Below are 40,623 nucleotides of genomic sequence, written 5' to 3'. Positions count from 1 at the left end.
GTCTACACTCGCACCGCGACCGAAGTGAACGTCAAGTTCACCATCAAGGTCGTGCTGGTCAAGGTGACCTACTATCTGATGCACACGGTCAATCGCGACGCCGGCTATATCACCTGGACCCTCGACAAATCCAAGAAAAACGAGATCGCCGCCACCGACGGCGTCTGGGTGTTCAAACCCTATAAAAACGGCACGATCGTTTATTATTCCCTGTCGGTGGATACGGGACTGGCGGTGCCCAAGTCGATCGAGGATTACCTGACGAAGAAGGACCTGCCCAATATCGTGTCGAAGATCCGGGAGCGCGTCACCGGCGCGAAATAACCGGCTACAGATTGCTTTTGCGAACGAACTCTTCGCGGGCGCCGGCTCCGGCGCCCTTTTCTTTGGCGATGAGCTGGCGCATCTTTTCGGGACCGACGAGGTGTTCGACGGAAACCTCGAGGGTGCGCAGTTGGTCGTAGTAGTGATGCGACCAGGCCATCTCGTCGGCCAGGTCTTCCAAACGCGTGCTGAGTTCCGACAACGATTCGGCCGATGCGCCGCCGCCGCCGGCGGCGTGCGCCAGCGCCCCGAGTTCCTGCGCCAGACCCTGGATTTGCTCGCGGATGCCGGTGCCGGTTTGATCCAGGGTGTTGGAAACGCCGCGGACTTCGGTCAGCACGCGGTTCTGCTCGCCCTGCATTTCCTTGAGCAGCTTGGCCAGGTTGGCGGTCGATTCGAGCGCCAGTCGCTTGTTTTGCGTCGTCACGTCGTCGAGCTTGGCGCGCAGGTTCTCGAAGTTGGCGGTGACCAGCTTGGTCAGCTTCTTGACCTTGCGCTGGCGCCAGATCGTCCAGCAAAACAGCAGGGTCAGCAGGGCCAGCCAGCCCCAGAGGACGTACAGGTTGTAGACCACGGCCTTGGCGAGCGCGACAGTCAGCAATTCTTTCATCGTTCCGGTCCGCTTTTCGTTGGCGTTACTTGCGTTTGAAGAACGTATTGAGTTTATCCATCAGGGTTTTCTTCTGCGTCAGTTTCTGCTCTTGAAGCTTGATCAGCCGCAATTCGCGCAGCGCTTCGATGCAGTTCGGGTTGCAGATCAGCGCTTTTTCGTATTGCTTCTCGGCGAATTCCTTGAGGCCTTCCTGCTTGTAAATCGCGCCGAGGAACAGATAGGCCCGTTCGGACCGCGGATTGAGGGTGATGGCGCGGTTCAGCGATTCGCGGCCGTTGAACTGCAGATCGCCTTCCGACTGGTCGGCGAACAGCTTCTTGTCCTCGTCGGTGATGTCCTTTTCCCGCGGGATGTTGTAGAGCGACCAGCCGTAATAGGCGACGTACTCGGCCTCGTTGGTGCTGATTTCCATCGCCTTTTTGAATTCGGCCGCCGCGCGGGCGAAGCGCTTTTCGCGCAGATACTGCTTGCCGTTCTGGAAATATTGCTCGGCCATGATGATGCGCTTGACGCCCTCGATACGCGCGTCGGTCTTGGGCGCTTCGTCCTGGCTTTCGATTTTTTTAATGTATTCGCCGATTTTTTCCTGCGTGTTGACGTTTTCGTAGGATTCGGTGGCGCGACGGAAGATCTCCTCGACCTGCGATCGCACTTCCTCGCTGGCGCGGCCGAAAAAGCGGTCGGGGTGAAATTCCTTGGCCATTTTGTGGTAAGCGACGCGAATCTCGTGCTCGGTCGGATTCGGGCCGACGCCCAACACCTGAAAATCGTTGCCCTGCGAGACGCGGTTGAAAACACGCAACACGCGGGTGCGCATCTCGGCTTCCTCGGCGTCCGCCTCGTTCGCTTCGGCTTTCGCGGGCTGCGGTTCGGCTTTTTCCTTTTCCACGCGCGGCGCCGGCTTTTCCGGCGCGGCCGGCGCGGCCGGCGCAACCGGAGCCGCCGAGATGGGAGCGGCCGCCGGCTTTTCCGGCGCGGCGCTCAGCGCTTCTTCCACCGCCTTCATTTCCTCGGTGGCTTCGAATTCGGCGTCGATGTCGCTTTGTTGGGGGACGATCGATTCGGGTTCCGCGAGCGGTTCGTCGTTCAGCTCGACCATTTCGCAGATGATCAGGGTATAAAGGATTTGATAGCCGCGTTCGGTGTCCAGATCGAGGCCGGCCAGCACTTCCGCGACGCTTTGGGTGCCGTCGATCTGCTCGTAGACGGCTTGTTCGCGGGAGGTCAGTTCGATGTCCTGGAACCGATAGTGCTGGTTCGATCCCGGGCGGATGTATTTCGGCCGCCACTGGTCGATGATCGGCAGCAGGCGATCCAGGTCGTAGTGCAGCCGGACGCCCTCGTTGATGACGTTGGCGGTGCTCATGTCGAGCGTGGTGATGTCGCCCTGCACCGTGGCGTCCTCGGTGAACTTGTAGATGCCGTCGCGCCAGCCGAAAATTTCGAACAGCTTTTCGCGCATCTGCAATTTCAGGTATTTGACCACCTCGTGCGGCGTCAGCACGCCCATCTCGATGAGAATCGTCCCCTGCAGGCGCTTGGTTTCCGTCATGCGCGCGACGGATTGATCGCGCTGTTCCGCGGTGATCTTGCGTTTGCGCACCAGGAAGTTGCCGAAGTACTCTTCCTCCAGCGTGGTCCGCACGCTGACCGGGTAGCCGTCCTTGATCGCCACTTCCTTTTCGACGTCGCCGTGCCGCACGAGCAGGTAGCCGCTTTTGCCCATGACGTAGACGTCGTGCAGCAGTTCGGCGAAGCCGATCGTGTCCAGCGCACCCTCGAGGCTGATCACGGTGTCGGGCGAAACGCTCGGGGCGGGTGCGGCGGCCGGGAGGCCGGCGTCCTCGCCGTCGTCGGTTTTCACGGTGGTCGCGGCCGGCGTGAGGGGAACGCCCGGGCCGTCCGGCGCGCCGATCATTTCCTCGATTTTGTCGAGCAGTTTCGAAAGCTGGAACGGTTTTTCGACGAAGTCGTCGGCGCCGTACTTATTGATGGCGTCCTGCTGCATTTTGTAGTTTTTATAGACCGCGCTCATCAGGATGACGGGGATTTTCGCGCCGTGATCGGTCGACTTGAGCTTGCGGCAGACTTCCCAGCCGTTCATTTTCGGCAGCAGGACGTCGAGCAACACGAGATCCGGGGGAGTTTCGCCGAATTTGGCGATGGCATCCTCGCCGTTTCGGGAAACGATGGTTTCATAACCCTTCGAGGTGAATGAGGCGTGTAAAATCTGCCCGATGTTGCGGTCATCGTCGACAACCAGGATCCGCTTCGCCATGCCAATGCCCCCGTTTACTTCTCTCTGCCTGCATGATGCAATTCAGCAGGCTATTCTATATCAGACACCGCAAAAAGATAAATGCCGTTTTTCGTTTTTTCAAAAGGATACAAAGTGAGATAATCGCCAGTGGAAACCGACGGTTAAACCGCTCGGCGAGTTCCGGGCAAGTGAAAAAATCCGCGAAAAACCGGGGATCGAAAACGGCCAAGGGATTGTTCCGACGGCAATTTTCGCCGGCGGGCGCTTTTTGCTGAAGTCGGGCCGGGACTCTGCTAAAATTCCCTAATCGATTTTCATTACCGTTCGTGTCGGGAGGTGGACTTTGGTTAATGCCGAGGGTCGAGCCGTCGCTTTCGCAATTTTCCGCCGGCTGGTGGGCGGCACCCTGCTGCTTCTGCTTTGTCTGGCGCTGCCATTGCCGGCCGCCGCGCAGAATTACCAGTACTACCCGATCGGCGAGCGCGCGGCGGGCCTGGGCGGCGCGTTCGTGGCGATCGCCGACGACGCCTCCGGCGCCTATTACAACCCGGCGGGCCTGGCCGAGGCCGCGGCCGACAGCTTCAGCCTGAGCGCCACGGTTTACGGTTACACCAAGGTCGCCATGGACAACGCGCTCGGTTTCGGCGAATCCGTCGGCGACATGAACATCACCACCTTCTACGCCATTCCCTCGTTGTTCGGCACCGTCTACCATTTCGGCGCCGGCGACGCCAATACCGTCGCATTCTCGATCGTCTCGCCCGACGTGTTTTCCTATCGCAACCAGACCAAGACCGGCGAGGACCGGCTGTTGTTCTCCTCGCGGTCCTCGCAACAGACCTACTGGTTTGGGCCGTCCTATGCCCGCCGGATCAACCGGCACCTCAGCGCCGGGGCGACGCTTTACGGGTTGTTCGGGCAATCCGCCTTCGAGGCGCAACTTTCCGGACGCTTGAATGACGAGGATTTCGAATCCTTGCGGGACGATTTGCGGCTGAGTGAAAATTTCTCGGATGACCGCAAGACCTTCGGCGTCCTGGCTCAGGCCGGCGTGCGGCTCTCGTGGAACGAGTGGCACCTCGGCCTCGTGGCGCGTTCGCCGTCCCTGCAAGCCTGGGGTTCCGGAAGTCACGCCACCTCCTACCTGGTGACTTACCAGAACGAGGTCGATCAGGATACGAAGCAGATCGATTTTCAGCCGCGGCGAGTCGATCCGTTCATGGTCGGCCTCGGCGTCGCCTACGTATCGCCGCTTTCCTGGGCCGCGTCCGCCGACGTGAAGTATCACGGCGCGGCGAAATTCCGCGATGCCGATAAGGACGAGGTGGCCGAGGACGTCGAACTGCGGCAGGTCGTCAACGGCAACATCGGCCTCGAATACGTGGCGGCGAAGCGCTTTCCCCTGCGCGCCGGGTTCTACACCAATTTTTCGCCCTACCGCGACGAGGGCATCGACACCTACGGCCTGACCCTGACCGGCGGTTACGAGGAAAAACAGACGAGCTTCAGCCTCGGGTTGAATTACGCCTGGGGCCGGGGCGACACCTCGATCGCCCGGATCATCGAGAAAAACGGCGCCATCGCGACGGAAGGCGCGACCGTCGATCTGGACGTGCAGACGATCAACGTGATCCTGGCGACCTCGTACCGGTTCGGCGGCGAGAGCCGGGATAAGGGTAAAAATAAATAAAAAGCCGATTGCCGAACCGAAGCGGCGACGACGATCGATCCGACAGCCCGAGAACGCCGAATGAGGAGGGGAGACTCATGCAGCGGCTGGTTTGGTTGGCGCTTTGCCTGACGCTGGCGGTTCCGGCGGCGGCCTGGCCGCAGGCGACCGGTTTGGCGCGGATGACGGATTTGTGGAACCTGCCGGTGACGGCGCCGGGCACGCAGGTCTTCGGCGAATCCAGCCACGATCGCACCGGCCTGAACGAGGACGGTTTCGCCGGCCTTTTCTCGCGGCTCTATTACGAGGACGGCAAGCACGTGCTGTACGACGCCGAGGGGCCGGGCTGCGTGTACCGGATGTGGTTCACGCTGCTGAACCCCGCCGCGCGGCTGCAGATTTTCGTGGACGAGGCGGCGATGCCGGCCGTCGACGCCGATCTGGATGATTTTTTCGCCGGGACGGCCGCGCCGTTCACCCCGCCGCTGGTCTGGGATGACGTGGCGTCCAGCGGCGGCTTCGTTTCGTACGTACCGATTTGCTACCGGAAACGGTTGGTGATCGCCACGACCGGCTATCCGTTTTTCTACAACTTTACCGCGCACTCCTACCGCGCCGACGTCGCGGTGGCCGCGTTCACCGGGTCGGAGGACGACGCCGCGGCCCGCTCGATTTACGATCCCGCCAATGCCGGCCGCGATCCCAAGGACACCGACGGCGTGTCGTACGACACCGCCGATCTCGAGATACAACCCGGCGATGAAAACGAAATCTTTGTCGATGCCGGGTCCGGCCAGGTGGCCAGCCTCGAATTGACCCCGGCGGCGCTGACCGCGGACGCGCTGGCCGACGTGCGCCTGGTGATCCGTTTCGACGCCGCCGCCGCGCCCGCCGTCGACCTGCCGCTGGGGCGGTTCTTCGGCACGGCCGTCGACGCGCCGAGCGGTTCCCTGCTCATCGGCCGGCTGGACGACACGCTGTATTGCTTCTTTCCCATGCCGTATTTTTCCGCCGCGTCGATCCGTCTGGCCAACGACGGCGCGATCGCTTATGCGTTTCACTCGGTGGTCGGCCATACCGCAACGCCGCCCGACGACCACGCCGGCCGCTTCGCCGCCGTCGCTTCCGATTCGGTACCGACGGTTTACGGCCGCGATCACGTGTTCGTCGAAACGAGCGGGCAGGGGCGGATCGTCGGGGTGTTGCAAGTCTCGGCCGGACTGAGCGGCCTGGGATTTCTGGAAGGCGACGAGCGCTTCTACCCGGACGGCTTGCGCACGCCGACGATCCAGGGAACCGGCACCGAGGATTACTACAACGGCGGCTGGTATTTCAATCAAGGCACGTTTTTGCTGCCGACGCATGGCCACCCGCTGCTGCGCAACGACGGGGTCTGGACCACGGCGGCCATGTACCGCCTGCACCTCGGCGACAGCCTGGATTTTTACGACGGCGTCCGCTTCTCTATCGAGCACGACGCGCTCGATACCGCCACCGACGAGGAATACCGCACCGTGGCGTTCGTGTACCGCGACGACGAACCGGCGTTGGTGCCGATCGACGAATTCGATGTCGGCGACGCCGGCGACGAAGCGCGCTTCCAATATTCCGGTGTCGGCGACGAGGCGGTCGGCCCGGATTTTTATTTTTACGAGGGCGACTCCGATTTGGTGGGGATTTTCGACGGCGGCTACCGCACCGCGGGCGAAGCGAGCCTTTCGTTCGCGGTCAATCCGTTCAATGACGGCGTGCGCCTGGTGCGCCGTCTCGATCAAAGCCGGGGCCGCGAAGTGGTGCGCGTCTGGGTGAACGGCCGGGACGCCGGCCTCTGGCGCACCAGCGAACGCAACACCTTCAAGCGGTGGCGCGACGCGGTGTTCGACCTGCCGCCCGCGCTGACCCACGGCGAGCGCCGGCTGGAGATCGTTTTGGAAAACGCCGCGCCGGACCGCCCGTTCACCCAATATCGCTATTGGTTCCAGGCCTGGAAAAATCCCCTGCTCGGCCGCCTCGCCGAGTTGGAGCTGACGTCCCCGGCGGCGGTGCTGGCCGTGGGCGATACCCTGCAATTGACCACGGACGGAATTTATCCCAGCGGGAACGCCGAGGAAGTCACCGGCTGGGTGGAGTACGAGTTGAGCGATCCGGCGCTGGCCGCAATCGACTACGGCGAATTGCGCGCGCTGGCCCCCGGCGAACTGTGCGTGACCGCCAAGACCGGCGCCCTCGCCAGCAACGAGATCTGTGTGCTCATCGAGGAAACCGCCGATGACGACAACGATGACAACGATGACAATGACGATAACGACGATAACGATGACAACGACGACGACAACGACGACGATGCGGGCGGCGGACCGAGCGACGACGGCGACAACGACGACGCCGGCGGCTGCGGTTGCTGATTTTTTAAAGAATAAATCCTTTACAGGCCTTTCAAACTTTGTTATTCTGAAAATCAGTGGAGAGGCGCGCATCGCGCGGCGAGTGTAAAAGGTTCCTCCTTCCAACTAAAGCCATTCAGCATTCCAGCGAACTTCGGAAGCAAGCGGTACGTCCAGGCCGAACCAATGGGAGTAGCGGCACATGGATGAACGGGCTCGTTGGGAAAAACGGATCGCGCTTTTGGTGTTGCTGGCGGCGGAAATCGCCATTTGCGCCGGCCTGACCAGCCATGAAATCTACGGCATGGAAGCGCAGGATCTGGGTCTTGCCCGCAATTTGTATACGAACGGCAAGTTCAACCTGCCGGCCGACCAATCGCCGCTCGGCTACATCCTGCTCAATGCCGCCCATCGCCTGGATGAAACCTCGGTGTTCGTCTGGCGGCTGCCCGCGGCGACGTTCGTCGCCCTGGCGGCGCTGCTGCTTTATCTGATGGTGCGGCGCGAAGCCGGCCGGACCGCGGGATTGCTGGCGGCGTTGTTTCTGACGATCAATCCCCTGACGCTCGAGCTGGCCCGCCAGGCGCGGATGTACGGCCTGGTGATTGGTTTGGCGGCCTGGTGCCTGTACCAAGCCCAGCTTTACCTGACGGTGACTCCGCGGCGGCGCTACCTGGCCGGTATCGTCCTGGGCGCGGTGGCCGGCGTTTACACGCACCTGTTTTTTCTGTTGTTCGCCGGCGCCCTGGCCGGGTTGCTGGTCGTCGTGCAAGCGCGGCAGTGGCGCGATTGGCGGGGCTGGGCGCGGCTGGCGGTGGCGGGCGCGGCGGGTCTGGTCGCCATTCTGCCGCAGCTTTGGCGGCTGAGCCGGGTGCTGGGTTTCACCGCGAATCGTCATCAGGCGTTTCCCGGCCTGTCGCCGCGGCCCGACCTGTTTTTCAGAAGCCTGTCGCGGGAATTGTTTTTCGCCAACGAGATGAGTTCGCCGTGGCTGTTCGGGCTTTTCGGGGCGCTGGTGCTGGCGGGGCTGATCGTCTGGAAAAAACGCGGCTTGCTGGTCGGCGGCTGCCTGATTCTCCCGGTCATCGGGGGTTTGTGGGGGCTCAGTTTCTCCCATCCGGTCGATACGCGATACGTCTGCTTTTTGTTGCCGATCATCGCCGCCTGCCTCGCCATGCCGGCCGCGCGGCTGCGGGCGATTTGGGGCTGGGCGCCGCTCGCGTTGCTGGTCGCGCTGCCGACCCTGGCGGCGGCGGAGCGGCACTTCACGCCGTCCACCGATTGGCGCGCGGCCGGCGAGTACATCCGCGATCGCCGTGCGCCCGGCGAGCCGACGGCGGTTTTTCCCGATTTTTTCAAATGGACCTTCGCCGGATACGGCGGCGACCCGGACGCGGTGGATATTTCGTCGCCGGACGAACTGGATCGGGTTCTGGCGCGCGGCCAACGGACCTTCCTGGTAGCCGGGCCGGGTCGCTATTTCGGCGCGATCAACGCCCACCTGAAAAGCCACGTCCACCCACAGGAATTTTTCACGACCAAGGTGCGGGAAAAGGTCGAAGTCCGGGTCCTGCAAAGCGACTTGCCGCGTTCATTCGACTTGCCGCCGACGGACGATCCCTCGCTGTTGCTGACCGGGGTGATCGGTTCGGGCGGTTATCCGTGGCAGGACGATCGCACCTGGCAGGATCCGTTCGCGCGCCTCCAGGGATTGCTGCGGCAGGCCGACCTGACCCTGGCGCTTTACGAAAGCCTCGCTCCGGGGCGCGACAACTGGGTGCGGCGGTTGTTCGGACATCCCGCTCTCCCGGCGCGGGAAACGAACGTCGCGGTGCTCGGGCGACTCAAACAAGCGGGGATCGACGCGGTGGCGTTGTTGCCGATCCGCAATCCCGAAGGCGATCCGCGGGTGCCGTTCGACGCCGCCGGTTTGCAGGCGTTTCCGGCCGCCGCCGAACTGGCCAAGGCCAAGCCGGGTATTTTGCCGCTACGCGATCGCCGGCTGGTGGTGCTCAACCTCGGGCAGGCCGTTTCGCTGGAGAAGCCGCACCATCGCCGCAAAAAAGAAGCGGGGCTCGCCGACCTGGAACAAGCGGTGCGCGAGGCCCGGCAACAGGCCGGCGACGGCGACCGTTTGCTGGTTTTGCTGCCGCAGAAAATCAATCACGACCGGTGTGTCGGGCGCGAGGATCAGATGCTGGCCCGGCGGGCGATCGACCTGGGGGCGGATGTCGTCGTCGGCGCGGGCGGCCGCGTGGCGCGGGAGATCGAAACCTACCGAAACGGCCTGATTCTTCATTCGCCGGGCGTTTTTCTGACGCCGCCGGTCGGCAACGGTTGGGCGAGCAGCCGCGGATTCGTCGTGCGGCTGCGTTTTCCCGCCGGCGAGCCGCCGCGCTGCGACGTGGTTCCGGTGACGTTCGACGACCTGGGACGGCCGGCCTTCGCGCGGCCGGCGGAAGGCGAAGGTCTGAACTTTCAACCGTCGCAACCCGCCGAGGAAAATCTCGTCGATCGCCTGATCGAGGCCCGGGTCTCCTCGAGCAAGTCCGATTCCAAACCGGTCAATGCCACCAATTGGATCGGCGTGCTTCAGGCCAGCACCTCGATCCATGAAGGATACCGTTCGTCGCAGGGCGCTTCGGTCGGCGCCGGCAACGTTCGTAGCCTGGGCGAATATCGCCGGGCGCTGGTTTTCGAACCAGGCCGGGCCGGCGGCGTCGCGGCGACTTTCGACGATCTCTTGCTCGGCGAGAGCGTCCGGTTGGCTTTCGGCATCGTCGATTCGGCCTTCCAGGCGCTTTTTCAGCCGCATGACATCCCGCAAGTGGAATTTCTCGTCGGGGATGAGGTTTTGTTTGCCGCGCCGCTCAAATACGCCCCCGGTTGGCGTCGGACCGAGGTGGACACGAGCGCCTTCGCGGGCGAGCGGCGTCCGGTGACGATTCGGGTCGGTCCGTTCGGCAAGGCGAAATTCCCGGTGGCGGTAGCGGCGGTGATCGCGCGGAGTCCGCAAACGCTGAAGGTTCGGGAGGCGGAACCGTACGCTTTTCGCGAACGATTCGACGAGGCGCGCGTTTTCGTCGAGACGCCGGATGGCAACCGCGCCGCGTGCGCCGGACCGGACGAGTCGTTTCGCTGGCTGCGCAACGAGGAAAAGGGCTTTTTCGCCGAGGGGGTGCTGTACCGCCGCCTTTATTGCAGTGCCGACCTGTGGGACGCGGCGGCATTGACCCGGCAAAAGAGCGGCCGGGATTTGCGTCCGGCGATCTGGCTGCACCCGCTGACCGGCGCAAAACGCCACCTGGTGTACGGCCCGTTGCCGGTGCGCGCGCGGCTGCGCGGCTACTTCGGCTTCACCGACCTGGCCGTGAAGATGAAAAAGGGTTCGGTCGATTTCTCGATCCGCGTCGGCGGCGAGGAGATTTACCGCGTCACGGCCGCCAATCGGGGCGGATGGCGTGATTTCGAGGTATCGATTCCGCCGCGGTGGCGGGGAAAGGAGGCGGAAATTTCGTTTCTGGCCGAGGCGCCGGATCAAAGTTGGCGCCATTTTTGTTTCAACGCCTGGATGGAATGAAATGATTGGAGTGAAATCATGCAACTGATTGCCAAACCATTGAAGTCTTGTTTGTCCGTGGTGATTCCCTTTTACAACGAGGAGGACAACATCGACGCCTCCCTCAACGCCGCGCTGGCATACCTGCGGGCGCGGTTTGCCGATTTTGAAATTATCGCGGTGGACGACGCCAGCACCGACCAGACGCCCGTCAAGGCGCGTTCCTGGCAAGCGTACGACCGGCGGGTGAAGATCGTGACGATGCCGCGCAACACGCGCTACGCCGGCGCGCTCAAGGCCGGGCTCGCGGCGGCGACGAAGGAATATGTTTTTTATACCGACGGCGATTGCCCGATCGATTACGAGGACATCGATCGCGCGTTGGCGCTGACCGATCGCTGCGACGTGGTCATCGGCTACCGCCTGAACCGCGATCGGGAAGCGTTGCGGCGCAAACTTTTTACCTGGGGATACCGCTTGATCTTGCGGCTGCTGTTGAAGATGAAGTTTCGCGATGTCAATTTCAGCTTCAAACTGTTTCGCCGGCGGGACTTGCGGAAACTCGAACTGCAATCGACCGGATCGTTCATCGACGCGGAGATTCTCTACCGCTTGCAGCGGATGGGTTGTCGCATCCGCGAGATTCCGGTCCAATATCACTCGCGGCGCGGCGGCCGTTCCACGCTGGCCTCGCTGGCGATCATCCGGCGCGTTTTGCGCGAAATGGCGGTTTTCTGGCGGCAAAATCGGCCGCGTCGAACTAGTCCGCTGACCGAAGGGAGGGCCGCGCTTGGCTGAACAGCCGTTGTTGATCGTCAACGCCGACGATTTCGGCCTGGCCGCCGGGACGAACCGGGGCGTGACGCAGGCCTTCGATCGCGGCATTGTGCGCTCGGCCTCGCTGCTCGCCGGCGGCGCGGTGTTCGCGGAGGCGGTGGCGATCGCGAAATCCCGCGCGGCGCTGGGCGTCGGCGTGCACCTGGCGTTGACGCAGGTCCGGCCCGTCCTGCCGCCGGAACGTTTGCCGGGGCTTTGCGCCGGCGGCGATTCCTTCGCAGACGGGCCGGGAAAACTGATCGCCCGGCTGGCCGCCGGGCGGATTCCGCGGGCGGAGATCGTCGCGGAATGGAGCGCGCAGATCGAGCGAGCGCTGGCCGCCGGGTTGACCGTCACGCACCTCGACGGCCACCAGCATTTGCACGTTCTGCCGGCGCTGCGCGGTATTCTCGCCGAGTTGGCCCGGCGGTACGGCATCGGCAAGGTTCGCCTGCCCGGCCTGGGCGGTCCGAGCCGCTCGCCGGGCGAATGGCTCAAGGCGGCGGGCATCGCGGCGATGGCGCGGCTGGCGCGTCCGGCGTTCGCCGGTTTATCGCGGCCGGATCGGTTCTGGGGCCTGGCCTGCTCGGGCGATTTGCACCGCGAAAACCTGCTGGCTATTCTGAGGAACATCACCGCCGGTTCCCATGAGTTGATGACGCATCCGGCGGATTTCGATCCGGCGATGCGCCAAAACCTCGTTTGGAATTATCATTGGGAGACGGAGCTGGCGGCATTGTGCGACCCGGCGGTAGTGGAGTTGGTCTGGGCCTCCGGGTTGCGATTGGGCAATTATCGCGATCTGGCGTGAGCAAGGCGGAAATCGATGCGACAGGCAATTCTCTTCATTCTGGCGCTGCTGATGGTTTCGGCGATCGCCTGCCAGGGCGACGATGACTCCGAATCGAGTCCGGGGCAGGCTCAAGACGACGACGACAACAACGACAACAACGACAACGACGACGATGCCTCGCCGCGTTCCTTTTACCTGACGGCGATGGGATATCAATACAAATTCTCGCCGTATTCCATCGAGGACGACCTGGATTTCTCGGGCCTCGAGGGCAAGCTCGACCTCGCTTCGCTGCAAATGGAATTCTTCGGCATCCCCTGGACGGAATTCGCCGCCGGCGAGGAGCCGCCGCCGCTGTGGGTCGAGAAAATGGCCGGTTATCGCCAACAGGCCGACGATTTGGGCGTGGGGATCTTTTTAAGCGTCACGCCGCTGTCGGGAATGCGCGACGGATTGAGCAAGATCGCCTACGAGCAGGACGGCGAATTGATGATCGAGGATTATCCGACGCCCGGCTGCTACGATTTCGCCGCCGGCCCGAACGCGGCGACGATCCGCCAGGCCTACCTGGCTTACGTGCGCTGGATGGCCGATTTTTTCCTGCCCGATTACCTGGCGATCGCCATCGAACTGAACATGTACGACTGGAACTGCCCGGACCAGTACGCGGCGACGCTGGCGCTGCTCAATGACGTGTACGACCAGGAAAAAGCCGCCGCGCCGGACCGGCCCGTCTTTCAAACCTACGTGATGGAACTGATGTGGGGCTACGAGGAAGGCGGCTCGTGCGCGCTGGGCGACGCCTCCTGCCTGCACGAGAACCTGGACAAGATCGCCGATCTGCGGCGCGACCGCTTCGGCGTCAGCATCTATCCGTTCATCATGCAGTACGCCCTCGACGAATTGCCGGACGATATTTTCAGCGCCGTCACGGCCGCCACCGGCGACCGGATCGTTTTCGGCGAAACGGGTTATCCGAACAAGCTGATCACTTTTCCGTACCCCGATTACGACAGCGAATGCCTGACCCTGTTCGACTACGGCGACGCGGATCAGATTCACTACCTCGAGTATCTGTTCGACCAGGCGCAGCAACTCGATTCGGACCTCGTTTGCTGGTGGTCGCTGCGCGATTTTCTGCCGTCGGCCGTGCAAGGGCATTGTCCCTGCGACGCCGACGGCCTCTGGTGCATTCTTTACGAAGCGGTCTGGGAAACGGATCTGTTGCCGGCCTGGCTGGGTTGGGGCGCGATGGGCATGCTGGATTTCGCCTGGCAGCCGAAGTCGGCGCTCGCCACCTGGAACGCCTGGCTGGCGCGGCCCGTGGCGCCGGCCTCCGGCGACTAGACCCCGGCAAAATTTCCTCGCCATTCCATTTTTCTCTGAACAAAAGCCGGATCCGCGGGATCAAATGTTCCATGTCCGCGTGCGTTCTATTGCGCCGGAACGGACGATGACGTATAGAGAAATCAGAAAGTTTAGACTTTCCGAAGGAGGGGTTTCTGCAAAATTCCTGGCGCGACCAGATGCGGGAGTACAAGGACCGCTGGATCATCGGCGTCAGCGTCGGTCTGTCGATCCTCGTCCACCTGATCATCATCGCGGTTTTCTTCTCGGGAATCGTGGACTTATCGCCCCGCGGCAAGGGAGACGAGACGATCGATTTCGACCTGTCCCAGGCCGACGCGAAGGCGCTCGAGGAACTGGCGCGGCAGGAACAGAAGCCCGACCGGATGTTGTTTCAAAAAGAACAGCCGAGCGAAAAAGCCCCGACCAAGGCCGATGCCTACGGGTTCCAGAACCACGAGGCCGAGCGGCCGACGCACCTGGCCGACAAACCGATCAACGAAATCGAACGCGACGTCGGGCCGCGCGGTCCCGGTCAGGGAGCGGGTCGGCCCAGTCAGAGCGGCGGCCGCATGCCGCCGATGCCCAAAGTCGGCGAAGGAGTCGGCGAAAAACCCGATAACAAAGCCTTCGATCCCTCGGGCGAACGGATCGAAAAAGGCAAGCCGCCGACCAACCTCGATCAGATGCTCGCCAAGACGGGAATGCAGGCGCCGCGGGGCGGCGGCGGCGGCGAGGACGGCATCAATCCGTACAATCCCAACGTCGGCGATCCCGGCAAGGTGCTGTCGATTTCGACGAAAGAGCTGAAGTACATGGGGTACTTCAGCCACATGCGCGAGAAAATCTACCTGGCCTGGGTTTATCCCCAGGATTCGCAGCGGCGGGGCGAACAGGGTTCGTGCCTGCTGAAATTCACCGTGCAACGGAGCGGCGAGGTGTCCGAAGCCCGGATTCTGGAGACGAGCGGCTACCGATTGCTGGATCAATACGCGGTGAAGGCGGTTCGGGAGGCGCATTTCAACCCGATTCCGGCCAACTGGCCCGAGAAGGAATTGACGGTCGCGGCGCGGTTCAACTACATGCTGGTCGGCTCCGGCTATATCCAGTGAAGCTTGACAAAGGCGGCGCGGTCGGTATGTTTTGTAGGTTCTAAATTCGTTTCAAAACAGGGGGTCCTAACGTGGCTAAGAAAATCCTGGTGGTATTGTTCGTGTTCAGCGTGCTCTTTCTCGGGTTCTCGCTGGGCCGGTTCACCAACCTGATTCCGACGAGCAAGATGAGCATGGCGGCGAAGGAAAACGCCGAATTCAAACAATTGGACGAGACGCAACAGGCGATCGCCCTGGCCGGCGCGGCTTCAAGCCCCGAAATCGCCAAGGAAATCATTAAGAACCTGGAAAAGAAGGGCGATCTGCCCAAGGAATCGTTCCAGAAGATCATGGCGCTGGCCCGCGGCGTCTCGAGCGGCAACATGCAGGCCGCCCAGAAACCGCAGCAGCCGACCCTGGAAGACATCATGAAGGACGTGAAGAACGTCGAATTCACGCCCAACGCCTTCACCAAGGGCAAGAAAGACGCGCCCGTCACGCTGGTGATGTTCACCGAGTTGATGTGCCCCTTCTGCGGCCGCCTGGACCCCGTGATCGAAGACCTGATGAAAGAATACGGCGACAAAATCCGCGTCGTGTTCCAGACCCGCCTGATCCACGGCGAACGCGCCGCCTGGTATCACCGCGCCGCCTGGGCCGCCGGCCAGCAGGGCAAATTCTGGGAATTCGCCGAGGAACTGTTCAAAACCCAGTCCGAATGGACCAAGATTCCCCAGGAAGAAGCGTTTGAAAAGGTCATTACGCCCAAAGCCAAGGCGTTGGGATTGAACCTCGGCAAGCTGAAGAAAGACATGGAAAGCGACGCGGCCAAAAAAGCAATCGAAGCCGAAAACGCGATGGGCGACAAGATGGAAGTCCGCGGCACCCCGACGGTGTTCATCAACGGCCGGATGGTGCGCGGCGCCCGCGACAAGGATACCTTCAAGCAGATCATCGACCAGTTGCTGCAAGGAAAAAGCTGATCGCTCCCGATCAGCCGACCGACAGCAAAGTTGAAAAAGGCCGTTTCGGCCTTTTTCAACTTTCTGCCCGGGAAAGGAGCCGACGATGCCGCTGATGGTTTACAACACCCTCAGTCGGGCGAAGGAAGAGTTCGTGCCGCTCACGCCCGGCAAGGTGGGCATGTACGTGTGCGGGGTGACCGTCTACGACCACTGCCACATCGGCCACGCGCGCAGCCAGGTGGTGTTCGACGTCGTCTTTCGCTACCTACGTTTCAAAGGCCTGGACGTGACCTACGTCCGCAACTTCACCGACGTGGACGACAAGATCATCAACCGGGCCAACGAGCGCGGCGTCGGCACGAAGGAACTGGCGCAGCGGTACATCGACGAATTTTACGTCGACATGGACTCCTTGAACATCCAGCGGCCGACCGTCGAGCCGCGGGCCACCGAGCACATCGCCCAGATCGTGGCGCTGGTCGACAAGCTGGTGAAAAACGGCCTGGCCTACGAGAAAAAGGGCAACGTCTATTTCGCCGTCCGCAAGTTTAAAAACTACGGCAGACTGTCGCGCCGCGACATCGACGAGATGCAGTCCGGCGCGCGTGTCGAGGTCGACGAGTCGAAAAAGGACCCCCTGGATTTCGCCCTTTGGAAGGCCTCGAAACCGGGCGAACCCGCCTGGCCCAGCCCGTGGGGCGAAGGCCGGCCCGGCTGGCACATCGAATGCTCGGCGATGAGCGGCCATCACCTCGGCGACACCTTCGACATTCACGGCGGCGGCCAGGATCTGGTGTTTCCGCACCACGAAAACGAGATCGCCCAGTCGGAGGGGGCCACCGGCAAGCCGTTCGTCAAATACTGGATCCACAACGGTTTCGTGCAGGTGAATCACGAGAAGATGTCCAAGAGCCTGGGCAACTTCTTCACCATCCGCGACGTGTTGCAGGCGGTGCCGCCGGAGATTTTGCGCTTCCTGCTGCTGACCGTGCACTACCGCAATCCGCTCGACTACTACGACGGCGCCTTGCAGGAAGCGCGCGAGGCGGTCGACCGCGTGTACACCGCGTGGGAAGCGCTGGAAAGCAACCTGGCCGCGCCGGTCGAGCCGGCGGCGGACCAAATGACTCCCCTGCAGGCCGAGCAATTGCCGGTGCTGGCGAAGATTCGCGAATCGTTCGAGCAGGCGATGGACGACGACTTCAATACGCCGCGCGCCCTGGGCAGCCTGTTCGAGCTGGTGACGCTGATCAACACCATCGCCGTGAAGGGCAAGCTGAAGGCCGCGCCGGGCGGCGCCATGCTGCTGACCGTGGCGAAAAAGCTGTTTGACGACCTCAAGCAGGTGCTGGGCTTCCCGATCGCGCCGCCGGTCGAATACCGCAAGCGGTGCGCCGAGCAGGCGCTGGCGCGCCATCACCTGACCCTGGCCGACGTCGACGCGAAGCTGGCCGACCGCAACGCGGCCCGCGCCGCCAAGGACTACGCCAAGGCCGACGAAATCCGCCAGGAGCTCGAAGCGCTGGGTATCTTCCTGAAAGACACCCCGGCCGTGACCACCTGGTACGCGAAGTAATTTAGAATTGCCCCGATGAAAAAGGGCGGCCGCCGGGCCGCCCTTTTGACTATGCGTTAAACGATTAACCCGCCGGCAAATCGAAACCATTCACCGGAAGATCATTTTGAAAATATTCTTGACAATAATGAATTGGGAATTCTAGAATATTTTCATCTGTTCTTTATCTTAGAGAAAGGAGATATTTAGGATGAATATCAATAAGATGGTTGATTGTCTTGGCATTTCACACCTCCTTTATCGATCGTATCATCCCGCAGAGATGATTTCGTCAATGTGTCGAACGTTGTTTCGGATATCGGCTGGAGTTCTTTTCTGTTTGTTGCTTTCCGTCATTGGCTGTGCCGGTGGCGACGATGATGACAACGATGCCGTCAATGACGATGACGATGACGACGACAACGACAATGATGACGACGATAATAATGATGATAACGACAATGACGATGATGACGACGACAGTTCGGCCGGGCACTGGCCGGACCACGTGAAACCGATCGTCGGTTGGTTCGCGGTCAGCACCAACATGTACGAGGAGTGGATCGATTTCTATCGCGTTGAAAATGAAACCGCCATCAAGCAGATAATCCCCGACACACAGATTTTCGCTTCCGGCTCTCTCGGTTCGGCGCAAATCGGCTGGGCGGCCGGTGAGACCACGCTGTATCATCTCGACAACGGTTCGTGGGGCGAATTTGAACCACAGCCGCCGGTGGCGGCGGGCGCGGAGCCTGCCTTGTCCATCGCGCCCCAACGCTTTGCCGACGGCACGGGCTATGCGCTCTCCGGCCGGCCGCCCTCCTTGTATTTTTTCGACGGCGAATCCTGGGGGGCTCCCTTGGCTTCTTTTGATATCGGCACGATGTTGCAATGCCGCGCCAAGAACAGTTGTCTGCTTTTTAATGACAATAGCGACACGATGACGTTTTTCGATGGATCAACGGCAACGGTAGTGAACGATTTCCCTCCCGGGGAGGACGAATTGATCAGCGCGATTTTGTCCGGACCGGAAACGGCCTATGCCGTCTGGGGCACTTGGGAAGGCGACGATATGAATTTGACGCTCTACCGCTACGAAAACGCCACTTGGATTCGGGACGAGCGGTTTGAGCAATACGCGTTCCGGTCGGCCGTGTTGGACCGGATCAATGATGACTTCGTCACATTAAACTGTGATGCTTGGAGCGACGATCCAAAAACCTTGGTGCTTGGGAAAGATGGAGAAATAATTGATCCCGATTGGCCTCGACTGTTTAGTATCGCCTTTGCCCCTGGCGGCGGGGGCATCGCGAAAGAAACTACCGAGGATGTTGTCTATCTAATCAAAGGAACCGAACTAATTCCTCTTTACTCCTTTGCTACGATTACCGGCGCATGGCCAACTAATTTTCTCGTCGCGGCCGACGCGGAGTAAAGCGCATCGCTCATGGACTATCGACGGTTGAATCATGCAAAAAGGACGGCCGTCGGGCCGCCCTTTTGATTTGGTCCTAGCCCTTTACTCCACCGTTAGCGTTCCGCCGAGCCAGTGCGCCACCTCGACGACCTCGAGATCCGGATTCATCACCCGCGATTTGTTTTCGGTGAAGGCGATGTCCGTTTTCCCGGCCTTGAGCGCGTTGAATTCGAGCGTGCCGATGACGACCGGTTCGGCGAAGGCGACGCCCGCGACCAGGCCCTGGCGGCTGAAGCCGAAGACGCCGCCGGCGTCGTTGGCGGCCGCCTCGGTGGCGACGGTCGCGCCGCCGGAGCCCAAGGCATCCTTGGGCGCGGCGGAGTTGAGCGCGCCGATCGCGCGATCGAAGGTCAGCCGGCCGGCGACGCCGTAAACGTCGGTCAGGCCGTTGCCCATCAGTCGCAGGGTGAAGGCGTTTTGGGCCGGATCGGCGTTTTCCATTTCCAGCCAGATGTCGCCCGCCTGGGCGGAACCGGCCGGGGTGAAGGTGATCTGCTTGGCCTGGAACGGGGTGTTGTCGTCGTCGTTGTTCTGATTGTCGTCGTCATCGCCGCTTTTCTGGCAGCCGGCGGACGCCGCCGCCAGCAGCAACAACGCGATAGCGAGCAGTCGAAACAGCTTATTCATCGATCGTTCCCCTCTTGCCGAAGTTGGCGTGCAGCGCGTCCAGGTCGGTTTGGTCGACCGTGAAATCGCGGTCGAAATCCGCCTCGGGCAGGTAATTGTAATGGTCGTAATCGTTGAACAGGCCGCCCTGCGACCAGGCGACGTAAATCAAATCGAGCCCGTCGACCTCGTTGCTGGCGTCCACGTCGCCGGTCAGCGCGGCGATCTTGTCGCCCCAGATGCGCGCCTCGCCGTCGACGCGCGCGCCGCGCGGCTCGGCGTCGAAGGTGAAGGTCTGGTCGGCGACGCCGGCGGTGAATTCCAGCGAGACGGTGCGCGGCTCGTCTTCCTCGCCGATCCAGAGCGACGCCTGGACGGGCAGATCGAAAAAGGCGCCGGATTCCTGAATCTGCTCGACGCGGAGGCGGGCGGTATATTGCGCGCCGTCCTGGCCGAACTCGGCGGCCCAGCGGTAGACGGGGTAACCCTTGCCGTAGACCCACTGGTCGAAGAAGCCCTGCAGATCCAGGCCGCTGGTGGCTTCGAGCTTGGCGCGGTACTTATCTACGGTCGTCAGTTCCGCGTTGTTTTCCCAGGTGTACGTTTGCGCATAGTCGGCCATGCCGGCGAGGAAGTCCTCGTCGCCGAGCCAGGATTCGAGCATCCGCAGCACGTGGGCGCCTTTCCAGTAGGTCAGCGCCTGGTAGATCATCGAATCGACCGCGAAGATGGCATCGCTGCTCATCGGCACTTCCTGCGACGGGTCGACCGCATAGCGGAAGTAATTGAAGTAGAACTCGTAGAGGTAATCCTGGTAGTAGGACGGCCAGACCTGGTAGCCGTAGCGGCGCGAGGAATATTCGGCGATGCCCTCGTTGAGCCAGGGCGAATCCTCGTCGCCGTAGCGGATCATGTTGCCCCACCAGGAGTGGGCGATTTCGTGCGAGAAGATGCTCTCGGAAAACATATAAGCCGGGTCGGTGATCAGCGCGTCGGCGTAATAAAAACTCAGCGATTGGGGCCCGACGCCGCCGCCCAGTTCGTTGATCGTCTGCACCAGATCGTGCTTGTTGTAAACGTAGGGGGAAAAGATGCCGGCGAAATAATCGATGATCGCCGCGCCGGTATCCGCCCAGGGCTGCCCGAACGAGGTCGTGCCGGTGTGCAGATAGGTCGTGACCGGTTGCCCGGCGGCAGTCGCGTGGGTGAAGGTTTCATACTTGGCGTAGGCGAAGCCGGCGTAGGATTCGTCGAAGTGGCCGACGAAATGCTGCACCAGGTGATCGCCCTCGTCGTCCACCCCGGCCGGATCGGAAGTGGACACCGCGAGGTAGTCCGGCGGCGTGGTGATGTCCAGATCGGTCGTCTGGTGGCCGTAGTAATCCTCGAGGGTGTAAGCGGCCTTCGACGGCACCCAATCCAGGCCGGCGAAAAAGACGATGTCGTCGGAAACCCGGCAGAAGACCATGCCGAAGAAGTCGTCCGGCTCGCAGTCGGGCGTTCCCGCGTTGTGAAACACGAGCACCAGTTCATCGCCCTCGTCGAGCGTTTCGGGGAAGGTGACGACGACGGTGCCGTAGTAGGGGTTCGCCTCGACGGTCAGCGGAATGCCTCCGTTGTCGGTGACCGAAAAATCTTCGAGCGCCGTGACGACGAACTCGCCGGTGGTCACGCCGTCCTCGGTCGCCGCCAGGGTCACCGTGGTTTGCGTGTCGATGGTGCCGGGGCCTTCTTCGGCGTCGAAGGCGATCAGGCTGTGCTTGATCTCGATCGGGTTGGGCGCCTTGCGTTCCATCCGGTGGCGGAAGGCCGCCTGGCGCAACGGCGAAAACGCCGTTTCCGCCTGCTGGTAAGCCGTCAATTCATGAGCCCCGCGCTGGATGCGGATTTTCGCGGCCGGATCGTACAGCGGCGTGCCGGCTCCCGCCGCGCCGAGCGCCGCGAGTAAAAACGCGAGGGCCAACAGTGATATTAACCAGTGTCGAAAAGACATCAGGGTACCTCCGAGTAACGGTTTGTATCATCTTACTTCGGTGTGGTCCGGCAGTCTATTCCGGCCGAAACAATTCCGGCCGAAAAGGTCATTGGTTGGGCGGGGAGCTGCGCCGCGCCGGCCGTCGTTTCAGTTAACAGCCGCAGCCGCCTTCGTCGTCATCGCCGTCGTCACTCGGCCCGCCGGCGGGGGAATCGTCGTCGCCGGGAGCCGGGGCCGAGTCGTCGTCGGTTTCCGGCGCGGTATCGTCATCGATCGGGGCGGTGTCATTGTCGTTGTCATTGTTGTCGTTATCGTCGTTGTCGTTATCGTTGTCGTCGTCATCGTCGTCATCGTCATCGTCATCGTCATCGTCGTCGGGAATGACGTCGTTCAAGTGATCGGGATAGACGGCCACGACGCCGCCCAGGTCGTCGCCGGTCAGCGATCCCGAGGCGCCCAGCACGAGGTCGGGGATGCCGTTGCCGGTCAGATCGGCGGGCGTGATGGAGTTGCCCAGGTAAAAGTAAGCGCGGGCGCCGCAATAAATCGCGTTGGGTTCGACGTCCGCCAGCAACACGTCCGGTCCCAAATCGGCTACCCGGTCGCGGTCGACGCGCAACACCACTCCGGTGTAACGCATTTCGTCCCAGGTCGCCTTGGTCGCGCCGACGAGCAGGGTCGGCCCGGCGGCCGCTCCCACGGTATGGGTGACCGCAAAGCGGTCGAAGACGTACCACCAATCGCCGACGCCGGTCAGCGTCCAGTCGGCGGCGCCTTGCGGCAGCGCGAAGGAAGCGCCCGGCTCCAGGCGGGTGCCGTCGAGCAGAAACAGGCGGCCGGTGTGTTTTTCTTCATGGACGAAAAAGGGATCGGCGACGAGCAAATCCGGCAGACCGTCGCCGGTGTAATCGCCGAGCGCCAGCGACGCGCCGAGGCGAACGAAACGGTCGGCATCGCCGGAAAGAATCGAGACATCGGGGCTCAGGTTGCCGGCCGTCGCCGCCAAGGCGCGGCCGAAATAAACGTACGTCGCGCCTTGCAAGTCGTCATTGGTTTGATCGGGGGCGCCGGCCGCCAGATCGTCCCGGCCGTCGCCGTCCAGATCGGCCAGGGCGAATGTCGTGCCGAAGCCGTCCATCGCGCCGCCCGGCGTGGGCAGCAGCCACTCGGCGGGTTCGGTCGCCAGGTCGCGCACGGCCGGCGAAGCCGGGGCGGGGAAGGGGCCGCGCAGCAGATAAATGGCGCCGGGATCCAGGTACGAATCGGTGCCGATCGCCAGGTCGGGATGGCCGTCGCCGTCGAAATCGCCGACGCCGAGCGCGGCGCCCAGTTGCAGATAATAAACGTCTTCGTAAATGCGCAACGGCGGCGATTCGACCCGCCAATCCACCACCCAATTCGCCGGGGGATCGGTGCGGCCGTACAGGACGCCGACTTCCCCGGCCCAGATTTGCGTGGCCGGTTGCGAAAGAAAATCGCCGACGATCAGGTCGTCGCAGCCGTCCTCGTTCAAATCGGCTAGGGCCAGCGAACCGCCGAACCCGCCGCAGTAAGGCGGGCCGATCACTTGCACGTCGGTCGGGGTGACCGACAGATCGACGATTCCCAGGGAATTGGGAAGCGGGCCGAGGACTCCGTAAACGCGCTGGACGTCCGCCCGGGACGCCGGATTCTTGTATCAGTCGCCGGGAGCGCTGAAAAACAAATCGGTGTGGCCGTCGCCGTTGAAATCGCCGGTGACGACCACGAAACCGATGTTGTCGTAACGCGCTCCCAGGTAGATGGTCGGCGCTTTGTCGGTCGGATATTCATTGCCGGCGGCGGCCCAGCCGGCCGGCAGCAGGCAAGCGATCCATACCGCGACGGCCCAGACGGCCGCGTGGCGGCGGTGCTTCATTTTTTTCATTCGTTCCGCTCGTCCATGGGCCCGCCGGCCGTTAACGCAGATTCTGCCGCAACAGCCATTGCGCCTGCGCATCCACCACCAGGTCGCCGAAAACCCCGAGATAATCGTCGGCGTTACCCATCACGCCGATGTCGTTGATGCTGATGGAATATCCCTCGAAGGAGGGGATGGCGAAGTCTTCCAGGAACCGGCCGGCCAGCGGAAGCAACATTTGGACCAGCGCCGGCATGAAGGTTTCGAGGAAGGCCTCGGGAAGCACGAACATCGAATCGGTCACGTCCAGGAGGATATCCGGATTGCCGAAAGTGAAATGCAACGAATCGCCGTCTTCGCTCGGGCCGACCGTGACCGGCGCCTTGACGGCCAGAATCATCGACAGCGCCGTGGTCGGGTCGTCGTCCGGATCCACGACCAGGTTCACGAAGAATTCGCCCATTTGCAGTTCAACCGCGGCGTCTTTCGCGGGCGAGAGCGAGAGGATCGGCGGCAGTTTCGGCCGCAACTGGATGCCGATCGGCGCGTCCGGACCGGCGATGTCGCTGAGTCCGGGGAAGAACAATTCCAGATCGCCGGCCGTCAGGTCGAACTCGAAGCCGTATTGCGGGGCCGTCGCCTGGGTGAGGTCGAAGGTCAGCAAGCCGGCGCGGTACACGGTGTAGAGAGCCTGGTTGAGGATGTCGTCGGCGAAGGCGCTGCCCAATTCGTAGCCGAAGCCGTTGGGCGAGGTGCCGGTAAAGGTCGGCACGGTTCCCGCGGTGGCGTAGGAACCCGAGAAAGTCGGCGTGTTGGGATCCCAGGCATTGGCCGTGGTTTGCGCGGTCAGCCACATTTTGATGCCGCCGGAGTTGATCGCGACGCTGGAGAAATTGGCGGCGAAGGAGAAGGTCTTGCCCAGGATCGGCAGGTCGTATTCCAGTTCCAGGCTTTGCAAGGTGTCGTTGACCACCCCGACCAGGTCGTCGGCCATGCCGTTGGCGTAGGTTTCGAGGTACGGCCAGATCGAGGTGACGATCATGGACACGAGCGTCGGATCCACGCCCGAGAGGGTGACGACCAGATTCTGCTTGGTGATGTTGATTGCGCCGAGCGACACTTGCAGGTCGCCGCCGACGACAGAGGCGTAGGCCGGTGCCTGGGCGCGGATCCAATCGGCGGTCATCGTGCCGTTGTAGACGGTTTTCGCGCCGCCGTCATCGGCGCAACTGATTGTCGCAGTGACCGCAACGGCGAGGTTGTCGATCGACGCGAGGAGATTCAGGTAGCCCGATTGCGGGGTGACGGTGATCGCGATGGGATCGAAGGAAACCGAATTCGGCACCAGGTCGACGGAGCAATCGACCGAGCCGACCGTGAAGACCTGGTGAATCTCGAGATTGTCGTAAATGTACTGTTCCAGGTCGATGTTTTCGGCGAAATAATCCTCGGCGACGTCCTCGATCCGCTTCACGCCGTCGTAGGAGAGGTGCAACCCCAGGGCGTTGGTCACCCAGGAATCGTTGGTCAGGTAGCCGCCGTAGAGGATGCTGATGGCCGCGTAACCGATGTTGCCGGAATTGTCGGTCGCCGAGGCCTCATAGAAATTCAGGCCCGGTTGCAGGTAGATCGTGGTGCTGAACTGGCCGTTGTTCAGCGCGACCTGGCTGCCGTTGATGGCGAAGTAGGTCACCGAGCCGCCGACGTCGGTCACCGTTCCGGCCAGCAATTGCATTTGCTGGTTGGTGAACGTGCCGCGGGCCGGACTGGTCCAGGTGATGGTCGGCGGAACGTTGTCGGTCACCGCGACCGTTTTCGTGTCGTAGAGCGTCAGGTATTGGGCGCGAACGGTGTAGGCGCCGGATTGATCGAAGCGGATCGTCTGCGCGGTCGTGTCGATCGTGACGCGGGTCGTCGGGTTGACGGTGATCGTCCAGCCGGTGGTGATCGGGTTGCCGTACGAATCCTCGCCCGTCACGGTGTAATGCACCAATTGGCCGGCGCTCACCGCGTAATCGTCGAGCGTCAGGGAGAGGGAAACGGGCGTGCCGGGAAGCACGGTGACGACGCGCGAGGCGGTGATCGCGGGGTAATTCAGCGGATTGACCGTGACCGTGTAATCGCCGGTGACGGTAAAGGTGATCTGGCGGCCGTTGATGATCACGCCGTCGGTCGGGTTGACGGTGATTTGAATCGGGTAGTTGACGAGCAATTGGTCGAATTGGTTGAAGACGGCGGCGTTGGCGATCACCATGCCGCCGGCCACCACGCTGGTCGCCATGTTGAGCGTGATGGAGTCGGGAATCGCGTCGTAGGCGACGTGTCGTTCATCGTCGGCGAGCAGGGTTTTGCCATTGTATTCGCAACTGGCGCCAAAGGTGTAGGTGCCGGGCTCGGTGAATTCGAAAAGGTCGCCATTTTGGTTGAAACCGGTTTCCGGATCGATGGTGTAATCGATCGTCATGTCGTCGGTGATGTCGTTACCTTCCTCGTCGTATACGACCACGGTTCGGGTGACCGGGGTCAAGAGCTGCGCCGAGGCATGGGACAGGCTCAAATCCAGGTAGGCGATGCCGGTCATGTCGACATCGAAATCGACCGTGTCGTAGGCGTCGCCCGCGTCGTTGTATACCGTGACTTCCAGGGTGTGCGAGCCGGTCGTCAGGCCGTCCAGCGTCCCGGTGATGTCGGTGTCGTCAAAGAAGAGACGCGAATCGGCGGAAACGCCGTCCAACAGCACGTGCCACTCGGTGGTGTCGGTCGTCGCGATCTCGACCTCGACTTCCGGCGAGTAATAGGTCTGACCGTCCACGGGAGTGACGATTTCCACCGTCGGCGGCGTCCCCGGGGTGGTGTCGTTGTCGTCGTTGTCGTCGTTGTCGTCGTCGTCATCATCATCATCGTCGTCATCGTCGTCGTCGCCGCTGTCGTCGTCGCCGCTGTCGTCGTCGCCGCTGTCGTCATCGCCGCTGTCGTTGTCGTCGTTATCGTTATCGTCGTCGTCACCGCCGTTGTCGTCGTCGGAGAGCGGCGGCTGGTCGTCGTCATCGGCTAATTCGCGGCCCGACGCTTTGTTGTCGGAACCGGAGGAGCAGGCGAGAAGGCCCATGAGGAGAACGAGGCATAACGTAAAAATAAGGAATTTTCGGGACATCGTAACCCCTCCCAGTGGGAAATAAAAAGCGCGATAAGTTCCTTGACGATTCTAGCGAAGAAAGACAAACTCTACAACAGGATCAACGGTAAATGATCGCTGCCGGATAAAACGCCGTGATGGGGCGAACGGTGGGAGAATATGCGTTCAAACGCCAGTCGGAATTTTGTCTTCACCATTTTCCAGGATTTGATTCTTTTGGCGTGCATCGGCCTGGCCGGGCATTTGCGCTATCTGCTCGACGCGTATCCGGTTTTTTCGGCTCAGAAAATCGGTTCGTTTCTCGTGATGTTCGTGGTCATCAAGGTCTGCTTTTATTATTTCGATATTTATGAGATCTCCCTGCACATTTCCTTCCGTGAGTTTTTCAGCAATCTGCTCAGCAGTTTCATTGCGGTGATTCTCATTCTGACCGTCATCTATTATTTCTATCCGCCCGCCAAAGCCGGCGATTACATGGTTTCGCTGATCGCCCCGCTCTCGATCTTCGCCACCATTTTGTACCGCTTCCTGTGGAACGAATTCAGCAAGGAATCCAGTTTTACCCAGCGCGTCGTGGTGTTGGGCACGGGCCGCGCGTCGCAGGCGGTGCTCGAGGACGTGCTGCGCTACAGCCATTCGGGCTACGACGTGGTCGGGGTCATCGACGAGCAGAAAACCGACCGCGAGGACCTGCTCGGCTTCCCGATCCTCGGCTACGCCAAGCAACTGCCGAACCTCTTCGACGAAAAGCCCATCGACTCGATCATCGTCGCCCTGGACGAGCAGCGCGGCAATCTGCCCACCGAGGAACTGATGGGCCTGAAGTTGGCGGGCGTGCGCATCGTCGACAACGTCACTTTTCACGAACTGTTTTCCGGAAAAATCATCCTCGAATCGCTCCGCCCGAGCTGGTTCGTGTTCACCGACGGCTTCAAGATCAGTCGCCTGCGCCTCTTCATCAAACGGGTGTTCGACTTTCTGGTGGCGTTGCTGGGTCTGATCCTGGCCTCGCCGATCATTCTGATCATCGGCCTGCTGATCAAACTCACCAGCCGCGGCCCGATCCTGTACCGGCAGGAACGGGTGGGGAAGGGCGGTCGCACCTTCCAGTTGCTCAAGTTCCGGTCGATGTATACCGACGCCGAAGCGCGTTCGGGGCCGGTCTGGGCGGCGATGAACGACACCCGCGTGACCCCCGTCGGCCGCTTCATCCGCCGGTTCCGCGTCGACGAAATTCCCCAGATGTGGAACGTCATCGCCGGCTCGATGAGCTTCGTCGGCCCGCGCCCCGAACGGCCGTTTTTCGTCAAGCAACTGGCGGCGGCGATCCCGTATTATCACCAGCGGCACGTGGTGAAGCCCGGCATCACCGGGTGGGCGCAGGTCCGCTACCCCTACGGGGCCTCGGTCGAGGACTCCCGCGAAAAACTGCAACTCGATTTGTACTACATCAAGCACACCAACCTGGGCTTTGACCTGAAGATTTTGTTTACCACCCTGCGGGTCCTGTTCAAGAAAATGGCCCGCTAGCCCGAGCTCGCGGCCGCAATTGATTTGCCGGGGCCAATCAAGTCATACTGCCTCATTGCAGCCGATGAGGAGTACTGACATGCGGGCTTTTCCTTGGTGGATCATCCTGATTTTGAGTTTGGGCCTGGTGGCGCTGTCCGCCTGCGCGAACGGCGATGACGACGACAACGACGACGCCGCCGCGGATGACGACAACGACGACCAGTCGCCGGGCGACGATGACGACAACGACGACAACGACGACAACGATAACGACGACAACGACGACAACAACGACGACAGCTCGCCCGTCGAGCCCGTCGATTACATCGATCCGTTCATCGGCTCGGGCGGCCTGGGCTATGGCTACGCCAGCGCCTATCCGGGTCCGAAGGTGCCGTTCGGCATGCTGTCCCTGTGCCCCGACACCACGCTCGACGGCATCAACTACGGGTTCAATCACTTTTCCGGCTATTACTATCCCGATCCGCAGATTCGCGGTTTCTCGCACACCCGGATGCACGGCACCGGCGCCCCGGACGGGGCCAGCCTGCTGATCATGCCGACCGACGGCATGCCCGGCACGCCGATCAAGGAACGCTCCTACCGCAGCAAGTACCTGCACACGAACGAACGCGCCGAAGCGGGCTATTACCGCGTGTGGCTCGACGATCCGCAGGTGTTGGCCGAATTGACGACCGCCGACCTGGCGGCGATGCACCGTTATACCTACGCGCCCAGCGACGATCCGTACCTCGTCGTGGTGCCGACCCATTCGATCGAGGAAGGCTGGGTCCAGAACGCGACGGTGGCCATCGATCCGGCGAACCGGACGGTCAGCGGGATGATGGACTTGCACGGGCCGATGTCGGGCCGGCACGGCGGCGTGCTGGTTTACTATGTGGTGCGGTTCTCGGAACCCTTCGCGGCCTACGGCACCTGGAAGGACGGCGACCCCACCGCGAACCAGACCGCGGAAACGGGCACCGACATCGGCGCCTATTTTCGCTTCGCGCTCGACCGCGGCTCGCCGTTGCTGGTGAAGACGGGCCTCAGCTACCAGAGCGAGGAACAGGCGGCCGCCAACCTGGACGACCGGATTCCGGAGTGGGATTTTGATGGCCTGCGCGCGGCGGCCAAGGACCAGTGGCGCGAGGTCGTTTCGCAGATCGATCTGGTCGGCGGCACCGAACGCCAGAAGCGCATCTTCTACACGGCGCTCTACCACGCTTTCCTCATGCCGACCGATTGGACCGAGGCCAACAACCGCTATTTCGGGTTCGATCAAACCACCCACGACGCCGGTGACCGGCGCTATTACACCGATTTCTCGCTGTGGGACACTTTCCGCACCGAACATCCGCTGCTCAACCTGCTGCGGCCCGCGGAATCGGCCGACCTGATGCAGTCGCTCGTCGACATGTACGACCAGGGCGGCGCCATTCCCAAGTGGCCGCAGGCGGACGGCGAAACCGGCTCGATGATCGGCACCAGCGCCGACATCGTCTTCGCCGAAGCCTACCTGAAAGGCATTCGCGACTGGGATTACGAAACCGCCTATGAAGGCTGCTACACGCACGCCACGGTGCCCGGCATTTCGGGCGGCCGCAGCGGGCTGGACGATTACCTCACCCTCGGCTACGTCGCCGAGGATCATTCGTCGAAGGGCACCTGCGACACGCTGGAATACAGCTACGACGACGCGGCGCTGTCGTGGTGGGCCGATGCGATGGGCCTGACCGACGACGCCGAGATGTTTCTCGAGCACAGCCACAACTACCGCAACCACTGGGATGCCGAAACGGAATTTCTGCGGCCGCGCAACAGCGACGGCAGCTTCTACGAGCCGTTCTATCCGGGTTACGTGTTCAGCGAGCAGTACGTCGAGGGCAACGCCTGGCACTGGTCGTTCTATGTGCCGCACGACGCGGCGGGGCTGATCGATCTGTTCGGCACGGAAGCGGCTTTCCTCGACAAATTGGGCTACGCCTTCGAGCAGGCGGTGCAAGGGCCCGACAACGCGATCCTGCCCGACATCTACTTCTGGCACGGCAACGAGATGAGCCTGTTCCACGCGTACCTGTTCAACTACACCTCGCGCCTGGATCTGACGCAGAAGTACGTGCGCTGGATTCTGGAAACCAAGCACCGCGACGAACCGGCGGGCCTGAACGGCAACGACGATTGCGGCACGCTGTCCTCCTGGTACCTGTTCTCGTCGCTCGGTTTCTTTCCGTTGGCCGGGTCCGACGTCTACACGATCGGCAGCCCGCTGTTCGACGGCGCGACGCTGCACCTGGCGGGCGGTGACCTGGTGGTCTCCGTCGAAAACAACAGCCCCGAAAACGTCTACGTGCAATCCGTGAAGCTCAACGGCGTCGCGCTGGCCGAGCCGTTTTTCACCCACGACCAGATTGTCGACGGCGGCACGCTCGAGTTCGTCATGGGGGCGCAACCCGGCGCCTGGCCGGCGAAGCGTTAAAGCCGGCCGGCGATGATTCGCTGGCAGCCGGCCGCGGTTTACGAACCACCGCCGATCGCGGTCGGCGTCGACGCGCACGTCCATCTGTTTCCCGACGAGCTGTTCGCGGCGATCAGCCGCTGGTTCGCCGCCGCCGGCTGGGAACTGCCCTACCAGACCCGCACCGCGGATATCCTGCGGACCCTGTCGCTGCTCGGCGTTCGCGAGTTCTGGGCGCTGCCCTACGCCCACAAGCCGGGAATCGCCGACGCGCTCAATGAGTACATCGCCGGGCAGCAGCGCGACGACCCTCGCGTCATCGGTTTTTTCACCGTGCATCCGGCCGATGAAAATCCGGCCGCGACGGCGCGGCGCGCGCTCGACGAACTGGGTCTGCACGGCCTGAAGCTCCACGCCGAGGTGCAGGGGATGGCGCTGGACGACGTGCGTCTCGACGGGGTTTTCGCTCTGCTGGAAGCGCGGGGCGTTCCCTGCATCCTGCACGCCGGCAACGCGCCGTACCCCGAAAAAATCGAGCGGCTGGACGTCGCGCACCTGGCGGGCCGCCTGGCGCGCAACCCGCGATTGAAAGCGGTGATCGCGCACCTCGGCGCGCCGCAGACCGCGGACTACCTCGAACTGATGGATCGCTACTCCGAGTTGCGCCTGGAGGTTTCGTTCGCGCACGTGCCGCCGTGGTACGAGCAGCCGCCGGCGATGCTGGCGCGGCTCGGCCGGTACGCCGACCGCTTGCTTTTCGGTTCGGATTTTCCGTACGTCACGTTTCCCTACGCGTGGCAGGTCCGCAGTTGGCTGCGGGTGGACTGGGTGCGCGAACGGGCCGACGATTTTTTCGGCGGCAACGCCCGGCGGTTGCTGGCAAAATAGCATCGGCGATACGAACCACCGTGGAAACCGGCCTTTCAACCTCGCGAAAATGTGTGTAGTATAATAGAAGATAATCTGTTTTCCGGCGATCGGTGACGGGCTTATCCTTTCGCGGTCCGGCGAGAAGGAACGGCCGGATTTTTCACGGTTTCGCGCCGGCCCGGAAAAACCCGCCGAAGCGGCCGGCAATCATCGTGTAAATAATCGTTATTATTGATAATTTATTATTTTTGTTGCGTTGACAACGGGCGAATTTTGAAGTATCATTCATCAACTTTGAGCAGCTGATGAAAATGGGTTTCTTGGAGAAGCGAAAAGGGCGGAATCAATCAGGGTGCTTCGCCAGACCTCTTGACCATAATCGGCTCTCCACGAAGGGATTTGGGCGCGATGAGCGAAGAACAATTTCCGGGCGATTTGCCTAGCCCGACCCCGCAGAGCGGCGACGATTCCAGCAAGTACAATGCCGACAGCATTCAGGTTTTGGAAGGTCTGGAAGCGGTGCGCAAGCGGCCCGCGATGTACATCGGCTCCACCTCGGCGATGGGTTTGCATCACCTCGTGTACGAGGTCGTCGACAACTCCATCGACGAAGCGCTGGCGGGTTATTGCGACCGCATCGACGTGGTCATTCACCTCGACAATTCCATCACCGTGGAAGACAACGGCCGCGGCATTCCGGTGGATTGGCACGAGAAGGAAAACAAGAGCGCGGCCGAGGTCGTTATGACCATCCTGCACGCCGGCGGCAAGTTCGACCGCAAGAGCTACAAGGTTTCCGGCGGTCTGCACGGCGTCGGCGTGTCGGTCGTCAACGCGCTTTCCGAGCGGCTGGAATTGGAGGTCAAACGCGAGGGCAAGGTTTACACGCAGGCTTACGAGCGCGGCGTGCCGGCGACGCCGCTGGTCGAAAAGGGCGTGACGCGGCGGCGCGGCACCAAGGTCTGGTTCCGGCCCGATCCGCAAATCTTCACCGAGCTGGTTTACAACTTCGACACGCTGGCCCAGCGCCTGCGCGAGCTGTCGTTCCTCAACAGCGGATTGCACATCTCGATCACCGACGAGCGCACCGAAAAACGCCACGACTTCTTTTACGTCGGCGGCATCCGCTCGTTCGTCGAGCACCTCAACCAGAACAAAGAGGTGCTGCACGAACCGGTCATTTATTTCCAGGCCGAAAAGAACGACGTCGTGCTGGAAGTGGCGATGCAGTACAACAGCTCCTACGGCGAGCAGTTGTTTTCGTTCTGCAACAACATCAACACGATCGAAGGCGGCACGCACCTGATCGGCTTCCGCAGCGCGCTGACCCGCGTGCTCAACCAGTATTCGACGTCCAACAACCTGCTCAAGGACCTCAAGCAGAACCTGGCCGGCGACGACGTGCGCGAAGGGCTGACGGCCGTCATCAGCATCAAGGTGCCCGAGCCGCAGTTCGAGGGCCAGACCAAAACCAAGCTCGGCAACAGCGAACTGAAGGGGCTCGTCGAAAACATCGTCAACGAAAAGTTGTCGATCCACTTCGAGGAAAATCCGCAGATCGCGCGGAAGATCATCGCCAAGTCCGTCGAAGCCGCGCGGGCCCGCGAGGCGGCCCGCCGCGCGCGCGAACTGACGCGCCGCAAGAGCGCGCTGGACGTGTCGAACCTGCCCGGTAAGCTCGCCGACTGCCAGGAAAAAGACCCCGGCCAGTGCGAGCTATACCTCGTCGAGGGCGACAGCGCCGGCGGCTCGGCCAAACAGGCCCGCGACCGCCGCAACCAGGCGATCCTGCCGCTGCGCGGCAAGATTCTGAACGTTGAAAAAGCCCGCTACGACAAGATGCTGGGTAACCAGGAAATCCGGCTGATGCTGCAGGCGATCGGCACCGGCCTCGGCCGCGACGACTTCAACCTCGAAAAATTGCGCTACCACAAAATCATCATCATGACCGATGCCGACGTCGACGGCAGCCACATCCGGACGCTGCTGCTCACCTTCTTCTTCCGCCAGATGCCCGACCTGGCCGAGCGCGGCCACCTGTACATCGCGCAGCCGCCGCTGTTCCGCGTCGCGCACGGCAAATCGGTCAACTACGTCAAGGACGAGGAGGCGCTGAACATCTTTCTCACCGGGCGCGTCAGCGAGCGGCTGAAGATCAGCACCGCGACCGGCCAGGTGTTCGAGGGCGAGCGCCTGTCGCGGCTGTTGCGCGACCTGATCCAATTCGAGTTCATCCTCGACCGCCTCGGCAAGCACGGTTACTCGCGCTCGATGATTTTCGAATTGCTCGACCACGGCTTGTTCCACAAGGACCAACTGACCGACGAGGCCTACCTGCGGCAACTGGTCGGGGCGCTGCGCGCGGCGGGTTACGAGGCTTCCGATCTGAGCCGCAACGAAGAGCACGGTAACTTCGAGTTTCAGTGCGTGGCGAAGCGCGCGACCGTCAACAAGGTCTGGCGCGCGGTCGGCCACGAACTGATCGGCGGCGTCGAATACCAGAACCTGCGGCGGATTCACGAAGGGCTCATCGAATTGGGCGAGCCGCCCTACGCGCTGCACGACAACGGCGAGGCGCAAACCGTCCACAAGCGCTTGGAAATGCTGCACCGGGTGATGGAACTGGCGCGCAAAGGCCTCAACATCCAGCGGTTCAAAGGGCTGGGCGAAATGAATCCCGAACAGCTCTGGGAAACGACGATGGACCCGGAACGGCGCCGCCTGTTGCAGGTCCGCATTGAGGACGGCGTGGCCGCCGATCAAACCTTCACCGTGCTGATGGGCGATCAGGTCGAACCGCGCCGCAAGTTCATCGAGGACAACGCCCTGCAGGTCGGCAACCTCGACATCTGACCCGCGAACGCGGCTCGGGACTGCGACGCCGGCCTCAGCGGTCGAGCCAGATCGGGCTCGACCACGCCATCTGCCCGTCGCTTTGGGTCACCCGCAGGTAGTAAAACGCGTGGCGCACCGGTTGCGGATCGCGCCATTGTCCCGCCAGATCGTATTCCGCCGATTCCAGTTTGAACGGCACGGTGATTTTTTTCGCGTCCAGGTCGCCGCGCAGGATTTCCACGCGGGCCAGCGGTTCGACGGCATGCACCGTGAATCGCAGGTCCGGCGCCGCGCCGGCCGGCGCCAGTTGCCCCAGCGGCGTCGCGCCCAGCGAAAAATCGAGCCAGATGCGCGCGCCGGTGGTGGCGTAGGCGGAGCGCGCGCGGAGCGCGGCGAAGATGCCTTCTCTCGTGTTTTCGTCGGCCACGGCGCAGGTCAGGCCGCCGGCGTCCATGGCCAGGTCGACGTGGCCGGGGAACGGCCGGCTACCCGGCCGCGCCTGATGATTGTCGGTGCCGCCGATCAGCCCCAGGCGCAACCCGGCCAGCAGATAATCCTGCACGGCGTAACCCGCGTCGGTGACGTGTTCGGGAATCGCGCGCGGGCAATCCAGGCATTCGCTGCTGCCATGGCTTGAAAAAATCTCGACAACCGGCAGTGTGGCCACTGGCATTCGGGGGGCGGCCGCCGCGCCCCAGGCGACGATCGTATGATGGCGGATCGTCAGCGCCCCGAGCGGGGTCAGGCGATCGGCCAGCTTGAGGAAGGTGTCGCAATCGGGTCGGTCGGCGCGGCAAAGTTCGCCGTCATCGCCCGGGAAGAGCACGTTGGCGTGCCCGTCGTGCGCCGGCCAACCGGGCTGGAACGGAAACGAGCCGGTCCATTCGAAGCCGAGAAACGCGGTGAACGAGCCCGGCTGGTTCGCTTCGCGGGCCGCCTGCCGGATCGCCGCCCATTCCGTTTCCGGCCGCAGGCCGCAGCTCCAGATCGGTTCGGCGTGATCGGTCACCGCCGCGAAGTCGAGGTGGGCCGCGTCGCGCGCATAGGCCCAGGCGTCGCGCGGGCCGGCGGTGGTGTAAGCGTCGGAATAACCGGTGTGGCTGTGCGGATCGCCCCAGAGCATTTTTTTCGCGGCCGGTCGATCGGTCACCAGGCACGGTCCGGCGCGGCCCCAGCGCTGATCGTTTTGGATCAGCGAGAAACGATAGACGCCGGCCGGCAGCGGCCGCAATTCGATCGTGGCCTGCCCCTGCTCGTCGATGGTCACGTCCGGCAGGTCCAGGTCCTGCGGCTCGGATTCGAGACGGAACTCGCGATTCACGGGCACGGCGGCGTTGCCGTACCGATCCACGCCCGTGACCCGCAGCTTGATTTTTTCGGTCGGGTCGGCGGTCGACGGCACATCGGCGAGAACCGCCACGGCGGCGCCGGCGCGGACCGGTTCGGCGAACAGCGCCAGCGGTTCGGTCGTCGTCGATTTGCCCCAGCCGATCGCCAGGGAAACCGGCAATTGCGCGACCGCGCGCAGCGGCAGCCGGTATTTGTTCACCGAGATGATCACGCGGCCGCCCTGGGGCAGGCCTTGGGGCAGGGAAATCGGCACCTCGTAGCGCGAACGCGACGGCGAGGGGCATTCGCCGCGCGCATCGCCCGCGCCGACCGGCAGATCGAGACCGTCCAGGGCCGCGCGCACGGTCGGAATCATCGCCCGGAAATTGTCGGGGTACTCGGCGCCGGGCAGCCGCAGGATGAGCCGGCTGTCTTTCGGCACTGGACCGGCAATCGCCTCCACTTGATAAACGGCTTCGTCCAATTCGCCGGCCACCCCAGACAGCGGGTCAACCGTTTTGACGGTCGGCGTTTGGTGCGGCCCCGAGGGGGCCGAGGTGCAAGCCGTCCAGGCCAGCAGGCCGAACAGGCAGAGCAGAAGGAAACGCGGGGATCGTCTCATGGTCGTCGCGTCCTCAATTGTCCGCCGGTGAAAGGAAAAAACCGAAGCGAGCCGCGGCGGGGGCCACTCGCGTCACGAAAGGACCGAGCCAGTCGTACTGGAAAGAAGCGTCGCCGAGGCGTCGATCTTCCGTATTTTTCTTGAGCGAAAAAGCGAAATCTTGTGCCTGTCCGGGGTGATCCGCGCGGGCCAGAACTTCCGCGCCGGCGCTCGGATCCCGCCCGTCGGCGGGCACCCGCAGATGATAGCGTCCGGCCTTTTTCATGACCAGCGTGACCAGCAGGCGGTTGTCGCTGACGGCCGAGGTGATCCGTACGTTTTCGTCGTCGCGGGCCAGCGGCAGAAACACGCGGTAATCCGCCGTCCCTTTTTCGGCGCTGACCGTCGCCGCCGCTTCGCGGACCGCCGCCAGGGCCAGCGCGCCGGCCGGCGAACAGCAGTTCATCGACCGCGCGCCGAAGCCGTTGGGATCGCAATACCCGCAGAAGATGCCGCGCGGATCGGGGGCATCGGCGGGCGGCGGTGCGGTCCATTGCGCCTGCGCCAGACCGTTGCGCACGTAGCGCTCGACGACGTCCCAATAGGCCGGGTCGTCTTTCGCCAGCAACAGCAGCAGGGAAAGCAGATCGGCGAGGCCGTCGGTTTCGGCGCGGGCGGCGCGCGGTTCGGGCCGGTCGCCGGCGGGCAGAAATTCGGGAACCCAACCCCAGCGCGGCGTCGCCGCGACGAGCCAATCGACCGATCGGCGGACCTGCGCCGCGGTGTCGGCGTCGCCGGTCTGGCGGGCGCGGATCAGCAGGCCCAGGAGGGTGTTGGTGCGGCTGTGCGTGTGACCCGCGAACGAGCCGTCGGCCGCGAAAACCTTCGCGTCGAGCCGCACGTAATTCGCCAGGTCGTCGAACAGGCGGCGCGCCGCTTCCGAATCGGGCGCCGCTTCCAGGAACAGCGCCAGCGGGTAGAGCAGGCGGCCGCCGTGGTGGCAGGGATCGGCCTCGTTCCAGTTGTCGGTCGCCGGGCCGCGCGCGCCGTCGGGCCGATAGGTCGGGTAGAGAAAGCGCCGGCCGTGTTCGGTGCGGACGGTCCGGAACGAGAGGCCGCGGATCATCATTTCGATGACCGCGCGGTATTCGGCGATGCCGGTCGCGCGGTAGCGATCGACCAGATAAAGCATCACGCTGCCTTGATCGAAGATGTCGGCTTCGACGGCGGAAAAATCGGCGGCGCGGCGATAGGCCAGTCCGTCGCGGCGAATGTTTTGCAGGATCGTTTTTTCGAGGCGGAGCAGGCGCGCGGCGGCAGCGTCGCCCGGCAGGCCGAGGTGTCGCGCCAGCATCCGCGCGGCCAGCGCGTACCGCGACGCCAGATCGCACCAATCCCAGCCGGCGTGTTTGACCTGCATCGTTCCCGTTTCGAAATTCACGTCGAAGTAGGGAATGTCGCCGCGGCGGTCGTCGAGGTTTGTCAGCAGGTGGCGCTGCGAAAGCGCCATCCTCTGCCGCAGCCAATCGGCGGCGATGGTCGCCTCGTCGACGGGCGGCGGCGTTTCGTTTTTCGCCAGGAGGGCGTCGATTTCATCGGCGGTGAAAAACGGTTGATCGGGAACCGCCTCGACGGTGGTGGAGTCAGCGTGATCGCAGGCCGCGAGCGCGAGCGGCAGCAGCAGCGCGAGGATTTTCACGAGGCAGGTAAAATTTTTCCCGGCGAATCGCATGGCCTTGAATGTAACCGAATCGGCGCGATCTCAAAAGCGGAGATTTTCCGTGGCCTTAATATGGAAAGGCGACGCCGAGCTGGGGGCTTTGCTCGGCGTCGCTGGAGAGGAGATTGGCCTTACTGCGAAAAGGTTCCTTTCTTCCAAATGATCACCAACAGCATCCGTCTTCGTTACATAGCAAAGCGGGTGCCAAAAATGGGCCAGTGATCTAATTTGTTGTTTTAAAAGAGAAATTGAAATTGGATGGTTTGGGAAAAATCGGGTGCGACGGGTTTTCAATTTCAGAAATTCGATGCGGATACAAAAAGTTGAGGCGCGCCGGACGAGGAACCGGTTCGCAATGACTAGAACCGGAGCGCGAACTCGCTGCGGAAACCCTCGAACGGCGGCATTTGCCGGCAGACGCCGCCGGCGCATTTCAAACCGCCCTTGTAGCGGCCGTAACCCAGGGTGATGCGGGCCCAATCGGCCGGCTGGACCATCGTCTCGACCGCCCAGAAATGCGGATTGTCCTCTTCCTCCGCGCCGAGCGTGATGATGCCGCCCGACGGTTCGTCCGACCATTCGTAGGTGCCGGTCAACGAAAGGTAGGGGGCGTAGCCGTAGGTTAGGTCGGTTTCATGGTCGGCGTATTCGGTGCCTTGCAGCAGATCGAAGCCGTGGAAGAGCTTGAATTTGTATTCGGCGGTCAGCGAGTGCGGTCGCACGATCGGCGTACTGATTTTCGAGTCGCCGTGCACGTAGCGGCCTTCCGGGATTTCGCGGTAGCCGCCGCTGCCGCTGACGTAGGCGCCGTTGCCGAAGGTTTTGTCCAGGCCGCCGTAGGAGTGTTCGATCCATTCCAGCCAGGAAAGGCGGTCGCTGTAATGGTCGGCCAGTTCCGCGGGCATTTCCTCGTGCGTCTGAATGTTGGTGTAGTTGGCGAACAGGCCCAGGTCGATGCCCGGAATGGTGTAATCCACGCGGCCGCGCGCCCCGATGGCGTCGGTGAAATTGGGCAAATGGCCGAACGACATGTCGGTATATTCCATGCTCGGCGGATCGTGGTACGGGAATTCGAAGCGGAAGTAGTCGGTGGCTTCGGTCAGCAGGGTCACTGGGCCGATGTTCCAGGTCGCGGCGAGATGGCCGCCGCGGCCTTCCCACTGCAGGTCGTCCAATTTCGCTTCGCGCTGGTCGTCGTATTCCAACCAGGAATATTCGCCCTCGAGCGAGCCGACGCCGCCCATCACGGGCGCCCGGGCGGTGAGCGAGTACAGGTTGACGCGGTCGTCTTCCTCGTAGTCGGCGAACTGGCTGTCGGGATCGAAACGCAGCGTGGCGCCGACCCAGTTGCCGCCCACCATGACGTATTGCGGCGCGCCGGCCTCGAGGTGCGTGCCCCAGATCAGGTCGCGCTCGTCGATGAATTCCGGTTCCTCGGTCTGGGCGCGTTGCGGGACGAAGGCGCTGTCGTCGCCCAGGTTGACCGGGCCGACCAGCGCCGCGAACTCGACGTTTTCATGCGACAGTTGCAGCAGCGCGCCTTGCACCGTCGTGTCCTCGCCGAATTCGTCGCGCTTGAGCAGGCTGAGCGTCAGGCCCTGGCCGAAGCGCGCGTACGAATCGCCCAGCCGCGCCAGGAACGGCCCATCCTCGTATTGGAAGAAGAATTTTTCGGGGATGTAGCGGACGTAGTATTCCTCGGACAGAAAGTAGGCCTCGGTGTCGTAACGCAGCCCCGCCATGAACGGGCCCTTGGCGACGACGAGGTTGAGGCGGTTGATCACCGCCCAGAATTCGTTGTCCTTCACCGTGTTGTCGCGCAGAACCTTGAGGGTTTCGATGATGCTCAGCGAATCGCTGACCGGCGTTTCGAGTTCCAAGGCCAGCGCCGGCAGCGGCAGCAGCAGCGCCAGCAGCAGAATCGACAGCAGGCGTTTCATTTACAATCCCAGGGCTTTTTTGATTTGCGCCTCGAGCAGTTTTTCGTCGCCGGGCTGATAGCCGACGTGCACCCAGGCGATCTTGCCCGCCTTGTCGACCAGCACGGTCAGCGGATAGTCGCTGCGCGGGTTGAGCAGGCTGTTGACCCGGCTGTCCTGGTCGAGCAGCACCGGGTTGGTGAGCTTGTAGTGCTGGGCGATCGAGCGCACCTTGGGCATGTCGGAAGGCGTATCGGCGGTGATCGACCACACTTCCAGTCCCTTGTCCTTGTAGAACTCGTAATATTGGGCCAGGAAAGGCATTTCCTGTTTGCAGGGCGCGCACCAAGTCATCCAGAAGCTGAGCACGACGACCTTGCCCTTGTAATCGGCCAGGCGGTAGGTCTTGCCGTTGAGATCCTTCAGCGAAAAATTCGGCGCGGCTTCACCGACGGCCCACGCCAATCCGGCGAGAAACAGCAGCAGGACGATGGCGATTGTGAGACGGCGCATGTGCGGCTCCTTTCGTCGCGAACCCAGTCGCGGAGCGGTCGTACTTGTTTAGCAAAGGACCGTGGACGGGTCAATGAAGCGGCCGGCGTCGCCGGATCGCGATTTATTCTCGCTTTGAATATTCAAGCGACGCGGGCCCCCGCGTTCAGCGATCGACGGCCTCGTCGAGCGGGCGCTTTTTCAGCAGCCGCCGGGCGCGGAATCCCAGCCAGATCAGCGTCCAGCCGACGACCGCCCAGAGAACGGCGGGCCCGGTTTTCAGATCGGCCGCGGCGATCAGCACCAGCGCCGTCGCCACGGCTCCCAGCAAATGCAGCCCCAGGGGCAGCCACGAGTCGCCGGCGCGAAAAAACACGCCCAGCGCGGCCATCGCCAGGGCGTCGAAGCGAGAAAGGCGGATTCGTTCGTCATCCATCG

Annotated in this window: 27 protein-coding genes and 1 pseudogene; 15 read left to right on the top strand and 13 right to left on the bottom strand. The window is 62.5% G+C overall.

The annotated features are described in order from the left end of the window. The coding region (locus GX444_09735) for a hypothetical protein (protein NLH48869.1) at nucleotides 1-324 on the top strand (324 nt) is incomplete at its 5' end. Nucleotides 325-328: 4 nt separating this feature from the next. On the opposite strand, the gene GX444_09730 is transcribed toward GX444_09735, so the two are convergent. Together GX444_09730 and GX444_09725 are read right to left on the bottom strand one after the other, a co-directional pair. Then, nucleotides 329-934, bottom strand: coding sequence for a hypothetical protein (locus tag GX444_09730; protein NLH48868.1), 606 nt, complete (start codon nucleotides 932-934; stop codon nucleotides 329-331). Nucleotides 935-959: 25 nt separating this feature from the next. Then, complete coding sequence (locus tag GX444_09725; protein ID NLH48867.1) at nucleotides 960-3,215, bottom strand: response regulator; 2,256 nt, start codon at nucleotides 3,213-3,215, stop codon at nucleotides 960-962. Between the two features lie 325 nt (nucleotides 3,216-3,540). Between GX444_09725 and GX444_09720 the strand changes: the two genes are divergently transcribed. The 9 genes from GX444_09720 (at nucleotide 3,541) to GX444_09680 (ending at nucleotide 17,397) form a co-directional block, all read left to right on the top strand. Further along, nucleotides 3,541-4,887, top strand: a complete 1,347-nt coding sequence (locus tag GX444_09720) for a hypothetical protein (protein ID NLH48866.1) — start codon at nucleotides 3,541-3,543, stop codon at nucleotides 4,885-4,887. Between the two features lie 77 nt (nucleotides 4,888-4,964). Beyond that, the gene (locus tag GX444_09715) at nucleotides 4,965-7,271 is read left to right on the top strand and encodes a DUF2961 domain-containing protein (GenBank protein NLH48865.1); all 2,307 of its coding nucleotides are present in this window, start codon (nucleotides 4,965-4,967) and stop codon (nucleotides 7,269-7,271) included. Between the two features lie 181 nt (nucleotides 7,272-7,452). Continuing rightward, on the top strand, nucleotides 7,453-10,830 hold the full coding sequence (locus GX444_09710; GenBank protein ID NLH48864.1) for a hypothetical protein: 3,378 nt from the start codon (nucleotides 7,453-7,455) through the stop codon (nucleotides 10,828-10,830). Nucleotides 10,831-10,848: 18 nt separating this feature from the next. Beyond that, the gene (locus tag GX444_09705; protein NLH48863.1) at nucleotides 10,849-11,607 is read left to right on the top strand and encodes a glycosyltransferase; all 759 of its coding nucleotides are present in this window, start codon (nucleotides 10,849-10,851) and stop codon (nucleotides 11,605-11,607) included. Continuing rightward, nucleotides 11,600-12,436, top strand: a complete 837-nt coding sequence (locus tag GX444_09700) for a ChbG/HpnK family deacetylase (protein ID NLH48862.1) — start codon at nucleotides 11,600-11,602, stop codon at nucleotides 12,434-12,436. The genes GX444_09705 and GX444_09700 overlap by 8 nt, the downstream gene beginning before the upstream one ends. A gap of 15 nt (nucleotides 12,437-12,451) precedes the next feature. After that, nucleotides 12,452-13,765 (top strand): hypothetical protein, encoded by a 1,314-nt coding sequence (locus tag GX444_09695; GenBank protein NLH48861.1) that lies wholly within the window; start codon nucleotides 12,452-12,454, stop codon nucleotides 13,763-13,765. A 179-nt stretch (nucleotides 13,766-13,944) separates the two neighbouring features. Beyond that, nucleotides 13,945-14,877, top strand: a complete 933-nt coding sequence (locus GX444_09690; GenBank protein ID NLH48860.1) for an energy transducer TonB — start codon at nucleotides 13,945-13,947, stop codon at nucleotides 14,875-14,877. Between the two features lie 71 nt (nucleotides 14,878-14,948). Next, nucleotides 14,949-15,839 carry a thioredoxin domain-containing protein gene (locus tag GX444_09685; protein ID NLH48859.1) on the top strand — a complete coding sequence of 297 codons (891 nt, stop codon included), beginning with the start codon at nucleotides 14,949-14,951 and terminating at the stop codon, nucleotides 15,837-15,839. 85 nt (nucleotides 15,840-15,924) lie between these two features. Then, the gene (locus tag GX444_09680) at nucleotides 15,925-17,397 is read left to right on the top strand and encodes a cysteine--tRNA ligase (protein NLH48858.1); all 1,473 of its coding nucleotides are present in this window, start codon (nucleotides 15,925-15,927) and stop codon (nucleotides 17,395-17,397) included. A gap of 351 nt (nucleotides 17,398-17,748) precedes the next feature. Here GX444_09680 and GX444_09675 read toward each other — a convergent pair. Beyond that, a pseudogene (locus GX444_09675) lies at nucleotides 17,749-17,856 on the bottom strand (peptidase). A gap of 67 nt (nucleotides 17,857-17,923) precedes the next feature. On the opposite strand from GX444_09675, the gene GX444_09670 reads away from it, so the two are divergent. Next, the gene (locus GX444_09670; GenBank protein NLH48857.1) at nucleotides 17,924-18,811 is read left to right on the top strand and encodes a hypothetical protein; all 888 of its coding nucleotides are present in this window, start codon (nucleotides 17,924-17,926) and stop codon (nucleotides 18,809-18,811) included. Between the two features lie 84 nt (nucleotides 18,812-18,895). Here GX444_09670 and GX444_09665 read toward each other — a convergent pair whose 3' ends face one another. The 5 genes from GX444_09665 to GX444_09645 all read right to left on the bottom strand — a co-directional run bounded on the left by GX444_09665 (nucleotide 18,896) and on the right by GX444_09645 (nucleotide 26,467). After that, complete coding sequence (locus GX444_09665; GenBank protein NLH48856.1) at nucleotides 18,896-19,480, bottom strand: hypothetical protein; 585 nt, start codon at nucleotides 19,478-19,480, stop codon at nucleotides 18,896-18,898. Further along, nucleotides 19,473-21,452, bottom strand: a complete 1,980-nt coding sequence (locus GX444_09660) for a hypothetical protein (protein NLH48855.1) — start codon at nucleotides 21,450-21,452, stop codon at nucleotides 19,473-19,475. The genes GX444_09665 and GX444_09660 overlap by 8 nt, the downstream gene beginning before the upstream one ends. A 133-nt stretch (nucleotides 21,453-21,585) precedes the next feature. Then, nucleotides 21,586-23,001: a hypothetical protein gene (locus tag GX444_09655; GenBank protein ID NLH48854.1), complete on the bottom strand. Its 1,416-nt coding sequence runs from the start codon at nucleotides 22,999-23,001 to the stop codon at nucleotides 21,586-21,588. 111 nt (nucleotides 23,002-23,112) lie between these two features. Further along, nucleotides 23,113-23,340: a hypothetical protein gene (locus GX444_09650; GenBank protein NLH48853.1), complete on the bottom strand. Its 228-nt coding sequence runs from the start codon at nucleotides 23,338-23,340 to the stop codon at nucleotides 23,113-23,115. A 31-nt stretch (nucleotides 23,341-23,371) separates the two neighbouring features. Next, entirely contained in the window at nucleotides 23,372-26,467 is a 3,096-nt protein-coding gene (locus GX444_09645) for a hypothetical protein (protein NLH48852.1), read from the bottom strand. Between the two features lie 141 nt (nucleotides 26,468-26,608). On the opposite strand from GX444_09645, the gene GX444_09640 reads away from it, so the two are divergent. The 4 genes from GX444_09640 (at nucleotide 26,609) to gyrB (ending at nucleotide 34,142) form a co-directional block, all read left to right on the top strand. Beyond that, nucleotides 26,609-27,979 (top strand): TIGR03013 family PEP-CTERM/XrtA system glycosyltransferase, encoded by a 1,371-nt coding sequence (locus GX444_09640; protein ID NLH48851.1) that lies wholly within the window; start codon nucleotides 26,609-26,611, stop codon nucleotides 27,977-27,979. A 79-nt stretch (nucleotides 27,980-28,058) separates the two neighbouring features. Then, nucleotides 28,059-30,440, top strand: coding sequence for a glycoside hydrolase family 92 protein (locus tag GX444_09635; protein ID NLH48850.1), 2,382 nt, complete (start codon nucleotides 28,059-28,061; stop codon nucleotides 30,438-30,440). Nucleotides 30,441-30,452: 12 nt separating this feature from the next. Further along, nucleotides 30,453-31,307 carry an amidohydrolase gene (locus GX444_09630; protein ID NLH48849.1) on the top strand — a complete coding sequence of 285 codons (855 nt, stop codon included), beginning with the start codon at nucleotides 30,453-30,455 and terminating at the stop codon, nucleotides 31,305-31,307. A gap of 390 nt (nucleotides 31,308-31,697) precedes the next feature. Further along, on the top strand, nucleotides 31,698-34,142 hold the full coding sequence (gene gyrB, locus GX444_09625; GenBank protein ID NLH48848.1) for a DNA topoisomerase (ATP-hydrolyzing) subunit B: 2,445 nt from the start codon (nucleotides 31,698-31,700) through the stop codon (nucleotides 34,140-34,142). Between the two features lie 34 nt (nucleotides 34,143-34,176). On the opposite strand, the gene GX444_09620 is transcribed toward gyrB, so the two are convergent. From GX444_09620 to GX444_09600, 5 genes are all read right to left on the bottom strand, one after another. After that, nucleotides 34,177-36,075 carry a DUF3604 domain-containing protein gene (locus GX444_09620; GenBank protein NLH48847.1) on the bottom strand — a complete coding sequence of 633 codons (1,899 nt, stop codon included), beginning with the start codon at nucleotides 36,073-36,075 and terminating at the stop codon, nucleotides 34,177-34,179. 13 nt (nucleotides 36,076-36,088) lie between these two features. Beyond that, nucleotides 36,089-37,753, bottom strand: coding sequence for a hypothetical protein (locus tag GX444_09615; protein ID NLH48846.1), 1,665 nt, complete (start codon nucleotides 37,751-37,753; stop codon nucleotides 36,089-36,091). Between the two features lie 380 nt (nucleotides 37,754-38,133). Further along, nucleotides 38,134-39,714, bottom strand: a complete 1,581-nt coding sequence (locus GX444_09610; GenBank protein ID NLH48845.1) for a hypothetical protein — start codon at nucleotides 39,712-39,714, stop codon at nucleotides 38,134-38,136. Next, nucleotides 39,715-40,206 carry a redoxin domain-containing protein gene (locus GX444_09605; GenBank protein ID NLH48844.1) on the bottom strand — a complete coding sequence of 164 codons (492 nt, stop codon included), beginning with the start codon at nucleotides 40,204-40,206 and terminating at the stop codon, nucleotides 39,715-39,717. Between the two features lie 145 nt (nucleotides 40,207-40,351). After that, nucleotides 40,352-40,623: hypothetical protein (locus GX444_09600; protein ID NLH48843.1), on the bottom strand; the 272-nt coding region annotated here is incomplete at its 5' end.

The sequence above is a fragment of the Myxococcales bacterium genome (assembly GCA_012517325.1).
Lineage (GTDB): Bacteria > Lernaellota > Lernaellaia > Lernaellales > Lernaellaceae > JAAYVF01.
This window is presented reverse-complemented; position numbering and strand designations above follow the sequence as displayed.

Bases quoted from the DNA above. Each gene is read 5' to 3' on its own strand.
- GX444_09650 (NLH48853.1), bottom strand. From the start codon at position 23,340: ATGAAAAAAATGAAGCACCGCCGCCACGCGGCCGTCTGGGCCGTCGCG.
- GX444_09710 (NLH48864.1), top strand. From the start codon at position 7,453: ATGGATGAACGGGCTCGTTGGGAAAAACGGATCGCGCTTTTGGTGTTG.
- GX444_09730 (NLH48868.1), bottom strand. From the start codon at position 934: ATGAAAGAATTGCTGACTGTCGCGCTCGCCAAGGCCGTGGTCTACAAC.
- GX444_09680 (NLH48858.1), top strand. From the start codon at position 15,925: ATGCCGCTGATGGTTTACAACACCCTCAGTCGGGCGAAGGAAGAGTTC.
- GX444_09620 (NLH48847.1), bottom strand. From the start codon at position 36,075: ATGAGACGATCCCCGCGTTTCCTTCTGCTCTGCCTGTTCGGCCTGCTG.
- GX444_09665 (NLH48856.1), bottom strand. From the start codon at position 19,480: ATGAATAAGCTGTTTCGACTGCTCGCTATCGCGTTGTTGCTGCTGGCG.
- GX444_09610 (NLH48845.1), bottom strand. From the start codon at position 39,714: ATGAAACGCCTGCTGTCGATTCTGCTGCTGGCGCTGCTGCTGCCGCTG.
- GX444_09605 (NLH48844.1), bottom strand. From the start codon at position 40,206: ATGCGCCGTCTCACAATCGCCATCGTCCTGCTGCTGTTTCTCGCCGGA.
- GX444_09670 (NLH48857.1), top strand. From the start codon at position 17,924: ATGTACGAGGAGTGGATCGATTTCTATCGCGTTGAAAATGAAACCGCC.
- GX444_09640 (NLH48851.1), top strand. From the start codon at position 26,609: ATGCGTTCAAACGCCAGTCGGAATTTTGTCTTCACCATTTTCCAGGAT.
- GX444_09715 (NLH48865.1), top strand. From the start codon at position 4,965: ATGCAGCGGCTGGTTTGGTTGGCGCTTTGCCTGACGCTGGCGGTTCCG.
- GX444_09705 (NLH48863.1), top strand. From the start codon at position 10,849: ATGCAACTGATTGCCAAACCATTGAAGTCTTGTTTGTCCGTGGTGATT.
- GX444_09635 (NLH48850.1), top strand. From the start codon at position 28,059: ATGCGGGCTTTTCCTTGGTGGATCATCCTGATTTTGAGTTTGGGCCTG.
- GX444_09690 (NLH48860.1), top strand. From the start codon at position 13,945: ATGCGGGAGTACAAGGACCGCTGGATCATCGGCGTCAGCGTCGGTCTG.
- GX444_09645 (NLH48852.1), bottom strand. From the start codon at position 26,467: ATGTCCCGAAAATTCCTTATTTTTACGTTATGCCTCGTTCTCCTCATG.
- GX444_09695 (NLH48861.1), top strand. From the start codon at position 12,452: ATGCGACAGGCAATTCTCTTCATTCTGGCGCTGCTGATGGTTTCGGCG.
- GX444_09725 (NLH48867.1), bottom strand. From the start codon at position 3,215: ATGGCGAAGCGGATCCTGGTTGTCGACGATGACCGCAACATCGGGCAG.
- gyrB (NLH48848.1), top strand. From the start codon at position 31,698: ATGAGCGAAGAACAATTTCCGGGCGATTTGCCTAGCCCGACCCCGCAG.
- GX444_09630 (NLH48849.1), top strand. From the start codon at position 30,453: ATGATTCGCTGGCAGCCGGCCGCGGTTTACGAACCACCGCCGATCGCG.
- GX444_09660 (NLH48855.1), bottom strand. From the start codon at position 21,452: ATGTCTTTTCGACACTGGTTAATATCACTGTTGGCCCTCGCGTTTTTA.